The sequence below is a fragment of the Actinacidiphila glaucinigra genome (assembly GCF_900188405.1).
Taxonomy (GTDB): domain Bacteria; phylum Actinomycetota; class Actinomycetes; order Streptomycetales; family Streptomycetaceae; genus Actinacidiphila; species Actinacidiphila glaucinigra.
In genome coordinates this window covers 1-56873 of the sequence record NZ_FZOF01000036.1, presented here as the reverse complement: position 1 = coordinate 56873, position 56873 = coordinate 1, and the positions used below count along the sequence as shown (strand labels likewise).

Genomic DNA, 56873 nt, shown 5'->3' with positions numbered 1-56873 from the left:
GCTCTTCATGAACAGCGCCTGGAACACGGTCCAGCCGAACAGGAATCCCAGGGCGTACTCGCACAGGACTTCGGCCCACATCGGCAGGCCTGCTCCCGACGTGAGGGCCTTCGCGGCGAGGATGCCTATGCCGTCGCCGGCCACGCAGTGCATCGTGGAGCCGACCACCTGCCGCCACTTCGCGGAGACGTACTGCTCATGGGTGCCCGGCAGCGGTTCCCGGCAGCTCAGCACGTACAGCAACGCTCCGAACAGTCCGCTGAACGCGGTGACGATCACGAAGCCCCACTTCATCACCGTGGACTCCGGTGTCGTCCGGATGTCGATGGCCACGAACAGCACACCGATCACGACCTGGATGAACCACAGGAGCATGACGCCCTCGATGAGCATCGTCGCCTCCTCCTGAGCTGTTCTCGGCGCTTCATCTCGCGGAACGCCGGCTGGCACTGGTCTTGGCGGGGCAGGTCACGTCCGATGCCTGCCCGGGCCGGGCCCGGCGCCTTCGGCAGCAGTTCCGGGTCGCCGGACAGCTCAAGCCTTTCCGAGTCCTCACCTGCACACTTGCACGCGTACACAGCCGGCGCCACGCGACATCCGAGCCGAAACCCCGGCCTCTTCATCCGGAAGGCGAGAAGCCGCCACAGCTTCCGTCGGCGGGGCCTCAGTCTGCGGGAACGGCCTCGGGCAGCGCGGCCGGGACGTCGCGTACGCCCAGCCGCAGGTGCTCGACGTGGTAGAGGGCCTGGTCGAGGAGCTCCGCGACGTGGTCGTCGTAGAGGGAGTAGATGATCGACCGCCCCTGCCTCTCGCCGGTGACCAGGCCGAGGTTGCGCAGCAGGCGGAGCTGGTGGGAGCAGGCGGAGGCTTCCATGCCGGCCGCTTCGGCGAGCTCGTTGACCGAGCAGGCGCCTTCCCGGAGCCGGGCCAGGATGTGGAGTCGGGACGGGGTTGCGAGGGCTTGAAGAGTCGCGGCGACGTCGGCGGTGCCGACGGCGTCCAGGCGCTCGCGAGTGGTGGCACTGCCGGTGGCGTCGCGTCCGTGACCCATGGCGTCATCATACCGATGACACCTGAAGACCTCTTCAGGTATTCCTGTATCGTGGAGGCGTCGCCCCCTCCGCCCGTGAAGGGTTGCTTTGTCATGCCTTCTGTCCTGGACCAGCGGCCCGCACCGGCCCCCGCCGAACCTCGGCGTACGACCCCTGTCCGCCGCCGCACAAAGGTCCTGGCGCTACCGGAGGCCCAATGGGCGCTCGCCGCGCTGGTCCTGTTCCTGATCGCCCTCCCCCTGCGCCTCCTGGGCGCGCCGGCGTGGCTGTCGGGAGCGCTGTTCGCCGCCACCTACATCACCGGCGGGTGGGAACCGGGCTGGGAGGGCCTCAAGGCCCTCAAGGACAAGACGCTGGACGTGGATCTGCTGATGGTGGTGGCGGCGCTCGGTGCCGCCGCGATCGGCCAGATCGTCGACGGCGCGCTGCTGATCGTCATCTTCGCCACCTCCGGCGCCCTGGAAGCCGTCGCCACCGCCCGGACCGCGGACTCCGTACGCGGGCTGCTCGACCTCGCGCCGTCCACGGCGACCAGAGTCCTGGCCGATGGCCGCGAGGAGACCGTCAATGCGCGACGCCTCGTGGTGGGGGACATCATCCTGGTCCGTCCGGGCGAGCGCGTCGGCGCGGACGGGCAGGTACTCGACGGAACCAGTGACGTCGACCAGGCCACCATCACTGGCGAACCGTTGCCGGTGGTCAAGCAGGCCGGTGACGAGGTGTTCGCCGGCACCGTCAACGGCACCGGTGCCCTGCGGGTACGGGTCGAACGGGACCCCGCCGACTCGGTGATCGCCCGGATCGTGAGGATGGTCGAGGAAGCCTCCGCGACCAAGGCCCCGACGCAGCTGTTCATCGAGAAGATCGAGCAGCGCTACTCGATCGGCATGGTCCTGGCGACCCTCGCCGTCTTCGCCGTGCCGCTCGCCTTCGGTGACCACCTGCAGTCGGCGCTGCTACGGGCCATGACGTTCATGATCGTCGCCTCGCCCTGCGCGGTCGTGCTCTCCACCATGCCGCCCCTGCTGTCCGCGATCGCCAACGCCGGCCGCCACGGCGTCCTCACCAAATCCGCCGTCGTCATGGAACGCCTGGGCCGGATCGACACCGTCGCCCTGGACAAGACCGGCACCCTCACCGAAGGCACCCCCCGCCTCACCGACATCCGCCCCCTGCCCGGCAGCGACCTGGATCAGGCCGCCCTGCTGCGCCTGGCGGCATCGGCCGAGCACCCCAGCGAGCATCCCCTCGCGCGTGCCGTCGTCGACGCAGCCCGCGAGCGCGATCTCCTGCCGGTGGCCGCCGAAAACTTCACCTCCGTACCCGGCGAGGGCGTCACCGCCGGCGTCGAGGGCTGCACTGTCCAGGTCGGCTCCCCCGCACGACTTCTCGTGCCCGACGGCCTTCACGCAGCGGTTGTGACCGAACTCGAGGACGCCGGGAAAACCGCGGTGGTCGTACTGCGCGACGGCCGGCCCGTGGGTGTCCTCGGCATCGCCGACCGGCTGCGCCCGGACGCCGCCGCCACCGTTGCCGCCCTCGCCCACCTCACGGGACGCACTCCGGTCCTGCTGACCGGCGACAACGAACGCGCCGCAAAACACCTGGCCGCACAAGTGGGCATCACCGACGTGCGCGCCGGACTGCTGCCCCAGGACAAGGTGTCCGCCGTCCGGGCGTGGGAGGCCGAAGGACAGCGGGTGCTGGTCGTGGGAGACGGGGTCAACGACGCCCCCGCGCTGGCGGCCGCCCACTCGGGTATCGCCATGGGCAAGGCCGGCTCGGATCTCGCGCTCGAAACCGCCGACGCCGTCGTCGTCCGCGACGAACTGGCCACCATCCCTGCCGTCATCGCCCTCTCACGCACCGCCCGCCGTCTGGTCGTCCAGAACCTCGCCATCGCGGGGCTGTTCATCACCGCGCTGGTCGCCTGGGACCTGTTCGGCAGCCTGTCGCTGCCCCTCGGCGTCGCCGGCCACGAGGGCTCGACCGTCATCGTCGGACTCAACGGTCTGCGCCTGCTCCGCGAGGCCGCCTGGCTCCGCCACACCGAGCGTCCCGGCACGTCCGCGCACACCGCAGGCCTCGAAAGGCAGGACGCCGCATGACCTCCGGACCGAGCCCCCCAGCCCGAACCGGCCGGCGTCCACATCGAGGCGTTGGGCCGGGCCCCGCAGCGTGGGCGCGTATCGAAAGTCGATCTTCGATGTGAGCGGAGTCCGTTGCGGGGGTGGCGCCCGGCGGCTGCCTTTCCCACACTGGTGACGTACAGGCGACGGGGGGCACAGGCATGGAGACGCGCACGGAACCGGCGCAGGCACCGTTACCGGAGCGGCGGCCGGAGCTGGACGCGATCCGGATGCTGGTCGTGATCGGGCTGGTCTTCTTCCACTCTGCGCTCGTATTCGCCGCCGACGACGACTACTACGTCAAGAACGCCGAGACCACCGAAGCCATCATGATCATCGCCGGGTTCGGCGTCGTCTGGGCGATGCCGCTGCTCTTCCTCATCTCCGGCCTCGGTGCCTGGCACTCGCTTCAGCGCCGCGGCGCGGGCGGCTTCGCCAGGGAGCGGCTGCTGCGGCTCGGCGTTCCGCTGGTCTTCGCGACCCTCGCGCTGAACCCGCTGCCGCAGTGGCTGCGGCTGCGCTCGGCCGACGCCGACTACCACGAGTCGTACCTCGGGTTCCTGCCCCGCTTCTACGACGTGCACCTGGAGCCCGGGGAGTTCCCCTTCATCGTCCAAGGCGAGCACTTCGAGACCGGCCATCTCTGGTTCGTCGTGCTCCTCCTGACGTTCTCCCTCATGCTGGCGCCGTTCCACCGGTGGTTGCCGCGCGAGCGCGTCCGCCGCATCGGCGACCGGGTGGCGGAGGCGACCCTGCAGCGGCGGGGCGTTGTGTTCCTGCCGGCCCTCGCCTTCGCGGCGATCTGCGCCTTCGCACGGCTGGAGGAGGACTACGCGGGCTGGCACCGATGGTCGTACCTGCTGTTCTTCGTCGCCGGCTTCGCGCTCGCCGGCGACGACCGCTTCCGCACCGCGATGCGGCGCGACGCCGGGACCGCGGCCTGGCTCGGTGCCCTGCTGTTCGCGGCGGCCGGCCCCGGCTTCGCCCTGGCCGACGAGCCCTTCACGGAGATGACCGCCCTCGCAACCGCCTCACGTGCGCTGTTCGGCGCGGCCGGATGGTGCCTGGTGGTAGCCATCCCAGGCCTCCTCGACCGTCGGCGGCTGGAGCGACCGCGTGCGGCGCCGAACCCGACGCCGACGACGCGTCGGCGCCTCTACGGCTATCTCGCCGCGGCCGTGCTGCCGCTGTACGTGCTGCACCAGCCGATCGTGGTCGCCGTCGCATACTTCGTGACCGGCTGGTCCGCGCCGATCCCCGTTGAGTACGCCGTGCTCGTGGTGATCGCCCTCGTCCTCACCCTCACCGCGTACGAGCTGCTGGTCCGCCGCACGCGGGCGACCCGCTTCCTGTTCGGGATGCGACCCTGGTCAGCCGAGTAGCCCTCGAATGACCACCTCGGCCAAGGAGTCCGTCTTCTGCCGCCACTCGTCGGTCGGCGGTTCCCCCACTTCATCCATGCGCCGCACGAGTTGCCTCTGTGTCATGACGACTGCGGGTCCGGTGAGCGCGCTGAACAGTACGTCCGTGCTCATGGCCGGCATCAGGCCCGAAGCGATGAGCCGCCGCGCAAGTGTGGGCTCCCACAAGCAGCCGTATGCCAGGAGCCCATGGGTCGGTGACTCCCGAATCAACGATGAACCCTTGGCAGCGGCTGCGCGCGGCCCAGCCGATCCCCCGGACGATTGCCCGCCGGTTTCTCGGATGAATTCGCGCAGGCGTGGCAGAAGCGTCTCCGGCTGTCCCCCGACGATCCGATGAAGCTTGCGGTTCCTCCCCGTCCGAGCACGGGCATCGTGAGCTTGCTCCTCTCGGACGTCCGCCACGAGGAGGCCACCGCCCGCGTCACGTCGACGACCACGCGGATCGATCGCGTCCGAGCACAGCGGGGGGCGGCCTCCGTCATTCACGTGGTGGCCGTGCGGCCGTTCACGTGTTGACCGAGTAGGAGTGGGCCCCGGTCCCGGCCAGTGCGCCTCCGTCCACGATCAGGTACTCGTCGCGGATGGGCCGGCCCGTGAACCAGGACTCCAGGATCTCCCGCGTTCCCGCCGCGTAGCGTGCCTGCGCGGACAGCGAGGAGCCGGAGATGTGCGGGGTCATGCCGTGGTGGGGCATGGTGCGCCAGGGGTGGTCGGCGGGGGCGGGCTGCGGGTACCAGACGTCGCCCGCGTAGCCCGCCAACTGCCCGCTGCGCAGGGCCCTGTCGACGGCGTCCGGGTCGACGATCAACGCCCGCGCCGTGTTGATGAGGTAGGCGCCGCGCTTCATCTTGCCGAGGAGGTCGTCGCCGAAGAGCCCCTCGGTCTCCGGGTGCAGCGGCGCGTTGATGGTCACGACGTCGCAGTGCGGCGCCATCTCCACCGCGCTCTCGTGCCAGGTCAGCCCCAGCTCCTCCTCGACGGATTCCGGCAGCCGGTGCCGGTCGGTGTAGTGCAGCTTCACGTCGAAGGGTGCCAGCCGGCGCAGCACCGCCAGGCCGATCCGGCCGGCGGCGACGGTGCCGACGTGCATGCCTTCCAGGTCGTAGGAGCGGGCCACGCAGTCGGCGATGTTCCAGCCGCCGTCCAGGACGACCTGGTGGGAGGGCAGGTAGTTCCGCACCAGGGAGAGCGTCATCATCACCACGTGCTCGGCGACGCTGATGCTGTTGCAGTAGGTGACCTCGGCGACGGTCACGCCGTGCGCGATCGCGGCGTCGAGGTCCACGTGGTCGGAGCCGATGCCGGCGGTGACCGCGAGCTTGAGGTTCTTGGCGGCGGCGATGCGCTCCGCGGTCAGGTACGCGGGCCAGAAGGGCTGGGAGATGACGATGTCCGCGTCCCGCAGCTCGCGGTCGAACGTCGATCCGTCGCCGTCCTTGTCCGAGGTGACCACGAGGGTGTGCCCGGCCTTCTCCAGGAAGCTCCGCAGGCCGAGTTCACCGGAGACGCTGCCCAGGAGGTGGCCCGGGGTGAAGTCGACCGCCTCGGGGGTGGGGGTTGTCTGGCCGCCCGGGTAGTGGTCGATGCGGGGCAGGTCGTCGCGGGCATACGTGGTCGGGTATCCGCCGGTCGGGTCGTCGTACAGGACGCAGAGCACCTTGGCCATGGTTGTGGCTCCTCAACTCCGGAGGCGGGAGATCGGCTCATCTCCCGGACGGGAAGGTTGACTTTGACGATCCTCCGGGTCGAATGCGCTGGTCAAAGCGTTCTTCGCTATGCCGGGATAGCCGGCGGCTATCAATCCTCGGCGTCGAGGTGCTTGCGCAGCACCGCGTCCAGCGCCTCCTGGACGCCCACTTCGCGAGCCACTGCCAGCAGTGCCTCGGCCAGGACGGACGGGGGGGTGTCCGGGCCGGTCACCAGGCCGACGCGCGGTCCGTGTGCGGGCCCCTCCAGCGGAACGACCCTCATCCCCTCGGGTACGCCGAACATGTGCAGCCAGGCATGGGAGATCACGCTGGACCAGGGACCCCCGGGCAGATGGGCGTACAGTGCGGCCACGCTGTCCGTCTCGATGGCGGGGGCGACCGTCGCACCGTCGGCCTCGAAACACGCGTCGATGATGCGGCGGTTGCGCATCCGCGGGCTCAGCAGGCACAGCGGCAAGGCCGCGGCCTGCGCCCACCGGGCCGTGTCCGCACCGGCGAGCGCGCCGTCGGCGGGGGTGAGCAGGACGTATCGCTCTTCATAGAGCGGGAAGCGGCGCAGGTGCCGCAGCGTCTCGTCGTCCAGGTAGGTCATCGCCGCGTCCAGCTCGAACTGGGCGAGTCCGTGGGTGATCTCGGCCGAGGACAGCGACTCGATGTTGACGCGGGCGTTCACATGGCGGTGGCAGAAGGGTGTCGTCAGCAGGGAAGCGGCAGGCAGCGCGGTGGGGACGACACCGAGCCGGAGCGTGCCGGTCAGGCCGTCGCGCAGGGCGGACAGTTCATGCTGGAGGGCGTCGCATTCGGCGAGGATGCGGTGCGCCCAGGCGAGCACCACCTCGCCCTCCGCGGTGAGCCCCTCGTAGCGCCTGCCGCGTCGCACGATCGGCACCTCCAGCTCGTGCTCGAGGCGGCGTATCGCGGCCGACAGCGAGGGCTGCGATACGTAGCAGACAGCGGCCGCGCGGGCGAAGTGCCGCTCCCGGGCGAGCGCGACCAGGTACTCCAACTGACGCAACAACATGCACGATCTCCGGTCTGGGTGGCATCTGCGGGGCTTGCGGTGGGGTGGGGTGGGGCTGGGTCACTACCTGTGGTGCGGGTCCCGCCGCCGCTCGACCGCGTGCGATCCACGTCGACGGGCGGGGGCGGGGCGCCGCCGGGGGGCTGTCACTGGGGCTTGCTCCGTGTGGCATCGGCAGGGACCGACCGATGGCAGCAGGGTGTTCTAGAGGATCATCCGTTGCGTACGGCTCGCGCCATGAAGTGGTGCGCCGCGTCCTCGTACCCGGCCGGGTCCCAGCCCGCCGCGCGCAGAGCTGGGCGCAGGTTCTCCTCCGCCAGCGGGTCGGCCGGGTCAAGGGAGCGGCCGTGGCGGGCGGCGCGTTCGGCGCGACCGGAGGGATGGAAGAGCAGCAGCACACCGCCGGTGACGGTCACGCGGGCCCACTCGTGCAGGGCCGCTGCGGGCTCGCGGACATGGTCGACCAGACCCGCGCTGAAAACCCCGTCCAGGGATCCGGCCGGCAGCGGCAGTCGGCAGGCGTCGGCCAGCAGCAGCCGGGCGACGGCGCCGCGTCCTTCCCGGACCGCGGCCGCGAGCATCGCGGGAGTGAGGTCCACTCCGAGCACGACTCCCTCGCCGCCGACCGCCGTGCGCAGGGCCGCCAGGGCCCGGCCGCTGCCGCAGCCCACGTCCAGGACACGTTGCCCCGGGCGCAGTTCCATGGCGGCGACGGCCGCCGCGTATCGGGGCCCGTCGGCGGCGAAACGCCGCTCCCAGTCCGCCGCACGGGATGTGAAGAAGGCACGGGTCGTGGTCTCGAACGCCCGGGCGGCCGCCAGGTCGGCGAACCGCTCGAGGATGCCCCCGCGGCAGGGCGTCGACACGGCTCGTCCGCCAGGAACCGGTGCCGTGCGGTCCGGCACGGTGGTCAGCCCGGCCCGGAGGGCCGCGGCGGCATCCGCCTCTGCCGCGTCTACATCCGGCTGGAACTGCAGCCCCCAGGCCCGAGCGCCGATCCGGAACGCCTGGACCGGGTGGCGGTCGCAGCCGGCCAGCAAGGCGGCACCGGCCGGAAGGTCCAGGGTGACGCCGTGGCCGTGCGGCACGCGGAAGCGTTCGGGGGCCCCGGCGAACAGCGGATCTTCAGACGCGGCCGTGGTCGTGCGTACCTCCTCGCAGCCGCCCGGCCCACCAGGGCCGGGGCGAGTGGCGCCGCCTGCCGCCAGGGCCAGCAACTGCCCGCCCAGGCCCACCCCGAGCACGGGGACCTCGGCCTCCAACGCGGCCCTCAACAGGGCCAGCTCGGCGGCCGAGGTGGGAAGCTCGTGGGATCGGGTCAGGTCCTCATGCGCGGCCGGCGGCCCACCCCACACCACCAGCGCCGCGAGTGCGGCCGGCGACCGCGGCACCGGGTCGCCCGCCCACACCCTGCAGACCCGCACAGCCAGCCCGGCGGCCTGCAGCGTCGTACCGATGGCATCCGGGCTCGCGTGCGGCAGGTGCTGGACGACCAGGACACCCGGCGGTTCCACCCAGCTCAACAGTCGTCCTCCGCCGTTCCCGCACAGGTTCGATGCATGTCACGCCCGCAGGCGGTAGCCGCCGTCCACGCGGATCGCGTTGATGCCGCTGATGTGCCGTGCCCCGCAACGGTCCTGAGGCAGGACCAGCTGAGGGCCGACGAGATCCAGCGAGGTGCCGTCGATGGTGACGGCGAGCAGGACCGGTGCGCGACCGAAGTCGGGGTCGATCTCCGCCCAGGACAGCAGGGCGCGGTGGCCGTCCGCGCCGTCCACGGCGATCAGGAACCGCAGGCGGTCCTTGCGCCGGGTCGGGTGGAATCCGGGACCGGCGGCCGTCAGCACGTCGTGCAGCAGCGGTCCGGTGAAGCGATGGCGCTGGATGCCGCTGGTGGCGCACTCGAAGCTGACGTCGGCCCGGTGCTGCCGCCACGTGAGCAGACCGGGCACCGTCAGCCGGGCCGGACGGGCCAGATCCCCGGTGAGGGCGAGTTCCGCCACCGGGCCGGCGGTCGCGAGGGACTGGCTCACGGGCTATCACCTCCCGCAGGACGGTACCCCAACGCATAACCCACGTAAACGCACATGCAACCCCTGTGAATCGCATGCCCGGCGAATACGAAGGGACAGTCAGGTTTGGCCTCGCACGTGCGGCAGTATCATCATCGTATGCACACCTACCGGATCGGCGACGCTGCCGTCCTGCTCGGCGTCAGCACCGACACCGTCAGGCGCTTGGTCGACGGCGGGAAACTCACCGCCGAGCGCGACGGGACGGGCCGCCGGATCATCCCCGGTCCGGCCCTCGCGGCCTACGCCCGGCGGATGCACCGGACGGAGCGGCAGCCCTCCGGCTCCTCGGCCCGCAACCGCTTCTCCGGCATCGTCACGGACGTGATCCTCGGAGACGTCTCGGCGCAGGTGGAGATCCAGGCCGGGCCGTTCCGGGTGGTGGCGATGGTCAGCCGTGAATCGGCTGAGGAGTTGAGGCTTGAACCCGGTGTTCCAGCGGTTGCCATGATCAAGTCAACCAACGTGGTCGTCGAGAGACCGTAGATGTGTCCGTCAGGACCAGAGGGAGTGGACCCGTGATCACCCGTTCCGCGCGTCGGACCCGCCGTACCCTGCGGGCGTCCGCCGCAGGCGTCGTCGCCCTGCTCGCCCTGAGCGCCTGCTCGTCGTCCGACGACGCCTCGCCGGCGAAGTCGGACTCCTCGGCCTCGGCCTCCGCCTCGGACAAGGTCTCCGGCACGGTGACCGTGTTCGCCGCCGCCTCCCTCAAGGAGAGCTTCACCGAACTGGGCCAGGAGTTCGAGGCGGCCCACCCGGGCACGAAGGTGACGTTCAACTTCGGCGGCAGCGACTCCCTCGCCGCGAGCATCACCGGCGGCGCCCCGGCGGACGTGTTCGCGGCCGCCAGCCCCAAGACGATGCAGATCGTCACGGACGCCGGTGACGCCGAAGGCACGCCTGCCACCTTCGTCCGCAACCAGCTGGAGATCGCCACCCTGCCGGGGAACCCCGACGGCATCTCCTCCCTGAAGGACCTCACCAAGTCCGGCCTCAAGGTCGTCCTGTGCGACAAGGAAGTGCCCTGCGGCGCCGCCGCCCAGAAGGCCCTGGACGCCAGCAAGCTCAAGCTCACCCCCGTCTCCTACGAGCAGGACGTCAAGAGCGCCCTGACCAAGGTCGAACTGAAGGAAGCCGACGCCGCGGTCGTCTACAAGACGGACGTGAAGGCCGCGGGTGACAAGGTGGAGGGCGTGGACTTCCCCGAGTCGGCCGGCGCCGTCAACGACTACCCCATCACCCTGCTCAAGGACGCGCCGAACGCCGAGGCCGCCAAGGCGTTCATCGCGCTGGTGCAGTCCGCCGAGGGCCAGAAGGTCCTGACCGAGGCCGGGTTCCTCAACCCGTGACCTCACCCGCCGACAAGCCCGGCGCCGCGGCCGAAGCCCTCCGGGGCCGGCCACGGCGCCGGCGCCTCGGGTCGGGCATGCGCCGGGGCGTGCCGCTTCCCCTGCTGGTCCCCGCGCTCCTCGGCCTGGCGTTCCTGATCGTGCCGCTGATCGCCCTGATCGTCCGCACGCCGTGGCACAGCCTGCCCGAGCAACTGGCCAGCCCCGAGGTATGGCAGGCGCTCCAGCTGTCCCTGCTCTGCGCCACCGCGGCAACAGCGGTCAGCCTGGTGCTGGGCGTGCCGTTGGCCTGGCTGCTCGCCCGCACGGACTTCCCCGGCCGCGGCCTGGTCCGGGCCCTGGTGACGCTGCCGCTGGTGCTGCCGCCGGTGGTGGGCGGTGTGGCCCTGCTCATGGCGCTGGGCCGCAACGGCATCGTCGGAAAGTGGCTGGACGCCTGGTTCGGCGTCACGTTGCCCTTCACCACGGCGGGCGTCGTCGTCGCGGAGGCCTTCGTCGCGATGCCGTTCCTGGTCATCAGCGTCGAGGGCACCCTGCGGGCCGCCGACCCGCGCTACGAGGAGGCCGCCACCACCCTCGGCGCCTCCCGCTTCACCGCCTTCCGCCGGGTGACGCTGCCGCTGATCGCCCCCGGCATCGCCGCCGGAGCCGTCCTCGCGTGGGCCCGGGCACTCGGCGAGTTCGGCGCCACCATCACCTTCGCCGGCAACTTCCCCGGCCGTACGCAGACGATGCCCCTCGCCGTCTACCTCGCCCTCCAGAGCGACCCGGAGGCCGCCATCGCCCTCAGCCTGGTCCTGCTGACCGTGTCGATCGCGGTGCTGGCAGCCCTTCGCGACCGCTGGATGACCGCGTCATGAGCCACCTCCGCAAGACCACGAACGATCCCACCGACGACGGCGACCGCACTCAGGGCCTCGACGCCCACCTCGTCGTCGACCACGGCACCTTCCGCCTCGACGTGACGCTCACCGCCGCCCCCGGCGACGTCGTCGCCCTGCTCGGCCCCAACGGCGCCGGCAAGACCACGGCACTGCGCGCACTCGCCGGACTCGTCCCGCTCACCACCGGGCACCTGCGGCTGGACGGCACCGCGCTGGACCGCACACCGCCGGAGTCCCGCCCCGTCGGCGTCGTCTTCCAGGACTACCTGCTCTTCCCCCACCTCACGGCCCTGGACAACGTCGCCTTCGGCCCCCGCTGCCACGGCGCGAGCAAGGCCGAGGCCCGCACCCAGGCCGCGGCATGGCTCGACCGCATGGGCCTCGCCGACCACGCGGGCGCCAAACCACGCCGCCTTTCCGGCGGCCAGGCCCAGCGCGTCGCCCTCGCCCGCGCACTCGCCACACGCCCACGGCTGCTCCTGCTCGACGAGCCCCTGGCCGCCCTGGACGCCCGCACCCGCCTGGAAGTGCGCTCTCAACTCCGTCGCCATCTCGCCGAGTTCGAGGCGGTCGCCATCCTGGTCACCCACGATCCGCTGGACGCCATGGTCCTGGCCGACCGCCTGGTCGTCATCGAGGACGGCCACATCGTCCAGGAAGGCACGCCCGCCGACATCGCCCGGCGCCCCCGAACGGCCTACATCGCGCAACTGGTCGGCCTCAACCTCTACCGGGGCCAGGCAGACGGGCACACGGTCCGTCTCGACGCCGGACCCGCGATCACCACGACGGAGGACCTCTCAGGGCCGGTCTTCGTGGCCTTCCCCCCGAGCGCCGTCACCCTCCACCGGGACCGCCCCACCGGCTCCAGCGCCCGGAACCTCTGGCACTGCGAGGTGTCAGGCCTGGAAACCCACGGCGACCAGATCCGCGCCGATCTCACCGGCGAACTCCCCCTCGCTGCGGACCTCACTGCCGTCGCCGCCGCCGAGCTCAACCTGCGCCCGGGCGCACCGATCTGGGCCACCGTCAAGGCGGCGCAGACCCACGCCTACCCGGCCTGACAGCGCTCGGGGACGGGGCGGGGGCATGAGAGCCATCCGGGGAGGGCAGGCAGCCGCTGAGGCGGGTTGCCCGCCCCTGGGTGCTACTCGAAGACGATGACCAGGCGACCGACGACGTCGCCGCGCCCCAGGGCCTCCAGGTTGTCGTTGACGTCCTCCAGTCCGACCTTGGTGACGTTGTGCTTGACGAGACCGGCTTCGGCGAGGGAGAGCACCTCGACGAGGTCCAGGTGGTTGCCCCAGAAGGAACCGAGGTAGGTCAGCTCCGTCCCCACGAAGGGGAACTGCTTGTGCTCGACGTGGTGGCTCATGAGGCCGACGGCCGCCAGCACTCCTTCGGGGCCCAGCAGGTCGAACCCCATGGAGACGGACGCGGTGCTGCCGACGCAGTCCAGGACGGCGTCGATCGTCCTGCGGCCGGTGAGCCGCTCCAGCTCGTCCTGGATGGCCTCGGTGGACTTGTCGCGGACGTTGATCCCGTGGTCGGCGCCGTTCTCCTTCGCCACGTCCAGCTTGTCGTCCTTGCGGGCGAGGGCGACCACGGTCGCTCCGCTGCCGAGGAGTTTCGCGTACTGGACGGCGTAGCTGCCCAGGCCTCCGATACCGGTGACGGCGACGGTGCGGCCGGGACCGAGCTTGCCGGTGTCCCGGAGCTTGCGCATCCCGCGGTACGGGGTCATGCCCGCGTCGGTCATCGGGGCGAGGACCTCGGGCGTCTTCGCCGCGTTCTCCGATACGGGTATCGCGTGCCGGCATTGCACGGCCATGTACTCGGCGAAGCCTCCGGGGGGTCCGAAGCCCACCCACCTGCCGTTGCCGCTGCACAGTTGCTCGTTGCCTTCCCGGCACTGGCGGCATGTGCCGTCGCCCCAGCTGGGGTTGACCACGACCATGTCGCCCTCGGAGTAGCCCACCGACTTCGGTACGGCGCCGCCCAGGCCGGCCACCCGGCCGGTGACCTCGTGGCCGGGGATGTAGGGGAGGTCCACGGGGAAGGGCACTTCGAAGTAACCGTTGAGGAGCTGATAGTCACTGCGGCACATGCCTGTCGCCGCGACCTTCAGCAGGATCTCGTCGGGCGCCGGGTCGGGCATGGGGACGTCTTCGATTCGAAGGGGCTCTTTGTAGCCATGCATACGGGCTGCTTGCATCTGCATAGGAGTGCCTCGCTTTCGTCGGCGAGCGGCAGCGCGACGTGCCGGCTCAGCGGGACGGTCTCGGGATGCTGCGCCGGTCGACGTTGCCGCCGCTCCGCTTCGGATGTCTCCAGCGTCCTGCGCCTGCCATCGGCGCGCATCCGGAGCCGCAGGCATGGTGGCACCATCCGCCGGCGTCCGGTCACCTTCCGTGACTCGATTGAGTGCGTGCCATGCCGGATGCGTGGCCGCCGCGAACTGAATTGCCGGTCCGAATGGCCGGTCCTAGCGTGGAAATGACCGTCTGGATCGGCGCCAACGCGGACGGCAGGTCGTAGCCGAGAGCGAGGGACCGTCATGATCAAGCCCTATGCCCCCTACGACTTCATGCCGCCGATCCCGGGTTTCACGCTGACCTCGCGGTCCCTGGCCAACGGCGGGCAACTGGCGCGCGAGCACGTGAGCGGCATCCTGGGCGCGGGCGGATCGGACGTCTCACCGCAGCTGAGCTGGTCCGGGTTCCCCGAGGGGACCCGCAGTTTCACGGTCGCGATGTTCGACCCCGACGTGCCCACCGCCTCGGGCTTCTGGCACTGGGCCGTGGCCAACCTCCCCGCCTCCGTGACCGGCCTGCCGGCCGGGGCGGGTGACGGAAGGGAGCTGCCGGGCGGAGCGGTGACGCTGCCCAACGACGCCGGCTACCGGAGGTACCTCGGTCCGGCGACACCCCCGGGCAACGGCCCGGACCGCTACTTCCTCGTGGTGCACGCCGTCGACGTGGAGAAGCTGGACGTGTCAGAGGCGACAGCCCCCGCGCTCATGGAGTTCCAGCTGTTCACGCACGCGATCGCGCGGGCGACCATGTACGGCACCTTCGAGCGGTGAGCATCACGGCGTGGACTGCGGGACGACAGCCGCAGGCGACGGCTCTCAAATGGCTCCGCCGTTGATGAAGAGGGTCTGGCCATTGATCCAGCGGCCGGGGCCGGCGAGGAAGGCGACCGTCCCGGAGACGTCGTCCGGCTCGCCGAGGCGCCCGAGCGGCGGCTCGGCGGAGATGCGGTCGATCACCTCCTGGCTCTTCCCCTCGAAGAACAGCGGGGTGGCGATGGGGCCGGGGGCCACCACGTTGACGGTGATGTCCCGCCCCCGCAGTTCGCGCGCGAGGATCAGGGCCATGGCCTGGACCGCGCCCTTGGTCGCCGCGTACGCGGTGTAGCCGGGCCGGCTGAACCTGGTGATGGAGCTGGAGAAGTTGATGATGGCGCCGCCGGAGCGGAGCCGTTTCGCGGCCTGCTGGTTCACCACGTAGGTGCCGCGGATGTTGACATTCAGCAGCCGGTCGAGCTGGGCGAGGTCGAAGTCGACCATCGGGCCGACCGGCATGACCCCTGCCGCGTGGACCACGACGTCGACTCCCCCGAACTCGGCCTCCACCTCGTCGAACATGGCCGAGACCGCGACCTCGTCCGCGACGTCCGCACGTTTCGCCACGACCGTCCCGCCGCCGGCGGTGATCTCCTCGACGGTCTCGTTCGCCTGCGCTTCGTTCCCGGCGTAGTTCACCACGACCCGGTAGCCGTTCCGCGCGAGATAGCCGGCCGTCTCACGGCCCATGCCCCGCGTACCACCGGTGACGATGACCACGCGGCCGGCCCCTTGCTCTGCCTCGCTCATGACGTGCTTGCCTCTCGTCCCTGTGCGAGGCTGCGGGCGGTCCCGTACGGTCAACAGTCGGTCACGCTTGCTGGGGAGCACCACCGCGCACATTGCCGATACCCCATCTACCGTCTCCTCATCCTGATGGCAGACGTACCGCGGCGCATCTTCACCGGCTGTCCGCCCTGCCGCGGCCACCACGGCGCCACAACCCGACGGGGCCCCGATCGACTTCTCACGCGTCCTGGACAGGTCGATACTTTGCCCAACGCCTGCTGGGTGCAACGCAGTAGGGACATCAAAGGGACCAGTGGAGGCCGAGATGCCGTTCAACGGGCTGCCGCAAGGAACCGTCCCCAAGCTGGAGCGCCCCGGGCCGTTGCGCGAGCAGGTGTACCAGGCGCTGCTGGAGCTGGTCAGTTCACGGACGCTGCGTCCAGGCCGGCATCTTGTGGAGAGCGAGCTCGCGGCCCGTCTTGGGGTCTCCCGGCAGCCCGTCCACGAGGCGCTGCAACGGCTCAACGCCGAGGGGTGGGTGGACCTCCGCCCGGCGCAGGGTGCCTTCGTCCACGAGCCGACCGGTGTGGAGACCGACCAGCTCTTCGTCGTCCGTGCCCTGCTGGAGACCGAGGGAGCACGCCTGGCCGCGGTCGGCGCGTCCGCCGATGGACTTGCGCGGCTCGACAGCCTGTGTGCGACGGGCGAGGCGGCTGTCGCCGCCGACGACGTGGAGGGAGCGGTCGCCGCGAATGCCACGTTCCACGCCTGCGTCATGGAACTGGCGGGGAACGCGGTCCTCGCAGACTTGGCAGCCCATGTCGAGAACAGGGTTCGCCGGTACTACACACCCGTGGTCCATCAAGCCTGGGTGGAGCATCGCGAACTGATCGCGGCCATCGCCGACCGCGACGACACTCGTGCCCAGCAGGTCATGCGCGCCCACACCCAGGACACCAGGGTCCGCTTCCCCCCGCGACCGGTCCGCTGACGAAAAGGGTCCCGCGCAGGAGCAGCGGAGCCGGCCCCTTCCAGCTCGACCGTGTCGGCCGCCCGTGCCCCACTCGCGCGGACGATTTCTGTTGCGATCGTTGGCGCTTTCGTCACTGACCTGCGCGTATTCCGCGTTCCAGAGGGCATCGGCCTCCGCGGACACGAGCGCGTCGGCGATCGCAACACCATGCAGGGTTGCACATGGCCGCACAGCGGGAATCCCGCAGCCTCCGCGCCACATATCCACGGATGTCCCGCACTCCCGCCCGGCAGGCCGCCCGAAACCGCGACCGGACTTTACGGTGGCAGCGTAAGGGGTCCCCAATGTCGCACCCCGCGCAGCTTCCAGGGGGCCCAATGCCTCCTGGCAACTCGCGAGGACATCGTGATCCAAGCATTCTGCACCGACAAAAAACCACCCGCCGAGCGGGCCGAGTACTGGACGGACGCCGTAGGCAAGGCCTTCATACGGCTGGAGGTCCACACACAGGCGGAAACCAAGATCCACGGCACCATACGACAGGCATGCGTCGCGGGCGTCCAGGTCGGGTCCCTGGAGGCCAGCCCGCAACGGATGGCGCGCACCGCGCCACTCATCGCCGCGGACGGCGACGACTCCCTGGTCGTCAGCCTCCAAAGGACCGGGTACGGCATCGCCACCCAAGACGGCCGGGAAACCCCGATCGCGGCCGGCCAGCTCGTCATCCTCGACACCCGCAGGCCCTACGTCCTGGACTTCACCTGCCCCGTACGGCAACACGTGGCCACCGTCCCCCGCCAGCTGGTGGAACTCCCCGACTCGGCACTGCTCCTGACCACCGGCCGGGCCTACTCCCCCGGCCAGGGAATCAGCGGAATCCTCGCGTCGTACGTCAACGGGCTCGTCACGATCACGGACCGCTGCATCCGCGCACCGGACCACTGCAACTTCGCACCGGCCTCCACGGAATTCCTCAGGCAGGGGATCGTCGACGTGCTCACGGCCCTGATCGCCCTGGAGGGAACCACCGGCGAACAGGCCGCGGTGGAACAGGCCCTCCTGCAACGCCTCCGCGCATACATCCGCGCCCACCTGGACGAGCCCACCCTCGCCCCGGCCACAGTCGCGGCCGTGCACCACATCTCCGTCCGCTACCTGTACCAGCTCTTCCAGAACGAGCCGATGACCGTCGGCCGCTGGATCCAGCGCCTCAGGCTGGAGGCCTGCCGCAGGGACCTCGTACGCCCCGAACTCGCGGGGCAGACGGTGGCGTCCATCGCGCACCGCTGGGGCTTCGCCAGCCACGCCCACTTCAGCCGCACCTTCCGTACGGTCTACGGCCTCTCCCCCGCGCAGTGGCGGCAGGCCGGCATCCCGCAGGCTGCACCCCTGCCGGCCACCGGCTCCCTCCCCCAGCGACCCGGCAAGTGACCCGGGGTCACCGCAGCGCCCAGCCGATGGCGGCGCCGGAGGCCGAACGCCGCCCCGATCGCGGCGGTCGCCGCGATCGGGGCGGCTGTGCATCCGCAGGCCACCGCCGTCAAGGAACGCCGCGGCCCGCCGGACGGCCCGGCCTCACTTCAGATGCCGGTCCAGGAAGCGGCACCCGTCCTCCAGCTCGAACCACGGGGTACCGGTGTGCCCTCCCAGATTGGCGTGCAGCGTCTTCTCCTTGCTGCCGAAGGCCTCGAACAGGTCCAGGGCCCGTTGCCGGGGGTTCCCTTCGTCGTCCCACTGCAGCAGCAGCAACAGCGGAATGGTGACCTGCCGGGCCTCCTCGCGCTGCGCACGAGGCACAAACCCCCCGGCGAAGAAGCCCGCGGCCGCGATCCGCGGCTCGGCCACCGCCAGTCGAATGCCGAGGGCGGTCCACCCCCCGGAGTACCCGACGGGGCCGCCGATCCCGGGCAGCTCAAGGAGGGCGTCCAAAGTGGCCCGCCATTCCGGGACCGCGTTCTCGACCAGCGGGCCGATGAAGGACTCGAAGATCTCGTCGACCGGCTCACCGGCCTGCATCGCCCGCCGGAGCTCGGCACGGGCCCGCTCGTCGGCGGCGGAACGCGGACGGTCGCCGCACCCGGCGGCGTCGATGCTGGCCACCGCGTAGCCGCGTGCCGCGGTGTACCGGGCCCGGGCCACCATACGGGGATCCGCCTTCGGCAGGCCGTTGTTGTGGGACATCAGAACCAGCGGGAGCGGTGCGGCGGATTCAGGCGTCCACAGGGTGCCGGGGATCTCGCCGAGGGTGAACTCGCGCTCGAGGACGCCGTCGTCGAGACGCTGTTCAGAAATGAAGTGCATGGTCGAGCCTTTCGGGAGTGCTCTTGAACGGCGCTCCCGGACGACCTACCGCCCGACCGTGACCCCGGAGGGGAGCACCCATGTCGAAACTGCGTTCACGGGTACCACCTCCTCGTTCACTCGCACGGCCTCCGGGAGAGTAGCAACGGCCGCCGTGGTCCACCAACGCATTTTGCAGGCGTGCGCTGTCCCTTCTCCCGGCAGGTCCGGGAGAAGGGACAGCCGCGCGACGTCAGGGCCGGTCGGCCGTCACGTCGACGGGGGCGATGTGTGCCGGCGGGTGGCGCCTTCCGGTCAGCATCGCGTCGAACCGCTTGTCGCCGGTGAGATACCGCCGGAAGAAGGCGTCGATGTAGGCGGCGCCGACCTGGCGTTGGCCGGCCTCGGTGAGTTGGGGCTCGTAGGCGGACCCACCGGGCTCGGTGCACGGGCCGGGACGGCTGTCGTCGTGGCCGGCGTCGTCCCAGGCGGCGACCTGTCGGCTGTCCGGTGACCATTGCGCGTTGAAGCAGTTGTGGTTCGCACCGTACGCACTCTCATGCGCGACATCGTGCGGTATCCGCGGCTGTTGATCACCGCGGCCACTTGGCAAATGATGAGCCCGGCACATGCGCCGATCGTGTTGAGCATGACGTCGTCGATGTCAACGACTCTGCCTGCGTTCATGAGCCATTGGAAGGATTCGATGCAGACGCTCGCTGCGAAGCTGCCCACAGCGATAGTCTTGCTGGTGGCAGCGGGGAAGGAGAACCTCAGCAGTACTGCCAGGACCGTGAACATCAAGGCGTTTGCCACTTGAAGTCTCAGGTACATGGCGAACTCGTCTGAGCTGATGTTCGTGCGATCGAAGATGATCCCTTGGCCTGGAATCAGCCATACGGAATTGTCACCGGAGCCGAGGTCCTGAGTGGGGGCCAGTACGGCGAATGCGATCAGGGGTACGTAAATTCCGAGCCCGAGCCGGGACAGCGCCCTGACGACGGTCGGCTTCTCCTGCCGGAGGCGTACGCCCAGTAAGGACAGAACGAACAGGAGCAGTGCTGCCATGACCGCACTGATGGGGCTGATGTAGAGGACCACTTGCCACATGCGATGACGCTCTTTCAGTAGGTGCGCCCGTGCTCCCGGCACCGTACTGCAGGGCCGGAAACAGGGCGCCCGACGGCGTCCGCATAGGCGCCACTCCAGGGCGGGCGATCACCGGTGCGCGGAACCTCGCCCCGATGGCGTCGGCGTGGGCGTGGCCGCCGGCCGCTCCGTCTGTCGTCCTCTACTCGGATGGCAGACCCACCCACCTCCGCACCTTCGGCTTCTCGGGCGATGAGCACGGTCACGCGCCCGCCGGTGCTCCAGTCGCCAGTCGTGCCGCCGGCGGGAGCGGTGCGTGGTGAGGGCAGGCTTCGAGTGCCTGGATCGCCAGTCCCGCGAAGCGTCGCGAGGCCATGACCTGCGCGTCGGTCGATCGCGTGTGGATGCCCTTGTTGGCCATCAGGATGAGGATGAGGTCGTCCAGGACGAAGTCGGAGCGCAGACGCCCCGCGTCCTTGGCTCGCCGGGCCAGGCCTGCGACCGCCTTCAGCGTGTACTCGCGTCCCGCGACATCGGGCGCACCGGGGAAGGCCGACAGGAAGGCTTCCGTAAAGCCCCGATCGCGTGCGTGCAGTTCACAGATCTTCTCGATCACCAGGCACAGCCCACGCCACGGATCGGCGTCCGCGCACCCCTCGTCGACGATGGCGCGGCATGCGTGCAACTGGTCGGCGAAGGCCTCGGCGACCAGTGTCTGCTTGGTGGGGAAGCGACGGTACAAGGTGGCCGGTCCCACCCCGGCACGGCGTGCGATCTCCCGCATCGGCACGTCCAGGCCGTCGGCCGAGAACAACGCCCGGGCCGCGTCGAGGATGCGGTCGCGGTTGTCCTTCGCGTCGGAACGCAGCTTCTGAGGCAAACGATCGGGCACGCTCTCACTTTACCCAAGTGGACGGGGGCGTCCGGTTACCGTCCACGACGTAAGAGCTCACCGAGACCATCAGGCGATCGGTGGCGAGCACGCGGCAGGGATCGCGCTGAGCGGTCCGTGAATGTGGAGACGGCATTGAAGGCAATCGCGATCAAGACGTTCGGGGGTCCTGAAGGCCTGGCTGTTGTCGACCTGCCGGAGCCCGCGCCTGCTGCCGGGCAGGTGCTGATCGCCACCGAGGCGGTGGGCGTCGGCGGTGTCGACACCGTGATCCGGAGCGGGGCCCTGGCCGCCTACGGCTTCGAGGAGGGCTTCGTCCCGGGCAGCGAGGTGGCCGGCACCGTGACGGCGGTGGGTGACGGCGTCGACACGTCATGGATCGGCCGACGGGTGTGGGCCTTCACCGGCACCGGCGGGGGCTACGTCGAGCAGGCCCTCGTGCCGCTCGGGCAGATCCTCCCCCTGCCCGGCAGCCTGTCCGCGGTCGACGCGGTGACGCTGGGCAGCGCCGGGGCGGTCGCGCACTTCGGGCTTCGTCACGGCCGGTTCGCTCCCGGGGAGACGGTCCTGGTGCGCGGCGCGAGCGGCAGCATCGGGATCATGGCGGTGCAGCTCGCGGCTCGGCGTGGCGCCGCCGCGGTGGCGGTCACGGCATCGTCGGCCCGGCGAGGCGAGCGGCTGCGCCGTCTCGGCGCGACCCACGTGCTGGACCGCTCCGGCGGCGGAGGGGATGACGCCCCGGCCGGCTACGACGTCATCATCGACGTCGTGGCGGGCAAGGACATGCCGTCGTTCTTCGACAGGCTCAACCCGAACGGCCGCATGGTGGCCGTGGGCGCCGTCGGGGGCCAGCCGCCCGCGGACTTCGGCACGAAGATCATGGCGTCGTTCCGGAAGTCGATGTCCTTCGCCACCTTCAGCACGGCCACCGTCCCCCCGGCCGACCTGGGTGCCGTGCGCGGCGAGCAGTTCGCGGCGGCCGGTCGCGGCGAGATCGAGACGGTGGTGCACGAGGTGCTACCGCTGGACGCGGCCGTGCTGGCGCACCGGAAGATGGCCGCGGGTGAGGTCTTCGGCAGGATCGTGCTGACGCCGTAGTCGAAGGTGATCACGCCACGAATGTCACGATCGCCCGCCCCGTACCGTGCCGTGCGCGCGGCGGACCGCCATGAGGGAGCGTCCTGGCACAAAGCATTACTCAATGCAACAATTTCTCTCGAAGGGATGTTGTCGCCTGCCGCTCAGGGAACCGCAGACGGAGGTCGTCTCACGTCCCGCTCCCGGTGGGGAGGTGTACTGCGTGCATCCGGTTCGACCGAGCAGGAGCTTCGTCCTGCTGCTTCTCAGCGTGGTGCTGATCTCGGTCCTGCGACTGGCACTGGCGGCCGCCGACGTGCACATCATGGGCATAGCCGAGTACGCCGTCCTGATTCCGGTCGTGGCCAGTGCGCTGCTTCCGGTGCGGCAGACCGTGATCGTCGGACTGTTCAACCTGGCCGCGGCCATCGCGCTCTACGGGGTCCTCCTCCGGGACATGGGGCGCGCCAACCAGGTCACGATCATCACGGCACTGGCGGTGGCCCTGGTCATCAGCGCGGTCGTCTGCCGGATCCGTGTCGCCGGCGAGACACGCTTCCGGCGGCTCGTGATCGCCCGCGAGCGGCTCGCGCTGCTCAGTGAGGCCAGCAGCCGGGTCGGAAGCACTCTCGACGCGACTCGGACCACCGAGGAGCTGGTCGAGGTCGCCGTGCACCGCTTCGCCGACCACGCCTACGTGGACCTCTTCGACACCGTCCTTCAGGGCGACGAACCCGTCCTGCGGCCCGGCACGGGTGACCTCACCCTGCGCCGTACCGCGGTGGCGGGACCGTCCGGGTCCTCGGAGGCGGTGCGGCCGGGCGATCCCGTCGTCTACCCGCAGGGCGCGGAACCGACCCTCGGGCTGTTCACGGGCAAGGCCGGAATGCTGGAGATCACCGACCCCGCCGCCTCCCTGCCGTCAGACAGCGGCGACGCCGGCACGAGCGGGGTACGCTCCGCGCTGGCGATCCCCCTTCGCGCCCGAGGGGTGACCCTGGGCGCGGCACTCTTCACACGCTTCCCGGGCAGGGATCCCTTCGACGCCGACGACCTGCTCCTGGCACAGGAGATCGGGGACCGGGCCGCGGTGTGCGTGGACAACGCCCGCCACTACACCCGTGAGCACAACACCTCCCTGACGTTGCAGCGCAGCCTCCTGCCGCCGAGCGCACCGCGGCAGCCGGCGGTGGCCGCGGCCACGCGCTACCTCCCCGCGGGTCCGTACGCGGGAGTGGGCGGCGACTGGTACGACGTCATCCCCCTGTCGGGGGCCCGGGTCGCCCTGGTCGTGGGCGACGTGGTCGGCCACGGCGTTCGCGCCTCGGCGACCATGGGCCGGCTGCGCGCCGCCGTACGGACACTCGCCGACATCGACCTGCCGCCCGACGAACTGCTCACCCACCTCGACGACGTCGTCACCCGGCACCGGGACTTCGGTGACCCACAGGACGCGTGCCGTGAGGTCGGACCGGCTGTCGGCGAGATCGTGGCGACCTGCCTGTACATGATCTACGACCCGGTCACCCGCCTCTGCACGGCCGCCCGGGCCGGCCACCCGCCGCCCGCCGTCATGCGACCGGGATCGGACGTCGAATACCTCGACATACCCGCCGGCCCTCCCCTGGGCGTGGGAGGACTCCCCTTCGAGGCGGCGGAACTGGAACTGCCCGAAGGCACACGCCTCGCCCTGTACACCGACGGCCTCATTGAATCCCCCGGACGCAGCCTCGACGAGGGACTCAAGCACCTGCGAACGGCGCTGTCCGATCCCATTCCCGCGCTGGAGGACATGTGCGACCACGTCCTGCACACGGTGGTCGGCCAGGGAGCCCGGGACGACGTCGCCCTCGTCATCGCCCGCACCCAGGAACTCGACGGAACCCACGCCGTCGCGTGGGACCTCACGGAGGACCTCGCGGAGGTCGCCCGGGCCCGTGACCTCGCCGCCTCCCGACTGGAGGGCTGGGAACTGGGAGAGCTGGCGTTCACCACGGAGCTGGTCATCAGCGAGCTGGTCACCAATGCCATCCGCTACGGCTCGGGTCCGGTACAGCTGCGTCTCATCCGTGAGGACACTCTGATCTGCGAGGTGTCCGACGCCAGCAACACCGCTCCCCACCTGCGGCGAGCCCGGATGTTCGACGAGGGCGGCCGCGGGTTGTTCATCGTGGCGCAGCTCTCCGAGCGCTGGGGCACCAGGCAACGGCCCGACGGCAAGACGATCTGGGCCGAGCTCGCCCTCCCTGACGCGGGCCCCCAGCGGATGCGGTGACAGGGCCGTCGCAGGCCGACGCCCGCGAGAGCGCACCCGCAGGACAAGCCGCCAGGTCCTTGCCTGATACGACGCACCAGACAGACTGGGCACCCGATGACGTACGTGAAGGAGCCATCATGCAGGTAGCAGTCGTCACCTTCGACGGGTTCAACGAGCTCGACAGTTTCATCGCCTCCGCCCTGATCAACCGGTGCCGCAAGGACGGCCTGGAGGCCTTCATCACGACACCGACACCCGTCGTCACCTCCATGAACGGCGTCGAGGTGACCGGGCAGCGCCCGATGGAGTTCGTGACTGAAGCCGACGTCGTACTGATCGGCAGCGGTGTGAAGACCCGCGACGTGGTCGCTGACGACCGGCTGATCTCGATGCTGCCGCTCGACCCCGCACGGCAGTTGATCGGTTCGCAGTGCTCCGGCGCCCTGGTGCTGGCGCGCCTCGGGCTGCTGGGCGGCATGCCTGTGTGCACGGACATGAAGACCCGTCCCTATGCCGAAGCCGACGGCGTCACCGTGCTGGACGTGCCGTTCCACGCCGAGGGGAACATCGCCACCGCGGGAGGCTGCCTGGCGTCCCAGTACCTCGCCACCTGGGTGATCACCCGGACCCTCGGGGAGGACGCCGCGCGCGGCGTCCTCGACTACGTGGCTCCGGTCGGCGAGAACCGGGAGACCGTCGAGCGCGCGATGCGTGCCGTCCACACGGGCGAAGCCGCACTGCGCTGACACCCGGTGGTCAACCGAAAGATCCACCGTCTATCCCACCGCCTGAGGACACATGAACGAACTGCTCACCGCGGCGATCGAAGCCCACGGCGGAAGCGCACGCTGGCGTGAACTGACCCGGGCGCGGGCCACCCTTGTCAGCGGAGGGCGCCTGTTCGCCGCCAAGGGCCTGCCGCAGGACCCCGAACCGCGTGAGATGACCGTCCTGCTCCACGAGGAGCATGCCTCGGTCAGACCCTTCGGCACCCCCGACCAGAAGACCGACTTCACACCCGGACGGGTGAGCATCGACAAGGTCGACGGACGCGTGGTCGCCACTCGCGAAAACCCCCGGTCGTCCTTCACCGGCCACACCCTCAGCACCCCCTGGGACCCTCTGGACCGCGCCTACTTCAACGGCTACGCGCTGTGGACCTACCTCACGACGCCGTTCCTGCTGGCCATGCCCGGCTTCACCGTCAGCGAGATCGAGCCGTGGCAGGAGGGGGACGAACTGTGGCGCGGCCTGCGCGCCGCCTTCCCGCCCGGGATCGCCAGCCACAGCACGCACCAGGACTTCTACTTCGGCCCGGATCATCTGCTTCGCCGACACGACTACCACGTCGACGTCGCGGGCGGATTCGCCGCGGCGCAGTATGTGTACGACTACGTGGAAGCGGACGGCATCGTCCTTCCCACCAAGCGCCGTGCACACAGCCGCGACGCCACCGGCCACCCCGTCCGAGATGACGTCATGGTGTCCATCGACCTCAGCGACATCCACTTCAGCTGACGCTCGACGGGGCGCCGGCGCGTATCGCGCCCGTCGGGCGTCTCGGGGCCGCGGTCCGTCGATGCCCGTGGAGGCACCCACTCACAGCGCGGTGGTGCCCGGGTAGTGGTGGCGAAGTTCGCTGAGCACGCGCTCGTCAGCCGCTCTGACCTCCCAAAGCGAACCGTCCACTTCGGTCAGAACGACAACCAGCACGCCCTCGGCGAACCCACACGCTTCGGCGTCGATCAGCTGGACAGCGGGTGTCGTCAGGGAGAGCAACGTCAGGGCGTCCATCCCCTCGCCCGCGGAATGGCGCTCCAACTCCGCCGGGAGGTCCCAGTGCTCGTCGCACTCAACGCGCCACCGCAGCCCCAGGCCGTATCTGCCAAGGCCGACCAGCAGTTCAGCCAGGGTCACATAGTGGGGTCCTCGCCAGGCGGGGAAGGTGATTCCCCTCATCCCTGCTGTCACTTCTGCTGTGTACCGCGACACTCGATCCCCCCGGGCGACATCTGTACGCCCACGGCAACAGTATGTCGACGTAGGCGCGGGGCTGCCGAGACCCTTGCGCCGCCGCTTCGACCCATGCGTCACCGCGGAGGTACCGACCTCAGACAGGCCGGCCGGAGCGCAGCGGGTCCCCGTCACGACGGCCATGCGACGACGCTGCCTTGACCTCGTCCCAGCGCGCGGCCTGCGCGTCGGTGAGGGTGCCGCGGATCTCGGCGAGTTTGAGGAGATTGGCCTCGGCGGCGCTGGTGAGGGTCTGGGCCTCGGCGCGGTAGTGGTCGTCGACGAGGGCGTCGAGTTCGGCGTCGTTCATGGCGGGGGAGATGCGCTCGGCCAGTCGGTTCATGTTCCGGTAGGAGCCCTGGAGCCGGAAGGGCGGTTCGGTGCGGGAGTTGTCGGACTGCGCGGCGGAGGCGATGTAGGCGCGGTTCACTGCCAGCACGGTGCGCTGGGCACGAAGGAGCAGGCGCAGGACGGAGAGGATCCGGTCGAGTTCCGTCGGAGGGAACACGCGCGTCAGGTGTTCGGCTGGGGCGGATCCGTCGACGCGGGCCATGCTCAGGAGGATGGCCAGGTCGGCGCGGTCGGCCTCGGCCAGCGGCGCCAGAACGGGGTTGGAGGTGAGGGCGTTCTCGGTGAAGCTCAGGGCGAAGAGTTCGTCCCGGCCGGTGAGGACGTCGCCGAGGTTCCAGACGTCGGCGCGGTTGGCGAGCATGTCGGGGATGCGGAAGCGGGCCCCCGACTCGGTGTAGGGGTTGCCGGACATCACGACGGCGAAGCGTTTGCCGCGCAGGTCGTAGGGGCCGAGACGACGCTGCGCGTCGGTCAGCGGGATGAACCGCTGCAGCAGCTCGGGTGAGGTGTGCTGGATGTCGTCGATGTAGAGCAGCACGTTGTTCGCGGCCGCGAGGGCGAAGTGGATCTTTGCGATCTCCGGGTGGTCGTCGTCCAGTGAGGTGACCGCGGAGCCGAGCGCGGGGCCGCTGACGGTGACGAGGAGCATCCCGAGGCGTTCGGCGACGTATTCGACGAGGGTGGTCTTGCCGTAGCCGGGCGGTGAGACCAGCAGCAGCAGTCCGGAGCTGTCGGTGCGCCGGGGGTCATCGGCGGCGCCGATCTGTTTGGCGAGGTTGTCACCGATGAGGGGCAGGTACACCTCGTCGAGGAGCCGGTTGCGGACGAAGGTGGTCGGCGGCTGCGGGCGGTGGTCGTCCAGGCGCAGGCGTGTGCGTTCGCGTGTCAGCAGGTCGGCACGCAGGCGCTGGTAGGCGCGGAATCCGGGTATCCGGTCGGTGCGGTGGGCGGTGGTGCGGCCGATGAATTCGTCCAGTCGCAGGTGGAGGGTGCCACGCAGGACACGGGGGTGCCGGCCGAGCAGGCCGTCGACGGTCGTGGTGAGCGCGGCGGTGCATTCGTGACGGGGCAGCTGGTCGCACAGCAACAGGACCACGGCCTCGGCCAGGTCTCCCGGGGTGGACTGGGCACCGCCTGCGGCCAGGAAGGAGCCGAGCCAGGCTTCCGCGAGCTGGTGGCGTGCGGGGAGTGAGGCGAAGTCGTCGGGCAGGGCGGCCAGGCCGGCTTCCGGTCCCTGCCCGTCCGCCGCGGCGCGGAACTTCTCGAGGAGGGTGCGGGCGGTCGCGCCGGAGACGAAGGAGACCTTGCCGTCGGCTGCGGCGGCGAGTTCCTCGAAGAGGTACTCGCCCGCCAGCTCGGTGCCGTTCAGGTCGAGTCCCGCAGCGTCCAGGAAGGTGGCGACCGACCGCCCCAGCTCCTGTCGAAGGGTGTCCACGGCCGGGGCGAGACCGAACGTGGCACGGGCCTGTGCCAGGGAGGACGCCCGGGCCGACCAGACGTCACGGGACGCGTCGTCGGTGCCGTACGCCCAGAACAGCTGCGCGGCGGCGCGGGCCGCGGCCGGGTAGCGCAGCAGCCCCGCCTCCGCCCGCAGCCGCAGCAGGGCGGTGAGGATCACCGCGCCGTCGTGGTCGTGGATGCCGCGCTCGTAGCCCTCGTCGTACCGGGATTCGGCGGCCTCGCGAACGAGGTCCAGGAGGCGCCCCGCCGTATCGGCCTCGTACAGCGTCTCCAGCGGATCGGTTTCCGCCAGGAGGCAGGCGGCCAGGTGCTCGGCGCGGTAGATCCCGGGTGTCTCGGACACGAGGTGCTGGTCCCAGTACGGGCGCGTGGCCTCGAACTCGGGGTCGTGGACGGGGAGGCGGTAGTCCGTTCCCGTCAGGGCGAAGGCCGTCGCGCCCTTGTACGGGACGAGGGTGAGCTCGGCCTGCTGGGTGGTGACGGCGAAACGGTGGCGGCCCAGCCGTACGGCCGAGCCCGCTTCTCCGCCGTCGTACAGGTCCGCGCGGTCGCGCAGCGCCCGCGCGGCCTGCTGACGTGCGGCCTTGACGCGGCCGATGAGTTCCTCGGCCCGCACCGGGTCGCCGAGTTCACGCAGCTCGCCGGCGACACCGCGGATCCTGCCGACCATGGGGTCGGAGCCGAAGTAGGTGTTGACCTCGTCCAGGGAGGCCAGGGTCGCGAGGCGGCGCGAGACGCTGCCCAGAATCCGTCCGGCGGACTCGGCCAGCCGGTCGGCGCGGCGGGCCCGCTCGTCGAGCAGGGCCTGCCGTCGCGTCGAGAAGGCGTCGTGGATCTCGGTGCGCCGGTTCTCCAGCGCCTCGGTGAAGTCCTCGTACTCCCCGAAGCGGGCTTCCAGGTCCTCGATCCGCAGCAGAAGCCTGCCCAGCTGCTCCTCGCAGGTCTCGGGGGTGTTCGCGGCTCCAAGGGCGGCGGTCACGGCGTGTGCGAGCAAGGCGGCCTCGGCGGCGAACTCCGCGCGCCCCTCCCGGCCGAGCAGTTCCCTGCGGCGTGCGTCGAGGGTGGCACGGGCCCGGTTGACGTCGGCGAGGACGGCGCCGATCCGTTCCAGAACCGAGGTACGGAGCACCGGGTCGGCGATGTCCAGTCCGGTCACCACCTCGGTGACGGTCTCCAACGCCCCGGTTTGTTCGGCCAGTCGTCCGGCCAGTGGCGCCGTCTCGGCGGTGGTGGCGACGGCGGCGGCCCGCGCCGCGAGTGCCGCGACGTCCTCGTGGTGGCCGGCGAAGGCGTCCTCCCGGACCAGGAAGGCCACCGCCCGCCGGGCCGCGGCGGCCAGGTCGTCGCCGAGCCCCCTGGAGAGTTCGTCGACGCGGTCGCCGTCGACGTACCGCAGCTCGCGCAGGGACGCCAAGTGTCCCTGCGACTGGCGGAGTTCGGTGAGGTGCCGGATCCAGGCGCTCGCGCTGCCCAGGGTCTCGCCGCGCCCGCGGCGTACGAGGGCGGTGATGCGGGTGGCTGCCTCGTCCAGGGCGTCGGCGGCCCGGGCGGTCAGGGCCGTGACCGCGGCGAACTCCCCCAGTACCTGTTCGGCGGTGCTCCGGACCTCGGCCAGCGGCTCGTGCAGGGCCCCGAGGCCGTCCTCGGCGAGCCAGTGGTGGCGATCGGCCGTCCGCACGCACGCCGCGGCGACGGCCTCGTACACGGCGGCGTTCGGGGCCATCTCCTCCACCATGCCGGCCACCGACAGGCAGTCCGCGATGCCGCGCACCAGATCGCCGTTGCCGACGCGGTCCAGCGGTCCGGCACCGCCCGGCCGGCCGAGGGCGTACGAGTCCGTGGTGTACGGGGAGTCCCACACCTGCACCGGGTGGACGCGGGCCGGCTCGGCGGACTCCACGCGCAGCAGCACCAGGGCGCCGTCGTCGAGCAGCGCGTAACCGTGGCAGGAGAGCGGGCTGCCGACCTCCTTGCGGATGAGGTTGTACGGGAGGAGCACGGCGCGGCCGTCGGCGCGGGAGTGGAAGACGTAGAGCACGTCCTCGCCGTTCGGCGACCGGACGATCCGCTCGAACTCCAGGCCGTCGGTGGGGATGTCGAAGGTCCGCACCACCCCCGTGTCGAGGCAGTAGCCGCCCGGGAAGATCACCCCTTGGTCGTCGGGCAGGGTGAGGCAGGCCTGCCCGAGACCGTCCAGCCGGGTCACCTGGTGCGTTCGGGTGTTGGCGATCAGGTACCGGGCTGCGTTCTCGTTGTACGGGCGGACGCGCAGCAGGATCAGCGCTCCGGCGCGGGCATGGGCGATGTCGGCGTCGGCGAGGGACTGCAGCGGCTCGTCCACCGGCTCGGAGTGGATGCCGTCCGGGGTACTGGTGTCGTTCTCGGCCTTGATCGTGAGGCGGCCGCCGGCGGTCGAGACGAAGACCTCGCCCTGGACGGACACGTGCGGGTGTCGTCCGAGGACGTGGTCGTCGCGGGTGGCCTCCTGCCAGGCCATGTCGTACGCGGGCGGCGGGACATGGTCCCGCTCGCCGCGTGAGTCGAGGTACGAGGCCGTGCCGTCGGCGGCCACCTGCCAGCGCAGCACCCGGACGTCGGTGAGGTCCGGACCGGTCCGGAAGACCGCGAGCAGCCGATCGCCGGCGGTCCGCAGTTGGAGCAGGCGGGCGTCGCGGTAGTAGCGGTACAGCTCGGCCAGGTCCTGCCGGAAGCGCGGGTCGTCCAGCAGTCCGGGAGCGGTGTCGGCGCCGACGGCCTCGAAGGCAGCCGGGTCGTGGAGCGAGAACACGTCCTCGGCCGAGCCGCCGCTTGCCGGTGTGTCGTGCCCGAGCAGCACTTGTCCGCCCACGCTCGCGACGCCGCGCGGGACACACGCATCCGCGGTGCGCAGGTGCCCGCTGCGGGCCGGCCGGAGACCTCCGCTTCCGAAGGTCTCCACCCGGCGGTCGTTCAGCGCCCGTGCCCTGTCGGCCAGTTGGCGCGCGGCGCCGGTGAGCCGGGTGCGCAGCACCTTGTACGTCCCGGCTTCCAGTCCGCCGTGCGGCTGCTCGGTGGCCATCGTGTCCCGCTCCCTCGTCCTCTGCGTGGCCGTCGTCAGACGTGCGCGGTGCCGTTGAGGCCGACGACCGGGGTCTCGGCGAGACCGAGCTCCCGTGCCGTGTCGAGCAGGCGCCGGAACTCCCCGCTCTGCTTGCCTCCCGCGCCGATCAGACGCATGAGCAGGGCGGAGACCGTCAGGTCGCGGACCCCGGCGGCATCGACGGAGCCGAGCACGCGTGCCAGGTCGTCGGCGAGGTTCGACTCGCCGTCCAGCCACGGCCGGGCGAGGGCCCGGGCCGTGTCGGAGTGCTCGACGAAGGCGTCCACGCTCCTGCCGTACGAGACGGACTTCACCAGCCGGTCGAAGAACACGCTGTCCCCACCGACGATGTCGATCTTCGCCTTCTCCAGACCGGCGCCGACCAGGGCCGCCTGCGCCTCGGCGATCTGCCGCTGGACGTCCAGTCCCGCCAGGCGGATGTCCTTCTCCGCGGCCAGCCGCAGCCGGTACTCCTCGTGCCCGCGCGACGCCTCGTCCAGGGCGGCCATCGCCGCCGCCTTCTCGGTGAGGCCGGCCGCCTCCGCCTTCAGCTTCTCGCCGATCTCGGTGGCGGCGGCGTGTGCCTTCTCCACGGCCACGGCGGCCTCGGCCCGTCCGGTCTTCTCGATCGCCTCGGCGTCCTTCTCGCGCACCTGCACCGCTGCCAGCCCCGCCGCGGCGGCCTCCGCCTGCACGCCCTCGGCGAGCCGGACCTTGGCCTGGGCGTCGAGTTCGGCCGCCTGCCTGCGGGCCTCGGCCAACGTCAGCGTCTCGCGGGCCTTGTGATGGGCCGCCGCCTCGGCCGCCTCCGCCGCCTTGATGTCCTTGACCAGCTTCTCCTGGGCCTCCGCCTCGGCGTGGATGACGACGGACTGACGGGCGCGCTCGGCCTCCTCGACCGTACGCAGCCGCTTGATGCTCTCCTCCTGCTCGGCCACGGTGCGGTCGACGGCCACGCGCTCACGGATGACCTCGGCGATCTCCCGCTTCTCGCCCTCGACCTCCTTGTCCTTCGCGATCCGGGTCAGCTCGGTCTCGCGCTCGCGGGCGATCACCTCCAGCAACCGGTCCTTCTCGATCCGCTCGTTCTCCACGGCGATCACCCGCTCGCGGTTCTTCTGGGCGACAGCGACCTCACGGGCCTGGTTCTCGCGCTGGATGCCCAGTTGCTCCTCGGTGCGCAGGAAGGCGCCCTGGGCGTTGAGCCGCTGCTCCTCCTGGACCTGGGCGGTGGTCGCCTCCTCCTTGGCGCGCAGGGTCTCCACCTCGCGCCGCTGCCGGATCTCGGCCTCGGCCTGACGGCGCTCCAGTTCCAGGATGGTCTCGCGGGCGTCGACGTTCTGCCGCGTGATCTCCTTCTCCTCCGTGCGCTGGAACTCGTTGGTCCGCACGTGCTCGATCGCCGTCAGCTCGGTGATCTTCCGGATGCCCTGGGCATCGAGGATGTTGGCGGCGTCCAGTTGGGTCATCGGGGTCTGCTCGAGGAAGTCGATGGCCGCGTCGTCGAGGTGGTAGCCGTTGAGGTCGGTGCCGATGACCGAGATGATGCGGTCCCGGAACTCCTCGCGCTTGGTGTAGAGGTCGACGAAGTCCAGTTGCTTGCCTACCGTCTTCAGCGCCTCGGAGAACTTGGCGGCGAAGAACTGCTGGATCGTCTCCTGGCTGCTGGCCCGTTCCGTGCCGATGGACTGGGCCACCTTGATGACGTCCTCGACGGTCTTGTTGACCCGCACGAAGAAGTTGATGTGGATGTCGGCGCGGATGTTGTCCCGGCAGATCAGGCCCTCGCGGCCGGTGCGGCGGATCTCGACGGTCTTCACCGAGATGTCCATGACCTCGGCCTTGTGCAGCACCGGGAGCACCACGGCACCGGTGAAGGTGACGTCGACCCTCTTGGCCTTGGAGATGATCAGGGCCTTGCTCTGCTCGACCTTGCGGAAGAGCCGACTGATGATCAGGAGCATGCCCAGGGCGACGAGCAGGACGACGGCGACGAGCACGCCGATCCCGATGGTGATGGCGTCCATCAGCGATCCTCGGGGTGAGAGAGGTGGAGAGGGGGTGGAAGAGCGGGAGACCGGGGCGCGGTGGCGGGCTCAGACGGCCGGGCGGCGATCCGGGTCGAGCGAGGCGTCGTACGGCGCGACCAGGAAGCACTCCCGGACGGCGTCGTAGTCGAAGATCAGAGCGGTGCTGCCGCCGACCAGTCCCTCGTCGGTTCCGGTGGTGCGCACCTGGACCACGGCGGTCGACCCGTCGTCGGCGGTGACCTCGGCCTGTCCGAACCCGGCGCTGACACGGCCGGTGCGGACGACGCAGACCTTGCCGACGAAGTCGGAGCGCGAGGGCGCGCGTTCTCGGGGCACCAGGCGGCGCAGCGGCAGGAGCAGCGCGCGCGTGCCGGCCCATGAGCACACCAGCGCTCCGGCCAGGGCCACGGTGCCGGAGAGCGGCCCGCCGCCGGTCAGGACCCGGCCGGCCAGCGCGGCGAACCACGCGATGCCGATCAGCAGCGACATCGTGACGGTGACCGGCACCCCGCCCAGCCCCAGACCGGCGAGAAAGCCGGCGAAGCCCGCCGTGTGCCCGTGGTCCCCGTGGTCTACGTGGTCTCCGTGGTGGGCGTCGACGCCCTCTCCCCCGTGTCCCCCGCCGAGGGCGTCGACGTCAAGGCCACCGAGCAGGACACTCCCCCAGTACCCGATGACCACCACGAGCGCGAAACTGAACAGGGCGGTGGGGTAACCGAGCGCGGCGTCGAGGAATTCGCTCATCTCCCGCCCTCCCCCGCTCCGAGCACTGGCTCCGTTGTCGGTGCCATGACGATGGTGGCAGGGCCGACACCCGGCGCACATTGCCGAAACCCGGCAGTCTTTACGCGACGTTCACACCTTGTTGACGGCGCAGGCACGCGTGCGGCGGAGGCCTGGGCGGATCGCGGACAGGCGGGAGGCAGCACCCCGGAGAGGACCCAGCGCGAGGTCGAACGTCGTCCTACGGGGTGAGTGCGACGTAGATGGACCCCTCGGTGGCGGACCATGAGAAGCCCTGGTGCACCGTGCGAGCGCCGTCGGTCAGCATGCGGGCGGCCATGGCGGTGACCGACTCGGCCAGGCCCGAGGTGTTGTCCGGCGCCCACTCCCGGGCTCGGTCGGCGAACATGTAGAGGATCTGCAGCGCCGCCTCGACGTCGAGCACCTGCTGGCCCGCGTAGGCGACGGGCTTGATCTCCCAGCACATCCGCATGGCATCGCTCCTCTGGAGGGAAGCGGCTACAGCGCCAGGATGCGGGTCCAAGGCCCGGCGCGCATGCCGGTGAGGTGGCTGAGGTGGCCCTGGCCGCGAGAGCGAGTGCCCTGGAGTACGCGTCCCTGGTCCGACCTGCGGAACCGCGTACGGCACTCGGGAACGGGCAGGTCCGCGACCCGGAAGAGGACTCCGCACATGCGCCGTCCCGGCGGCGCCCCGACATTGGTGGAGTGGGACTTCGGGCTTTCGTCGCGTTCTTCGATGTCGGGGCCTCTGCCGATCAGAGCGAGCCGGACGTCGACGAGGGCGCGCAGGACCTGCTGTGCGGTGCCGGACGCCTCCGGCGGTTCTACGACTCCGAGGCTTCCTGGCGGGTTCGGTGGGGCCGCCCCCCACCGCGTGCCCCTACGGCATCCCGGAGCGGCCGGAGCCCGGCTGAGCACACGGTGTTCGGGCCCGGGGCGCTCCTCCGCCCCGTGCCGGAACGCCGGCCGACAGCCGGTCGGCGCGTGCGTTCGGATGCCACCCCTGGGTGGCTTCCGTTGTCTCAGCGCACGCGTCGACCTCACACCGAGGAGCCCTCGCCGGTGGTTCCGGCGAGGGCTCCTCTGGACCGAGGGCTTGCGGAGCAGGTCGAAACTCTCGGACGCGACGGCACGATCGCGCCCTGTCGCGTGATCCGCAAGCTGGAAGGCGCATTCGAGTGACGCGGCCCGCCGCAGAGGGCGTGCGCGGACAGACGCGCCACGGTCGCCGGGTCGTTCACATGACGCGCGCTACAAGGAGGGCGATGTCGTCGGTACCGGTGGTGGTCGGCATGGCGTGCTCCAGCAGGGAGTCGGCGAGGTCGTCGACGTCTTGAGTGCCGCCGGCTCGGGTGAGGTGCTGTGCGAGGCGATCGGTGGCATGGTCGATGTCCGTGCCGGGAGCTTCGACGAGACCGTCGGTGTACAGGACGAGGACCGTGCCCGGCGGCACGGGGATGTCGAGGGTGGGGTAACCGGCGTCCGCGGTGACACCCAGCAGGATGCCGACAGGCACCGCGAGAGCCTCGGTGCGGCCGTCGGGGTGCCGGATCAGGGGAGCTGGGTGGCCGGCTGTGGCCAGCCGGGCGTTGTGTCGTGCCAGGTCGAGGTGGGCGTACAGGCAGCTGGTGAACAGGCCGGGGTTGAGGTCGGCGATCAGGCGGTTGGTCCGGGCGAGAACGGCGCCCGGTGCGGTGTGGGCGGCGGCGTGGGCGTGGACGGCGGTGCGGACCTGGCCCATGAGTGCGGCTGCCTGGACGTTGTGGCCCTGCACGTCGCCGATGGTGATGGCGGCGCATTGCGACCCGCAGCGGATGAGGTCGTAGAAGTCCCCGCCGATGTCCGTGCCGTGGCCGGCGGGCAGATAGCGGGCGGTGACCTGCAGTCCGGGGACGGAGGGCAGGGCTTGCGGGAGCAGACCGGCCTGCAGTGTGCGGGCCAGGTTGAGGTTGGCGTCGTACAGCCGAGCGCGGTCGAGGACTTGAGCGATCAGACCGGCAACCGAGGTCAGGATGGCGCGTTCGGCCGTGGGGAAGTCGCGTGGGTGGTCGTAGGACAGGACCACCAGGCCGATGGGGCGGCCGGAGGCTATCAGGGGCAGGAAGGCCCAGGCGTCCCGGTCTTTGAAGCGGGGAGCATGCGGGTAGGTGCGTTGAAATTCGGCGTAGCTGCCGAAGAAGCTTGGCGAACCGCTGGTCAGTGCCTGTGCGGGCGGTGTGGGATCGGTCAGGGGCTGGCCGTCGAAGCGGGCCAGGAACTCAGCGCTGTAGCCGCGAGAGCCCAGGATGCGCAGACGACCGCCTTCGGCCAGCCACAGGGCCAGGCCCTGGACCTCGAAGCCGGGCACCAGTTGATCGCCGACCAGGTCGACGACGTCTTTGACGCGTACCACCTCGCTGAGGGTCGCGGCCATGTGCATCAGTTGATACAGGGTGGCGGCGCCGACTGCCTCCGCCGCGCCTCGTGGTGCCTGGACGGCGGGTGCGATGGCGGCGCCGCACGATTCCTCCGGCAGTGCCGTGATGTGGACGCTGACGCCGGAGTCGTCGGGGTAGAGGTCGAAAGACAGCCGGAGACCCGGCGGTCGCACAGCCGTGAAGGTGGTGGGCCGACGGCTGATGACGGCAGCCCGGTAGCGCTCCTCGAAGTCCGGACGGTCCAGCCACAGCAGGACCTTCCAGGGCCTGGAGCCCATCAGCCGGGCAGTATCGACGTCCAGCAGATCGGCGGCCGCGGCATTGAGATAGGTCACCCGGCCGTCGAGGTCCAGCGAGCAACAGCCCACAGGGAGCCGCTCGGTGAAAGTGTGTGCGGCCACGGCCTCGGCCCGGTCCGGGGTCGGTTGCGGGAGCGGGGCCAGGGTCCGTGGTGTCGGCTCCGCGCGCACCGGCTTACCTTCGTCGGCTGCCCGCTGCATGACCAGACCCGCACGGCGGCAGAAGGCATCGATCGCGCCGCGCTCTCGCACGGTCGGCTTTGCCGGGTGCCGGACCGGCCACAGCAGGACCAGGCCGCCCCACACCGCGGACCCGCAGATGACGGGAAAAGCCGCCAGCACGAAGTCATAGGGCAGCACGAACCCGAGCCGCGGATAGCGGCGGGCCATCTCCTCCTGGCTGCCCACCCACACCGCGCACCGACGACGCACCGCATCCGCCAGCGGCAGCGGGTCGTCGGGCATCACCCGCGCCCATGGCGCCGCCATCTGCCAGGGGCCGCCGGACAGGACCGCGAGCTCCAGCGCCTTCCTTCCGGGTGGCAGCACGTACAGCATGCCGATGGACGCCCTGCAGTCCTGCAGCACTGGCCCGAACATCCGCTCAAGCTCTGCCAGGCTCCGCCCGGCGCTTGACGGCGATGCGTCCTGCACTCTCCGTCACCAACCTGCCGCTGTGTCACCGGCTCCCCTGAATGGCAGACGGGGATCCGAGCCACGGCGGCTACCGACGGTAGCGTCCAACGATCATCCCGTACCGCAGCCCGGACATTCGCCATTACGGTCGCCGCCTCATCACTGGTGCGCCTGCCCCAGCGTGCCTCGCACACACCCGCCGGGACATGCGACCTCCGCCGCGCGGCCTGACCGCTCGTACCGATCACGGGCGTCCGGCCGCACCGGGCACCTTGGGCAGCAGCGCCGCGGCGACGAGACCCAGCAGACCGATGACGGCGAGCACGATCATCGCGGCGCCGTAAGCGTGCGTTGCGGCCGGCGCTTCGCGAGGCGTTCGGCGGCCGGCGACGAGGCCGGCAGGACCGCTCCCCGGGTGTCGAACGGACGCTCCGGGTCCCCTCGATGCCGCGGCTGAGCAGCATGATGACCCCGATCCGCACCCAGGCAACAGGTCTGGCAGACAGCGCCGCCGGGCCTGGTCGACACGCGAACGCCGGTGCCGCTCCATCAACCCGTGCGGCCCTCTCCTGCTTGCGCCTCGGTGTCGCCCGCCACCTTCAGGGGCACGCCGTGCCGCAGCGCGGTCTGCGCCGTAGCCGGCGTTGGTGATCAGCGGGCTGCGGATCGGCAGTCGGGCTCAGGACAAAGGGGGAAGGATCTTCGACTTCGGAGGCTTGGCGATCCTGGGGCTGACGCCGTAGTCCGACCATGTCGTGGTGAAGCGTTTCTTCCCGTCATGGCCTACGGTCCGCAGCGGCACGGGCTCACCGGTGGTGGCGAGATATACGGTGCCCTCCGCGCTGCCTTGCTTGGTCTTCACCGCCAGGGCCGGCCGCCCGTTCACGCGGGTCTCGGCCCCCTTCGTGAAGACGACGTGCTGCCGCTTCACCATGGAGAAGCGCAGATGGCAGGCTGCGCTGCTGTACCGTGCCAGCTCTCCGGCGAATCCGGGGGAGTCGAGCTCCACCGGCAGGTACCGGCCCGGCTCCACGGGGGCGCCCGTGCGGTCGGCCAGCTTCGCGCCACGCCGCTCGGGGGTGATCCAGGTATGTTCGCCGAGGGTGGTGAAGTGCCAGGCGAAGCCCTGGTCGTCGGTGAACAGGCCCGTGCAGTCGTCGCCGCCGTGCAGCGCGCGGACGTCGCCGACCTGGCGGCCGTCCGCCACCTGCACGGTGTGCACCGACGCCGCGTCCAGTGCCTTGTCCACGCGGGCGAAGATGCGGTCCACCGACTGCCCCTCGATACCGTTGGGCTTACCGCCCGAGGTGTCGCCGGACGATGAGCAGCCAGCCGCCATCGCGAGGGCGGCCATGCCGACTCCGAGCTCGTACAACGCCCGTCTGCCGCGCCTCAACCCCGTCAAAGCCCCCACCATCCCCATGTGCCCCGTGCGACGTGCGCAGAGACTACTGGAGCCGCGGATTGGGAGGCGGACCGGTACGCCCACGGCAACCGGCACCTGAACCAGCGGCGACGGCCCGGTTTCCTCGTCAAAGCCGGATTCGGCTTCGGCCTCGACGCACGGCACGTCGTTCACTGCTCGTCGGCCACGCGCCGTACGCCGCAGCCGCGTTCGGCGTGGTTCAGCGCGTGCGTACCACCGCGCTGTGGGCGAGCCGGTCGTGCATCCCCTGCTGGTTCGCGTCCATGCTGATCGCGATGACGTTCTTGATGATGATCACCGGGACAAGGCCTATGCCCACGTTGACCACGTGACGTATCAGGGCCCGCCCGTAACCGATCCGGCTGTCGCTGCCGAGTCGGACCACCTTCAGTCCCATCACGCGCTTGCCGAGCGCGCGGCCCCAGCGGCAGGTACTGATCGGCGAGTACGTCAGCACGAAGGCCACAAGCCACAGGACGGCGACCAGTCGCCAGACGTCGGCGCCCCCATCTCCGACCGTGGCGTTGAGGATCCGGTCGAAGGCGATCAGCGGCACAAGGACGACGAGCACGGCGATCACGAGATCGATGCCGACGGCCACTTGGCGCTGCCAGATACCTGCGGGGGTCCCGGGGCCCGAAGGAGGAGGAGAAGGCGGGAGGAGATCATTGCCGCCGATCAGCTGTCCGAACATGCTCCTGCCGGCTCCCCTGCATATACGAAGAGTTCGTCGGTTCTCGACCCTCTGTTTGAATGCGCAATCTTAAGACGAGAGCGTCCGCCCCGCCTGTCCGGTGTACGACGGCGCGCACTTCGTCGATGGTGTCCTTGGCCGCCTCGCTGTCCGGGACGTCCTTGAGCACCACCGACAGCGTGGCGGACCCGCCGTCGGGGGGGGCGCTCGCCGTCCTCGACACGGTCGACGCCGGCGACCGCGGATGCCGCGGCTTCGACCTCGCTCACGGCCGCGGTACGCAGGACGATCCGTGCGGGGTCGAAGGCACCCGACGGATAGTGCGCGGAGATCCTCTCCTGGGCGACGACCGAGTCGGGCTCGTCCTGGAACAGCTCCGACAGCTGAAGTCCCATGCCGATGCCGGTGGCGCAGAGCGCGAGAACGCCGGTGGCGGCGAGGGAGATCGTCCACGCCCGGCGGGGGCGCCGTACGCCGGTACGAAGGGCCGACCTGCCGTGGCGCGCGGTGGTGCCGCCTGGGACGTGTTCTCCATGGGTACGGCCGGGAGTTCGCCCTCCCGGCCGTACCGTCAACCGTTCGTTTTGTGGGCCGCGCTAGTCGATGGAGCGCATCATCTTCTCCATCTGCGTGACCGAGGACCGCGTCTGCGCCAGTTCCTCCAGCGTGCGCCGGTGCAGTTCGACGTTGTCCTCCAGCAGTTCCGCGTACTTCGCGGCGAGCCGCTTGTACTGGTCCTCACGGGCCGCGAGCATCCGGGCCCGCCAGGTCGCGGCGATCTGCCACACGACCACGATGAGGAAGAGGAAGACACCGCCGGCGCCAACCACTCCCGCCATGTCTCCGTTCATTCCGCCGACTCCTTCACGGTTTCCTTCTCCTGATCGGTGATCGTCCGGGCCGCCTTGGCGACGAGGTCGGGGGTCAGTGCGAAGGAGAACGGCGTGACCTCGTAGTACTTCATGGCCTTGCCGCCCTCCGACAGTTCCAGCGTCCCGGTGACCAGCCCGGCCGCCTCCAGCCGCTGCAGATGCATGTGCAGCAGGGGACGGCCGATTCGCAGCTCGCGGGCGAGCCTGCTGACGTAGTTGCGGCCGCCCTCGGAGAGCGCCGCGACGATCCGCAGCCGATGCGGATTGCCGAGCGCCGCGAGGACCGCCAGCAGTTCGTCCCCGGTGGGATCCGGGACCGGATCTCGGGTCATCACGCCCCCTTCCGGGCCACCTGTCAGTCAAAGCTGACACCGGACAGAACACCTGTCAAAGAAAACTGACACATCTCAGGGTCGGCAGACACATATATCAGGGAGATCTCAGGGACGGCCGGGGTCGGACCTGGGCAGTGAACTCATGAGGGGCGGCGTCCGGGCCGACGGCCCACGGCCGTCCGGGCCGGCCGCCTCCGCTGCCCTCAACAGCCGCCTCGCCGCCCGCTGTCGATAGCCTGACCGAGTGACGACCGACCTGACCCTCCTGTCGCGCGTGGCCTACCGCGGCCATGAGATCACCGCGCCCCGGCTGCGCGGTCTGCTCGCGCTGCTCGCCGGCGAACTGCGCGCCGGCTGCAGCACCGCGCGGCTGGTGGAAGGGCTGTGGCAGGACGAGCCGCCGGCCAACCCGGCCAACGCGCTGCGGATCCTGGTCTCCAGGGCCCGCTCCCAGCTCGGGCCCGACGTCGTCGTCAGCACCCCGGCCGGCTACCGGCTGGCGCTGGGCGAGGAGCAGGTCGACAGTGCCGCGGTGGTGCGGTGTGCCGAGGCGAGCGCCCGGCACACCCGGGCCGGGGACCATGCCGCCGCCCTGGCCAGTGCGCAGGAAGGCCTCGCCTTCTGGGACACCACCCCGGACGCCGACGCCGCGCCGGGCGACCCGGTCGCGGAGCTGCGCGCCGAACGGGCGCCGCTCCACCACTCCCTCGTACGTTCCCGCGCCCTCGCGCTCGCCCGGCTGGGACGACGGGCCGAGGCGATGGCGCCCCTGACCGGGGTCTTCGCCCGCACCCCGCGCGACGAGGAGGTGCTGGCCGAACTGCTGCGCGCCGAGGCGGCCACGGCCGGACCGTCGGCGGCACTCGCCCGCTACGACGCGTACCGGCGCGAGCTCCGTGACGACCTCGGCACCGACCCCGGCGCCGGGCTCAAAGCCGTGCATCAGGAGCTGCTGCAGGCTGAGGCCCCCGTGGTCCGCTACGGGGTGCCGCACGACCCGAATCCGCTGCTCGGACGGGACGAGGATCTCGCGGCGGTGACCGCGCTGCTGCACTCCTCGCGGCTGGCCTCGATCGTCGGCCCCGGCGGGCTGGGCAAGACCCGGCTCGCGCACGCCGTCAGCCGGCAGGCGGAGCAGCGGGTGGTGCACTTCGTCTCGCTGGCCGGAGTCGGTACGGACGACGACGTGGCCGGCGAGGTGGCGTCGGCACTCGGCGGCGCGGAGGCGTCGCGCGGTGGCGGCGGGGGGTACGGCGGCGGTACGGATGTGGCCGCCGGCATCGTCGCCGCCCTCGGTGCCGGCCCGGCGCTGCTGGTGCTCGACAACTGCGAGCAGGTCGTCGGCGGCGCCGCCGGTCTGGTGCGGGAGCTGGTGGCGCTGTCGAGGGACCTGCGGGTGCTGGTCACCAGCAGGGCACCGCTGGGGCTGAGCTCCGAAGCGGTCTACCAGCTGCCGCAGTTGAGCCTCGCGACCTCGATCGAGCTCTTCGAGCAGCGGGCCCGGGCCGCACGCCACCATGTCGAGCTGCCGCCCGAGGCGGTGGCGGAGCTGTGCCGGCATCTGGACGGGCTGCCGCTCGCCGTCGAGCTGGCGGCGGCGCGGGTGAGGGTGCTGTCCGTTCCCGAGATCGCCCGCCGCCTCGGCGACCGCTTCGCGCTGCTGCGCGGCGGGACCCGGGACGCGCCCGAACGGCACCGCACCCTGCTCGCGGTCGTGGAGTGGAGCTGGAATCTGCTGGAGGACGACGCGCGGGCGGCGCTGCGGGCGCTGTCGGTCTTCCCCGGCGGCTTCACCGAAGACGCGGCCGAGCGGCTGCTCGACGACGGCGACGCGCCCTACCTGCTGGAGCAGTTGGTCGACCAGTCGCTGCTGAAGGCCGCCGACACCGCGGCCGGGATCCGCTTCCACATGCTGGAGACGGTGCGGGAGTTCAGTGCCGCCCGGCGGGCGGCCGCCGGGGAGGAGGAGGCGGTCACCGGCCGGTTCCTGGGCTGGGCACGGGACTTCGGACTCGCCAACCACGACGTGCTGTTCAGCGCCGAGCCGCTGCGGCACTGGGCGCGGCTGCGCGCGGAGCAGGACAACCTCGTCCTCGCCCTGCGGCTCGCCCTCACCCGCGCGGACCACGCCACCACCGCCGCGGCCGGCGCGGTGCTGGCCTGCGTCTGGCTCACCGACTCGGCGGGCTTCCACCGGCTTCTGACCCTGGCCGCCGACACCGCGGCGCCGCTGTCGCACTACCGCCCCGACGCTCGGCACACCGAGGTCACCCGCACCCTCAGCGCCGTCTGCACCGCCGCCCCGTTCATCGGGCACGGGCCCCTCCGGCCGCGCCACCTCGTCACCCTGCGCCGCCTGCCGCCCGCGGAACCGGACACGCTGCTGCGGGCGCTCTCCGTCGTGCTCTGCACCATGCCGGACATGCGCCCGCCCGGCTACGAGTCGCTGCGGGAACTGTGCGCCGACGACGCTCCCTTGCTCGCGGGCATCGCCGAGTGCGTGGCCAGCTACATCTGGGAGTACGCGCACGAACCGGAGCGTGCGCTCTCCTCCGCGCGCCGCATGCTCGCCCTGGTCGGCGTCGCGCCCAACCCGGCGCTCACCCTCCTCGGCCACTCCCGCTGCAGCGAGCTGTGCGCGGACGCCGGTCTCGGCGAGGACGCCTACCGGCACCTGCTGGCCGCGCTGGACGCCCTGACGTACCTGAGCGACCAGTCGCCGACGACGGGCCTGCGCCGGGGACTTGTGCTGGCCTGCCTGCAGCGCGGCGAGCCGGACGAGGCCGAGGAGTGGCTGCGGCGGGTGGAGCGGAGCCTGTCCGGGGAGCAGAGTTCCGTCTTCACCCCCGACCTGGCGGCCTCGGCCGAGATCGCGCTGACCCGCGGGCTGACCGAACTGGGCCTGAAGCGGTGGCGGACGGCCGCCGAGCAGATGCGCGCGAGCGACGCTCCGCCCGCCGACCCGTCCATGGACGCGTGGGCGCGTACGATCGACGACCACGTTGTGGCCGCGCACGCGTACGCCGGACGGCTGGAGCCGGTCGCCGGACTGGTGGCCGAGCTGGAGGGCCGGCTGCGTGCGCTGCTCGCCGACGGCTCGCTGCCGGCCGGGGAGATCCTGGGGTACGGCACCGGGGTGCTGGCCCTCGGTCTGGCCCGGCTCGCGGCGGGTGACGCTTCGGCGGTGCGCCTGGTGGCGCTCGCGGAACGGCTGCACGTGTCGCAGGTGTTCCATCCCACGATGTCCCTCGACCGTGCCCGGCGGACCGCCGGGGAGACGGACGGGGCGGCGTACACCGACGCGGTGTCGGAGTACGCCGCCCTGGGGCGGGACGGGCTGCGGGAGGCAGCCCGTGCGCTCATTTCGGGTCGCGGTTGAACTGCGCCGTCGACCACAGGTAGCCGAGCACGGTCAGTCCGGCGCACCAGGCGATCGTGATCCACCCGTAGTTGCCGATCTCGGTGCCGAGGAGCAGGCCGCGCAGGGTCTCGATGGCCGGTGTGAACGGCTGGTACTCGGCGATCGGCTGGAACCAGCCCGGCATCGTGTCGGCCGGGATGAAGGCGCTCGAGATGAGCGGGAGGAGGATCAGCGGCTGCGCGCTGTTCGCGGCCGCCTCGGCGTTCGGACTGGCCATGCCGATGCCGACCGCGATCCAGGTGAACGCCAAGGAGAACAGCACGAGCAGCCCGAACGCCGCCAGCCACTCCAGCGCCGTGGCGTCCGTGGACCGGAAGCCGATGGCCACGGCGACGGCACCGACGAGGACCACGCTGGCCACGCACTGCAGCACGCTGCCGACGACGTGCCCGATGATCACGGAGCCGCGGTGGATCGCCATCGTGCGGAAGCGGGCGATGAGGCCCTCGCTCATGTCCATGGAGATGTACACCGCGGCCCCGATCACGGTGCTGCCGATGGTCATCATCAGGATGCCCGGGACGATGTAGGCGATGTACTCGGAGCGGTCGGCGCCTCCGCCGCCGATGCCCGCGCTCATCACGTCGCCGAAGATGTAGACGAACAGGAGCAGCAGCATGATCGGCGCGAGCAGCAGGTTCAGGGTCGTGGACGGGTAGCGCCGCGCGTGCAGCAGATTGCGGCGCAGCATCGTGCCCGAGTCGCGGACCGCGAGGGAGAGGGTGCTCATCGGACGTTCTCCTTGGGCTGGTTGGGGACGCCCGCCGGACCGGTGAGGGCGAAGAACACGTCGTCGAGGTCGGGGGTGTGCACGGTCAGCTCGTCCGCCTCGATGCCGGCCGTGTCCAGCCAGTCGAGGATGGAGCGCAGCTCGCGCTGGCTGCCGCCGCTGGGGATCTGCAGGGTCAGTGCCTCGTCGTCCCGGGTCACCTCGCGCAGTTCGGCTGCGGCGGACCGGTACGCGGCCGGGTCGGTGAAGCGGAGCCGCACGTGGCCGCCGGGGATGAGCCGCTTCAGCTCCTCCGCGGTGCCCTCGGCGGCGATCCTGCCGTCGTTCAGCACGGCGATGCGGTCGGCGAGCTGGTCGGCCTCCTCCAGGTACTGGGTGGTGAGGAAGACGGTGACGCCTCCGGAGACCAGTTCGCGGATGATCTGCCACATGGTGTGGCGGCTGCGGGGGTCCAGGCCGGTGGTCGGCTCGTCGAGGAAGATGGTCCGCGGGCTGCCGACCAGGGTCATGGCGATGTCGAGGCGGCGCTTCATGCCGCCGGAGTAGGTGGAGGCCGGCTTCTTCGCGGCCTCCACCAGGTCGAAGCGCTCCAGCAGCTCGGCGGCGACCCGACGCCCCTCGCTCCTGGACAGGTGGTGCAGGTCCGCCATGAGGAGCATGTTCTCCTCGCCGGTGATCAGTCCGTCGACGGCGGAGAACTGCCCCGTGACGCCGATCCCGGCGCGTACCGCCTGCGGGTCGACGGCGATGTCGTGGCCGCCGACACGGATGTCGCCCGCGTCGGCGGTGACGAGGGTGGAGAGGATGTTGACGACGGTGGTCTTGCCGGCGCCGTTGGGGCCCAGGAGGGAGAAGACGGTGCCCGTCGGCACGTGCAGGTCGATGCCCTGGAGGACCGTCTTGTCCCCGAAGGACTTCCGCAGCCCCGTGGCCGCGATCGCTGATCCGTGGGTCGTTGTCATCATGCCCCGGAGTCTGCGGGGCGCCGCGTTCAACGGCCTTTCAGTGCGGTTTCATCAGCCGGCGATGGCGGACGACTCGGTGAAATGGCCTGGTCTGCGCGTCGATTGCGCCTGGTGAGGGTCTCGGTGAGGGTCTCGCGGGGCCTGCGCCGGCGTCGTCGCGAGGGTCGTCGGCCCGACGCGAACCTCGCTCGCGACGGTCGACATGGGAGACATGGCCTTGGGGGCGGCAGCCGTCGGCGTTTCACGCCGGAGCATCGTCCAGGCCCAGTCCCGCGTGGTCGCCCGGTACCGCGGCGGAACCGGCACCCGGGGCGAGTACCACGACGCCGCCCGGTCGTACGGATCCCTGCACTGCGCCGGCAAGGTGAGCTACCAGGTGCGTGCCGGGACGGTCGTCGGCTTCACGCTCCACGGCCGACACCTGTCCCACTTCGCCCACCCGGCCTCCTACGAGGACTTCCTCGCCGCGTTCGGCAGACCCGACCGGACGCGTGACGACGAGGCGTACGGCGACCTCATGGGCTACGACACCTACTACTGGGGCGCGCGGAAGCACGTGCGGTGGGACGCCTGGGACAGCCGGGTGAGCCTGATCAACCTCGGTGACTTCGAGGGGAACACAGGCCCGTGGCAAATGTGCGGGGAGAGGTCGTCCTGAAGGCGGGCGTCGCGGCACCTCCCCCGCCGGACCTCACGCCACCGCGTCGTACGACGCCCGTGACCGGACACCGCCGCCGGAGCGCGGCCGCGGGCCGCCCTCCGCGAACACGGTCAGACGCAGCACGAGATAGCGGCCGATCCCGACGAGTGCCGTGGCCGACAGGTACACGGTCTGCTGCAGGACGACTCCGGCGCCGGGGCGGAGCACCGCCAGTGCGCCGACAGCGGCCGAAGTGACCAGCCAGCCGGCGGCGACGGTGGCCGCGCTCTTCAGATGGCCCGCCAGACCGGGCCGGCCATGGCCGAACGAGACGCGGGCGTGCAGTTCGGTGGCGGCCACGGAGGAGGCGACGGTGGTCAGCACGTTCGCCGCCATCCACGGGATCCACTGCGAGAGCAGGACCAGGGCCGCCGAGGCCGCCAGGGTGACCCCGCTGCCCAGTCCGGCGAAGCGCACGAAGGCCGCAGCGTGCCGGCACATCAGTCGCAGCCTGTTCATGGTGGTCCCCTCCCGGGTCGCCGCCCCTCGCGGGGCCCTCGTCATCCCGGAGAGCGTGGCCGACCCCGCGTTCACCGCCGTTTCACGGCGTTTTCAGGAGCGCCCGCGGCGGTGAAACCGCTGCGGCTCCACGCGGCACACCGCGACGCGATCAGTCGCCCGGCGGGAGTGGGGTGGGTTCGCCTACCAGAGCGGGCCGGTGCACATGTACTGGATGGTGGACGCCAGCGCCCGCTTCAGTTCGTCGGCGTCCGCCCCGACGATCGCGTCGAACGCGAGCAGGTACTGCCCCACGTGCAGGCCCAGGAGGTGGCTGGCCACCAGGGAGGCCCGGAGCTCGGCCCGCTCGGGGGCGATGGCCGTGACGATCGGGGCCACCACGCAGGTGGTGAACAGCTCCCGCATCAGCGTGGCCGCCTCCGGACGCTCGCACGCCGCGTGCAGCAGGGTGAGCGCCGTGTTGGGCCGGCCGTCCTGCTCCCAGGTCGCCAGGAACACGTCGGCGAGGCGCTCGCCGATGTGGTCGGGGCCGGAGGCGAGGACCTGGCGCACGACGGTGTCGGGGTCGAAGGGCCATTCGACGGTGGCGGCCAGCAGGCCCGCCTTCGAACCGTAGAAGTGCACGACCAGTGAGGGCCTGACCCCCGCGTTCCTGGCGATCTCGCGCAGCGACGTCTGCGCGTAGCCCTTGCCGTCGAAGGCCGCACGGGCAGCCGTCAGGATCGTGGCGCGCGTCGCCTCGCCGTCCCGCGAACGCGTCGCACCGGGCGACCCGCCGCCCGGAGGCACGGCGTCGGGGGGCGGGGTCTTCGTCGCTGCCATGTCGGCAGTCTGGCACCCCCTACTGGACATGTACAGTAACTGTAGCCTACAACTGTACATGTACAGCACGATGCGGTTCCGGTGGACGTCTCCCGGATGACCCGCTCCCGCTTTCCGCTCGCCGATCGGCCCGGAGGTGCGCTTCACCGCGCCCCCGCCCGGCCCCCGCGCCGGAAGCATCCACGACCCCTGGGAGGTCAACATGACACACGGTCGGCACAGCGGCAGGGTCGCGCTCGTCACGGGCGCGAGCAGGGGAATCGGCGCGGCCTCGGCCCGGTTGCTGGCGTCCCGCGGCATGCGGGTGGTCGTCAACTACCTCAACAACGAGTCGGCCGCGAACGAGGTGGTCGCGTCCATCAGGTCCGCCGGGGGCGAGGCCATGGCCGTCCAGGCCGACGTCCGCGACGCGGGCGCGGTGGCCGGCATGGTCGAGCAGGTCCGCGCCGCCATGGGCGAGGTGGAGGTGCTGGTCCACAACGCCCTGGTCCCGTTCGCCGTGACGTCGTTCGAGCAGATGTCGTGGCAGGAACTGGGCACCAAACTGGAGGAGGAGATGCGGGCCGCGTTCGTCGTGACCAAGGCCGTTGCCCCCGGCATGACGGCAGGCGGCTACGGCCGGATCGTCTTCATGAGCACCGGGACGAGCCGGCAGCCCCGGGAGGGGATGATCGCGCTCGGCACCTCGAAGGCGGCCCTGAACCAGTTCGCCCGCTACGTCGCGCAGGAGATGGGGCCTCGCGGGATCACCGTCAACGTGGTGGCCGCGAGCCCGGTGGACGAGACCAGCATCGCGGATGTCCTCGGCGACCCGCACAGGAAGCGCCAGGCGGCACAGACCGTACTCGGCCGGATGGCCAAGCCCGACGACGTGGCCCGGGCCGTCGCCTTCTACGCCGGTGAGGACAGCGGTTTCATCACGGGCGCCATCGCGGGGGTCAACGGCGGCGGGGCCTGGGACTGACCCGCATCACGACGACAGGCAGGCACACCCGCCCCCGCGAGCACGAGGGCCGGAATCGAAAAGGAGTCACCATGGAAGCCAGGACCACCGCGCTGGTGGTGCGACCCGGTGAGGCGGCCGGGGCATCACTCACGGACGGCGCGTTCGAGCTGCTCGCCGACGGAGGCGCGGTCAGCGCCAGCCGGCTCACCCTCGCGACAGGCGCCGACGGAGCACCCCCGCACCACCACAAGCTCTCCCACGAGCTGTTCTACGTACTGGGCGGGACGATGCTCTTCCGTCTCGGCGACACGCTGACCACGGTGGGAAAGGGCGGGCTCGTCGTCGTCCCGCCCGGCCTGCCGCACGTCTTCGGCGCCGCGGACGGCGAGACGGCCGACGTGGTGGTGGTCCTCAGCCCGGGCATCGAGCGCTTCGGCTACTTCGAGCAGCTGGCCGCCATCAGCCGCGGCGAGGCCGAGTTCGCGTCGCTGCTCCCCGAACAGGACCGCTACGACGTGCACTTCGAGGACCTCCCCGACTGGCGGTCGGCCCCGTCACGGTGATCCCGGCGGCCCGGCGCGCCCCCACGGGAGCGCCGGGCCGCACTGGCGGACCACCACCGGATGACCGCGCATCCGTTGCCGCCGTCGAGCGCCGGCCTGCGCCCTCGTGCGTCCACGGCCCGCTCCTGCTCATCGGCCTCCTCGCGCGGTGAGGGCGACTGAGCGAACGGCGACAGCGTGCCCTACGGGATGCGTCCCGTATCGGGAGCGGATCCCGAGGGCGTCGGGCGGTACGGCCGGAATCTGGAGCCCGCCATCGCCGCGAACACGACGGCCCAGAACGCCGCGGCGACCCAGATCTCCCAGCGGCCCATGCTCGTCATCCACGAGGTTCCGGTCGCGCGTCCCAGCTCGTGCGTGGTGACGGCGTACATCCCGATCGGGAAGACGAGGTTCCACCAGCCGAGGTCGTAGCGCAGCGGAATGCGGCGCAGCGCGTGCCGCCATACGCCCAGGGCCAGCAGGAGCGGGATGAGCCAGCTGGAGAACGACCACAGGACGACGGACGACCCGACGAGGAGCTCCCTCGACAGCATCGCGCTGCCCGGTGGGAGGGCGATCAGCCGCACCGGGACGAGCACGCCGATCGCCGCCGCCCCCATGAAGATCCAGACCGACGTCATGAGGCCCTCCGGACTGACGGGCCGGGCCAGAAGCCTGGCCAGGACGATCGCGGAGGTCAGCAGGTACTGCATCAGGCCGACCGCCCAGCACACCACCGCCAGCACCGGCAGCACGTGTCCTGAGGTCACCCGGGCCAGCGAGGCCGCCGCGAGCGCCACCGACTGCGATCCCACCGCCCACAGGAACCAGGTGCCGTTCACCTGGTCGAACGAGGGGCCCCGCTTCAGGGTCGTGATGAGCGCGAGCGGAATGCCGTAGCCCAGCACCACCCACCCCAGCGCCCCGAACGCCAGGAACGCGGCGGCGGCTGCCCTGTGGCCGTCCGGCGCGAGGCGCGAGGCCAGCACGTTGGAGGAGATGGCCAGGGTGAGGAAGGCGAAGGCGCGCGGCCCGAGGAAGTCCGCGACGAACCGCTCACGCCTCCGCAGCAGCCGCCAGCCGTACGCGGGCACCAGTACCGCGAACCCGGCCAGGGCCACCCACAGCAGTACGGCGGACGCGGTGCGGGCGCCGTTGGCGTACAGGGCCGTGGAGACGATGCCGGTGCCCATGACGAACGCGAGCGCGCCGGGGTTGAGGTCCGCCACCGCGGCGGAGACGGCCGCGCGCTGTCCGGGCGCCCGGGGACCGGGCGGGCGGGAACCGGGGCCGGGCGTCCGCTCACCGATTCCGCGGCGGATGATCTTCGTCATGACGCGTCCTCCGGCCGCTCTCGCGGTAGCAGCATTTTACTGATGTGCGCACTTCATCACCTTTCGAACCCGGAGGCGGTCCGGGGACCGCCGGGCGACGCCGCGGCGGCTACCTGCGCCGCGGCCTGGATGACGGTGTCCGCGACGGCCCGAGCGGTCAGGCCCGCCTCCGTGAGGATCTCGGCGCGGGTCGCCTGCCGGGGGAAACCGTCGGCCACGCCCAGGACCCGTACCGGGGTGCGGACACCGGCCTCCTGCAGGGCCTGGACCACCGCCGTTCCCACTCCCCCGGTACGCAGGCCGTCCTCGACCGTGACGACCAGGGCGTGACCGGCGGCGAGAGCGGGCAGTTCACCGGGCAGCGGCTTGACCCACCGCGGGTCCACCACGGTGACCTCCACCCCGCGCCCGGCGCAGAGCCCCGCCGCTTCGAGGGCGACGGCGGCCGTCGTTCCGACGGCGATCAGCAGGACGGGGTCGGTGCCGGGGGCCGCCTCCCGCAGGACGTCGACCGCACCGGCGCGACCGGCCGCCGGGATCTCCGGGCCCACCGCCCCTCGCGGGTAGCGCAGGACCGTCGGCGCGTCGGTGACCGAGACGGCCTGCCGCAGCTGCTCCCGCAGCGTGCGCGCATCGCGGGGGGCCGCGATGCGCAGGCCGGGCACGGCCTGGAGCATCGCCAGGTCCCAGAGCCCGTTGTGGCTGGGTCCGTCGTCGCCGGTGACCCCGGACCGGTCGAGCACGAGGGTCGCACCGAGACGGTGCAGCGCGAGGTCCATCAGCACCTGGTCGAGTGCGCGGTTCAGGAAGGTGCCGTAGAGGGCGATCACCGGGTGCAGTCCCGCCATGGCCATCCCGGCGGCCGAGGCGACCGCGTGCTGCTCGGCGATCCCGACGTCGAAGAAGCGTGCCGGGTACCGTGCGGCGAAGTCGTTCAGACCGACCGAGCCGGGCATGGCCGCGGTGATCGCCACGACTTCGGGGTGGGTGTCCGCCAGTTCCACCAGTTCCCGGCCGAACGCCGCCGACCAGGTCAGACCGGCGGGCCGCAGCGGTCGCCCCGTCCGGGGGTCGATGGTGCCGATGCCGTGCAGGTGATCCTCCTCGTCCTGCTCGGCGGGCGCGTACCCGAGCCCTTTGCGCGTGATGCAGTGCACGACGGCGGGCGCGCCATGCGCCTTGGCACGCTCCAGGGCCGCTTCCAGGGCGGTGATGTCGTGGCCGTCGACGGGCCCGATGTACTGCAGTCCCAGCGCGCCGAAGAGCGAGTGCGGCGTCACGGCCTCGGCGTGGTCCTCTCCGAGGCCCGCCCTCAGCCCCTCCTTGATGCCCTCCTTGGCCGCGTGCAGGGTGCGGTGCAACGCGCGCCCCGGCGTCCCGGCACCGCCGAGGGCCTGCTTGCCCCAGCCGGCCAGACGCTCGTATCCGGCGTGGGCGCGCAGGGCCGCCAGGTGCCGCGCGAGTCCGCCCACGGTCGGCGCGTACGAACGGCCGTTGTCGTTGACGACGATCACCACGGGCCGGCCGGGTGCCTCCGCGATGTTGTTGAGTGCCTCCCAGGCCAGCCCGCCGGTGAGCGCTCCGTCGCCGACGACGGCGACGATGTGCCGGTCCGCCTCACCCGCGAACTGCGCGGCCTTGGCCATGCCGTCGGCGTACGACAGTGCCGCGGAGGCGTGCGAGTGCTCGATGTGGTCGTGCGCGGACTCCTCGCGGCTGGGGTATCCGGACAGCCCGCCGCGCTGCCGCAGGCCGGTGAACTCGCCGGCCCGCCCCGTCACGATCTTGTGGACGTACGCCTGGTGGCCGACGTCCCAGAGCAGACGGTCACGCGGGGAGTCGAAGACGCGGTGCAGTGCCAGGGTCAGTTCCACGACGCCGAGGTTGGGCCCCAGATGGCCGCCCGTCGCCGCGACGTGCCGGATCAGGAAATCGCGGATCTCCCCGGCGAGCCGGACCAGCTCCGGGTGGCTCAGTCCCCGCAGGTCCGCGGGCTGGTCGATCCGTGCCAGCAGGCTCATGCCGCCGCTCCTCCTCGATGCTGCCGTGCCCTCGGCGAATGCGCGGTACGCAGCCGAACGCGCGGCGCACGAGCCACCGCTCGCCCTGTGCGAGCCCTACGGTTCCGGCCCCGTGTCGCCGCGCTGACGACGCTAGATCCGGGAGAGCGCGGGGACGGACGGACCTCCGTGCCGCATCGGCCTCACATCAGGACATCGGACGGGCCGACGCCCGCACGCCGCCGATGCATCCGGGCGCGCGCGGGCGATGCGGTGTCCCGATCCGAGGGCTTCTTGGCCCGCCGCCCCGCCATCGGCCCCTCGGGGAAACCCGCTTGTGCCTTCGAGGCCGCGAGTTCGCGGCCGGTGGACCCGCCCCGGGGAGGAGACATGACCGACCGCGATCCCGTGGACGCCGCGCCGCAGCCACCATCCGCCCTGTACAACCTGGCGCTCCTGCAGGGCGAGTTGCTGGCACGGCATCGTCTGTCGCTGTACGACTGCCTCATCCTCGGTGCCCTCGACGCGGCCGACGGCCGGGCCGTGCCCCTCGTACGGCTGACGGCGTTCCTCCGGGAATCGGCGACGCGGATGGCCTCGCACCTGAAGAGCCTGGAGGCGGCCGGACTGATCGAACGCCACCGCCGGGACAGGGATCACCGGAGGGTCGAGGTGACCCTGACCGCGGCAGGGCGTGCCGCGTTCACCGACGCCGAGAAGGCCGCGCAGGACCGGCTGCGCCGAGGTCCCGTCCCCTGACCGGTCCACGCTCGGCGGCCGAACGGCCGCACCCGCACCGTGAAGGGGCGAACGCGGCCGTACGTGGGCCTGCTCCGGCTCGGACGTCGGCTCGCCGCCCGGGCCCTCGCCGGTTTCAGGCGGCCTGCCGCGGCGGGAGGAAGGCGCCGGCGGTCTCCGGGTCGGGCCACGGCGTGACCGTCTCGCCGGCGACGAGCCAGCCGTAGGCGCCGCCTCGCTTCAGGCGCAGCTCGTAGAGGAACGGGGCAGCGGTGTCGCTCATGCGGCGGTAGAGGAGCGCGGTCGCGTGCTCGCCCTGGTCCTCGGCGTGCAGGATCTTGTACTCGGTGGACAGCGGTGCCTCGCCTGCCTTGCCGCGGGCGGCGAACTCCGCGAAGACCTCCCTGCGGGGGGCTGCCGCGATGGCACCCTGGGCGGTCGGGAAGAGGATCGCCATGTCGTCCGTGTAGAGCTTCTCCATCGCGTCCATGCGGTAGTTGCTCCCGTCGTGCACGACCCGGGAGATGAACTCCTGCATTTCCGTGGTGATTGCGCTCATGGTTGTTCTCCTTCTGCTTGGATGCGCCGGCGGGGGCGGGGTGCGGCCTGATTCCGGACCGCGATCACACCGTTGGGCCCCGGATACGGCGGGAAATGAATGTTCGACGTACGCCGAACAAGCTAACACGACCCTCTTTTCCTGCGGTGATCGATGCGAGCGTGACGGTGCTCTCATCACCGGACGCACACGGTGTCACGCGAATTCCGGACAGTGGCGCGTGACCCATGCCACGCACACGAAGCTCTCGACCGGCGTGTGTGCGATGTATGGTCGCAAGCGAAGTTCGACAACTGCCGAACATACTTGTCCCCACGGCTGCCTACCGTGCGGCGAATCCCGGACCGCGCGCCGACCATCGGCCGAAGAACGCGGATCCGCAGCGGCCACCGAGTGAATCCGCCATGTTTCGCGGCTCACGAAGTGGCTCGATCAGGCGCGTATCGCGCATATCCCGGGTTCGCCGGAGATTCCCGCGGCACCGAAAGACGACGATCGGAGTGAATGACGCATGACGAGCCAAGCGAACAATCTCAGCCGTCGACGACTGCTGTACGCCATGGGTGCACTGGGCGCGGGAACGGCCGCGGCGGCGATGACATCCGGGGTCGCCGAGGCCGCCACGGGAACGGGCGCCCCGGCCGCGGGGCTGTCCATGCCGTCGGCGGGCCCCGGTGCGGTCGTGCCCATGAGGCTGCACGTGCCGGAACGCATGCTGCACGACCTCCGGCGACGGCTGGAGACGACACGGTGGCCCGCCCAGGAGCTCGTCGACGACTGGTCGCAGGGAGCACCGCTGTGGCGGGTCAAGCGACTCGTGGACCACTGGCAGCGGCACTACGACTGGCGCAGGGTGGAGGCGCTGCTCAACGGATTCGGCCAGTACCGCACCGTGATCGACGGCGTCGGCATCCATCTCCTGCACGCCCGATCGCCTCATCGCGACGCTATGCCCATCATGCTCACCCATGGCTGGCCCGGCTCGATCCTGGAATTCCGCAAGGTGATCCGCCGCTTGACGCACCCCACCGAATTCGGCGGGTCGCCGCGGGACGCGTTCCACGTGGTGACCCCGTCCCTGCCGGGGTTCGGTTTCTCGGATCAGCCGGACGAACTGGGCTGGGGCCGCGTACGGACGGCCAAGGCGTGGGCCAAGATCATGCCCCGCCTCGGATACGACCACTACCTCTCCCAGGGAGGGGACTGGGGTGCGGCGGTCAATGTCCAGCTGGGGGTGCTGCGACCCAAGGGGCTGCTGGGGATCCATCTGAATTTCCCGCAGATCGTTCCTCCCCATCTCGACATGAACCACCTGACTCCCGAGGAGCAGGTCGCGATGAGCCAGCTGAACGCCCAGCAGCAGAACGAGATCGGTTACCAGCTCGAGATGATGACCCGGCCCCAGACCGTGTCCTATTCGCTGGCCGACTCCCCTGTCGGCCAGGCCGCCTGGATCTACGAGAAATTCGGGGTCTGGACCGACAGTGACAGGAACCCGGAGTCGGTCCTCACCATGGACGAAATGCTGGACGACATCACCCTGTACTGGCTGACGAATACAGCGGAGTCCGCCGCACGCTTCTACTGGGAGAACTCGGACATCACCATGAACGCCGTCAAGATCGACGTGCCCATGGGCGTCACACTGTTTCCCAAGGAGTTCTACACGCCGCCTCGCGCCTGGGCGGAGAAGGCGTTCTCCAACCTCGTCTACTGGAACAAGGCCGCCAGGGGCGGCCACTTCGCGGCGTTCGAGCAGCCGAAGATCTTCGCAGAGGAAGTACGCAGGTTCGGCAGGCTGTTCCGCTGACGACTCGCGACTCCCCGGGGCGACCCACCACGGAATGCGGTGGGCCGCCCCGGGCGGCGAACGGGCCGAGCGCCACGCCCGGAGGACGCTGTGCCTCAGGCGCGCGGAAGGCTGTGCCACGTCTCACCATTCGGGGCACAACGTCCCCCTCATGTTATGTTCGAAGTTCGTAGAACATCAAACTTTGGAGAACAACCATGTCCAGCCCCTCGAACCTGCCCTTCTCCGGCCACGTCGCGATCGTCACGGGAGCCGGTTCCGGCATCGGCCGCGCGACGGCTCTCGCCCTGGCACAGGCGGGCGCGAACGTGCTCGGCGTAGGCCGCCGGAAGGACGCCCTCGACGAGACGGCCCGGGCGCACGCGAACATCGAGGTCCTGTCCGTCAACCTCGTCGACGACGGCGCCCCCGCCCAGGTCGTCGCCACCGCCGTCGAGCGCTGGGGACGACTGGACCTGCTGGTGAACAACGCCGGCGGCACGGCCGTCATGCCGCTGGCCGAGGCGGACAAGCAGGTGATCGCGGACCTCTTCCACCTCAATGTCGTGGTCCCGAGCATGCTCGCCCACGAAGCCCTGCCGCACCTGCGCACCTCGTCCGGCAGCATCGTCAACGTGTCCAGCACCTACGGGCACCGCCCCATGGCCGGCGGATCCCACTACTCGGCCACCAAGGCCGCGATCGAGCAGATGACCCGCAGCTGGGCCCTGGAACTCGCCGCCGAGGGCATCCGTGTCAACTGCGTCGCCCCCGGCCCCACCAGGACCGACGTCATGCTCGCCGCCGGCCTCACCCCCGAGGCGGTCAACGACATGTACGCCTACGAGCAGGCCCGCATCCCCACCCACCGCATCGCGGACGTCGACGACATCGCCCACTGGATCCTGCGCATGGCCGAGCCCGCCGGACGCCAGGCAACCGGCCAGGTCATCACCGTCGACGGCGGCCTCGAACTCATCTGACGCCGTCACCGTCACAGCTCGGGTGGAGCCCCGGGAGCGGCCCGAGGCTCTCCGACGGAACATCCCGGGGGAAAAGCTCGGGCGGTGATGTCGAGAAGCCGCGGCCGGCTCCGTCCCCGTGGTGAAGGCGGCCACAATGGGTCGCACCGGCACCAAGGAGAGCCACCATGGCCAAGTACCTGCTGCTCAAGCACTACCGCGGCGCACCGGCGGCGGTGAACGACGTACCCATGGACCAGTGGACACCCCAGGAGATCACCGACCACATCCAGTACATGCACGACTTCGCCGCCCGACTGGAGAAGACCGGCGAGTTCGTCGACGGCCAGGCCCTCGCCCCCGAAGGCACCTGGGTCCGCTACGACGGCGAAGACCGCCCACCCGTCACCGACGGCCCCTTCGCCGAGACCAAGGACCTCATCGCCGGCTGGATGGTCATCGACGTCGACACCCGCCAACGC

General features: G+C 71.0%; 49 protein-coding genes (1 of these 49 running past the window's edge). 21 read left to right on the top strand and 28 right to left on the bottom strand.

Annotated features, from left to right (window positions below; genetic code table 11):
• Positions 1–393, bottom strand: the 5' portion of a protein-coding gene (locus CHF15_RS39450; RefSeq protein ID WP_220093391.1) for a DUF4396 domain-containing protein. The gene continues 549 nt to the left of window position 1, outside the view; 393 of the gene's 942 nt are visible here — the first part of the coding sequence; its start codon is at positions 391–393; its stop codon lies beyond the left edge, outside the window.
• A gap of 271 nt (positions 394–664) precedes the next feature.
• A complete protein-coding gene (locus CHF15_RS39445; protein ID WP_089228757.1) occupies positions 665–1051 on the bottom strand; it encodes an ArsR/SmtB family transcription factor in 387 nt (128 codons plus the stop codon).
• A gap of 93 nt (positions 1052–1144) precedes the next feature.
• Between CHF15_RS39445 and CHF15_RS39440 the strand changes: the two genes are divergently transcribed.
• Together CHF15_RS39440 and CHF15_RS39435 are read left to right on the top strand one after the other, a co-directional pair.
• Positions 1145–3160 (top strand): heavy metal translocating P-type ATPase, encoded by a 2016-nt coding sequence (locus CHF15_RS39440; protein WP_089228756.1) that lies wholly within the window; start codon positions 1145–1147, stop codon positions 3158–3160.
• Between the two features lie 182 nt (positions 3161–3342).
• Positions 3343–4563 (top strand): acyltransferase family protein, encoded by a 1221-nt coding sequence (locus CHF15_RS39435; protein ID WP_089228755.1) that lies wholly within the window; start codon positions 3343–3345, stop codon positions 4561–4563.
• 547 nt (positions 4564–5110) lie between these two features.
• Here the strand turns inward: CHF15_RS39435 and CHF15_RS39420 are convergent.
• From CHF15_RS39420 to CHF15_RS39405, 4 genes are all read right to left on the bottom strand, one after another.
• Positions 5111–6271, bottom strand: coding sequence for an NAD-dependent formate dehydrogenase (locus CHF15_RS39420; RefSeq protein WP_089228752.1), 1161 nt, complete (start codon positions 6269–6271; stop codon positions 5111–5113).
• A gap of 131 nt (positions 6272–6402) precedes the next feature.
• Positions 6403–7335, bottom strand: a complete 933-nt coding sequence (locus CHF15_RS39415; RefSeq protein ID WP_089228751.1) for a LysR family transcriptional regulator — start codon at positions 7333–7335, stop codon at positions 6403–6405.
• 212 nt (positions 7336–7547) lie between these two features.
• Positions 7548–8849, bottom strand: coding sequence for a methyltransferase domain-containing protein (locus CHF15_RS39410; protein ID WP_089228782.1), 1302 nt, complete (start codon positions 8847–8849; stop codon positions 7548–7550).
• 48 nt (positions 8850–8897) lie between these two features.
• Entirely contained in the window at positions 8898–9368 is a 471-nt protein-coding gene (locus CHF15_RS39405; protein ID WP_089228750.1) for a molybdopterin-binding protein, read from the bottom strand.
• 138 nt (positions 9369–9506) lie between these two features.
• Between CHF15_RS39405 and CHF15_RS39400 the strand changes: the two genes are divergently transcribed.
• From CHF15_RS39400 to CHF15_RS39385, 4 genes are read left to right on the top strand one after another with little or no spacing between them, the layout of a single operon-like run.
• Positions 9507–9893, top strand: coding sequence for a TOBE domain-containing protein (locus CHF15_RS39400; RefSeq protein ID WP_179280181.1), 387 nt, complete (start codon positions 9507–9509; stop codon positions 9891–9893).
• 35 nt (positions 9894–9928) lie between these two features.
• Positions 9929–10756, top strand: a complete 828-nt coding sequence (gene modA / locus CHF15_RS39395; RefSeq protein WP_089228780.1) for a molybdate ABC transporter substrate-binding protein — start codon at positions 9929–9931, stop codon at positions 10754–10756.
• On the top strand, positions 10753–11616 hold the full coding sequence (modB, locus tag CHF15_RS39390) for a molybdate ABC transporter permease subunit (protein ID WP_089228749.1): 864 nt from the start codon (positions 10753–10755) through the stop codon (positions 11614–11616). The genes modA and modB overlap by 4 nt, the downstream gene beginning before the upstream one ends.
• On the top strand, positions 11613–12704 hold the full coding sequence (locus CHF15_RS39385) for an ABC transporter ATP-binding protein (protein ID WP_089228748.1): 1092 nt from the start codon (positions 11613–11615) through the stop codon (positions 12702–12704). The genes modB and CHF15_RS39385 overlap by 4 nt, the downstream gene beginning before the upstream one ends.
• Before the next feature lie 83 nt (positions 12705–12787).
• Here CHF15_RS39385 and CHF15_RS39380 read toward each other — a convergent pair whose 3' ends face one another.
• Positions 12788–13798: a zinc-binding dehydrogenase gene (locus CHF15_RS39380; protein WP_089228747.1), complete on the bottom strand. Its 1011-nt coding sequence runs from the start codon at positions 13796–13798 to the stop codon at positions 12788–12790.
• A 399-nt stretch (positions 13799–14197) separates the two neighbouring features.
• Here CHF15_RS39380 and CHF15_RS39375 point away from each other — a divergent pair, with 399 nt between their 5' ends.
• Entirely contained in the window at positions 14198–14725 is a 528-nt protein-coding gene (locus CHF15_RS39375; protein WP_089228746.1) for a YbhB/YbcL family Raf kinase inhibitor-like protein, read from the top strand.
• A 45-nt stretch (positions 14726–14770) separates the two neighbouring features.
• On the opposite strand, the gene CHF15_RS39370 is transcribed toward CHF15_RS39375, so the two are convergent.
• Positions 14771–15517: an SDR family oxidoreductase gene (locus tag CHF15_RS39370; RefSeq protein WP_089228745.1), complete on the bottom strand. Its 747-nt coding sequence runs from the start codon at positions 15515–15517 to the stop codon at positions 14771–14773.
• Between the two features lie 304 nt (positions 15518–15821).
• Between CHF15_RS39370 and CHF15_RS39365 the strand changes: the two genes are divergently transcribed.
• Positions 15822–16487 carry a GntR family transcriptional regulator gene (locus CHF15_RS39365; protein WP_089228779.1) on the top strand — a complete coding sequence of 222 codons (666 nt, stop codon included), beginning with the start codon at positions 15822–15824 and terminating at the stop codon, positions 16485–16487.
• A 387-nt stretch (positions 16488–16874) separates the two neighbouring features.
• The gene (locus CHF15_RS39360) at positions 16875–17900 is read left to right on the top strand and encodes a helix-turn-helix domain-containing protein (RefSeq protein WP_089228744.1); all 1026 of its coding nucleotides are present in this window, start codon (positions 16875–16877) and stop codon (positions 17898–17900) included.
• 144 nt (positions 17901–18044) lie between these two features.
• Here the strand turns inward: CHF15_RS39360 and CHF15_RS39355 are convergent, their stop codons facing one another.
• From CHF15_RS39355 to CHF15_RS39340, 3 genes are all read right to left on the bottom strand, one after another.
• Positions 18045–18770 (bottom strand): dienelactone hydrolase family protein, encoded by a 726-nt coding sequence (locus tag CHF15_RS39355; protein WP_089228743.1) that lies wholly within the window; start codon positions 18768–18770, stop codon positions 18045–18047.
• A gap of 294 nt (positions 18771–19064) precedes the next feature.
• On the bottom strand, positions 19065–19583 hold the full coding sequence (locus CHF15_RS46850) for a VanZ family protein (RefSeq protein WP_410169688.1): 519 nt from the start codon (positions 19581–19583) through the stop codon (positions 19065–19067).
• A 517-nt stretch (positions 19584–20100) separates the two neighbouring features.
• Entirely contained in the window at positions 20101–20730 is a 630-nt protein-coding gene (locus CHF15_RS39340; protein WP_089228742.1) for a TetR/AcrR family transcriptional regulator, read from the bottom strand.
• A 135-nt stretch (positions 20731–20865) separates the two neighbouring features.
• On the opposite strand from CHF15_RS39340, the gene CHF15_RS39335 reads away from it, so the two are divergent.
• The 4 genes from CHF15_RS39335 to CHF15_RS39320 all read left to right on the top strand — a co-directional run bounded on the left by CHF15_RS39335 (position 20866) and on the right by CHF15_RS39320 (position 25582).
• Positions 20866–21828 (top strand): zinc-binding dehydrogenase, encoded by a 963-nt coding sequence (locus CHF15_RS39335; RefSeq protein ID WP_179280178.1) that lies wholly within the window; start codon positions 20866–20868, stop codon positions 21826–21828.
• A gap of 202 nt (positions 21829–22030) precedes the next feature.
• Positions 22031–24082, top strand: a complete 2052-nt coding sequence (locus CHF15_RS39330; protein WP_179280177.1) for an ATP-binding SpoIIE family protein phosphatase — start codon at positions 22031–22033, stop codon at positions 24080–24082.
• A 119-nt stretch (positions 24083–24201) separates the two neighbouring features.
• A complete protein-coding gene (locus tag CHF15_RS39325; RefSeq protein WP_089228740.1) occupies positions 24202–24810 on the top strand; it encodes a DJ-1/PfpI family protein in 609 nt (202 codons plus the stop codon).
• A 52-nt stretch (positions 24811–24862) separates the two neighbouring features.
• On the top strand, positions 24863–25582 hold the full coding sequence (locus CHF15_RS39320) for a hypothetical protein (RefSeq protein WP_089228739.1): 720 nt from the start codon (positions 24863–24865) through the stop codon (positions 25580–25582).
• A gap of 81 nt (positions 25583–25663) precedes the next feature.
• On the opposite strand, the gene CHF15_RS39315 is transcribed toward CHF15_RS39320, so the two are convergent.
• The 10 genes from CHF15_RS39315 to CHF15_RS39270 form a co-directional block, all read right to left on the bottom strand.
• Entirely contained in the window at positions 25664–25981 is a 318-nt protein-coding gene (locus CHF15_RS39315; RefSeq protein ID WP_245939306.1) for a hypothetical protein, read from the bottom strand.
• Between the two features lie 193 nt (positions 25982–26174).
• Complete coding sequence (locus CHF15_RS39310; protein ID WP_089228737.1) at positions 26175–30947, bottom strand: DNA repair ATPase; 4773 nt, start codon at positions 30945–30947, stop codon at positions 26175–26177.
• Between the two features lie 35 nt (positions 30948–30982).
• Positions 30983–32995, bottom strand: a complete 2013-nt coding sequence (locus CHF15_RS39305) for a flotillin family protein (RefSeq protein ID WP_089228736.1) — start codon at positions 32993–32995, stop codon at positions 30983–30985.
• A 69-nt stretch (positions 32996–33064) separates the two neighbouring features.
• The gene (locus CHF15_RS39300; protein ID WP_089228735.1) at positions 33065–33742 is read right to left on the bottom strand and encodes an OB-fold-containig protein; all 678 of its coding nucleotides are present in this window, start codon (positions 33740–33742) and stop codon (positions 33065–33067) included.
• Positions 33743–33962: 220 nt separating this feature from the next.
• Positions 33963–34214 carry a hypothetical protein gene (locus CHF15_RS39295; RefSeq protein ID WP_089228734.1) on the bottom strand — a complete coding sequence of 84 codons (252 nt, stop codon included), beginning with the start codon at positions 34212–34214 and terminating at the stop codon, positions 33963–33965.
• A 765-nt stretch (positions 34215–34979) separates the two neighbouring features.
• Complete coding sequence (locus CHF15_RS39290) at positions 34980–37058, bottom strand: SpoIIE family protein phosphatase (protein WP_089228733.1); 2079 nt, start codon at positions 37056–37058, stop codon at positions 34980–34982.
• A 715-nt stretch (positions 37059–37773) separates the two neighbouring features.
• Positions 37774–38673, bottom strand: coding sequence for a hypothetical protein (locus CHF15_RS39285; protein WP_143681740.1), 900 nt, complete (start codon positions 38671–38673; stop codon positions 37774–37776).
• 46 nt (positions 38674–38719) lie between these two features.
• Complete coding sequence (locus tag CHF15_RS39280) at positions 38720–39214, bottom strand: RDD family protein (protein ID WP_089228731.1); 495 nt, start codon at positions 39212–39214, stop codon at positions 38720–38722.
• Positions 39215–39810: 596 nt separating this feature from the next.
• Positions 39811–40065 (bottom strand): hypothetical protein, encoded by a 255-nt coding sequence (locus CHF15_RS39275; protein ID WP_089228730.1) that lies wholly within the window; start codon positions 40063–40065, stop codon positions 39811–39813.
• On the bottom strand, positions 40062–40418 hold the full coding sequence (locus tag CHF15_RS39270) for an ArsR/SmtB family transcription factor (RefSeq protein WP_089228729.1): 357 nt from the start codon (positions 40416–40418) through the stop codon (positions 40062–40064). Before CHF15_RS39270 ends, CHF15_RS39275 begins: the two co-directional genes overlap by 4 nt.
• A 247-nt stretch (positions 40419–40665) precedes the next feature.
• Between CHF15_RS39270 and CHF15_RS39265 the strand changes: the two genes are divergently transcribed.
• On the top strand, positions 40666–43800 hold the full coding sequence (locus CHF15_RS39265) for an ATP-binding protein (protein WP_089228728.1): 3135 nt from the start codon (positions 40666–40668) through the stop codon (positions 43798–43800).
• Here the strand turns inward: CHF15_RS39265 and CHF15_RS39260 are convergent.
• Positions 43781–44572, bottom strand: coding sequence for an ABC transporter permease (locus CHF15_RS39260; RefSeq protein WP_089228727.1), 792 nt, complete (start codon positions 44570–44572; stop codon positions 43781–43783). The genes CHF15_RS39265 and CHF15_RS39260 overlap by 20 nt on opposite strands.
• A complete protein-coding gene (locus CHF15_RS39255; protein ID WP_089228726.1) occupies positions 44569–45537 on the bottom strand; it encodes an ATP-binding cassette domain-containing protein in 969 nt (322 codons plus the stop codon). Before CHF15_RS39255 ends, CHF15_RS39260 begins: the two co-directional genes overlap by 4 nt.
• 217 nt (positions 45538–45754) lie before the next feature.
• Here CHF15_RS39255 and CHF15_RS39250 point away from each other — a divergent pair, with 217 nt between their 5' ends.
• Positions 45755–46195, top strand: a complete 441-nt coding sequence (locus tag CHF15_RS39250; protein ID WP_143681739.1) for a hypothetical protein — start codon at positions 45755–45757, stop codon at positions 46193–46195.
• Between the two features lie 33 nt (positions 46196–46228).
• Here CHF15_RS39250 and CHF15_RS39245 read toward each other — a convergent pair whose 3' ends face one another.
• Positions 46229–46696, bottom strand: coding sequence for a hypothetical protein (locus tag CHF15_RS39245; RefSeq protein ID WP_089228724.1), 468 nt, complete (start codon positions 46694–46696; stop codon positions 46229–46231).
• A 183-nt stretch (positions 46697–46879) separates the two neighbouring features.
• A complete protein-coding gene (locus tag CHF15_RS39240; RefSeq protein ID WP_179280175.1) occupies positions 46880–47518 on the bottom strand; it encodes a TetR/AcrR family transcriptional regulator in 639 nt (212 codons plus the stop codon).
• Positions 47519–47720: 202 nt separating this feature from the next.
• Here CHF15_RS39240 and CHF15_RS39235 point away from each other — a divergent pair, with 202 nt between their 5' ends.
• Positions 47721–48482: an SDR family NAD(P)-dependent oxidoreductase gene (locus CHF15_RS39235; protein ID WP_089228722.1), complete on the top strand. Its 762-nt coding sequence runs from the start codon at positions 47721–47723 to the stop codon at positions 48480–48482.
• A 71-nt stretch (positions 48483–48553) separates the two neighbouring features.
• Complete coding sequence (locus tag CHF15_RS39230; protein WP_089228721.1) at positions 48554–49027, top strand: cupin domain-containing protein; 474 nt, start codon at positions 48554–48556, stop codon at positions 49025–49027.
• A gap of 182 nt (positions 49028–49209) precedes the next feature.
• Here the strand turns inward: CHF15_RS39230 and CHF15_RS39225 are convergent, their stop codons facing one another.
• Complete coding sequence (locus CHF15_RS39225; protein WP_089228720.1) at positions 49210–50343, bottom strand: tellurite resistance/C4-dicarboxylate transporter family protein; 1134 nt, start codon at positions 50341–50343, stop codon at positions 49210–49212.
• Between the two features lie 56 nt (positions 50344–50399).
• The gene (gene dxs / locus CHF15_RS39220) at positions 50400–52364 is read right to left on the bottom strand and encodes a 1-deoxy-D-xylulose-5-phosphate synthase (RefSeq protein WP_089228719.1); all 1965 of its coding nucleotides are present in this window, start codon (positions 52362–52364) and stop codon (positions 50400–50402) included.
• A 369-nt stretch (positions 52365–52733) separates the two neighbouring features.
• On the opposite strand from dxs, the gene CHF15_RS39215 reads away from it, so the two are divergent.
• Positions 52734–53102 (top strand): MarR family winged helix-turn-helix transcriptional regulator, encoded by a 369-nt coding sequence (locus CHF15_RS39215; RefSeq protein WP_089228718.1) that lies wholly within the window; start codon positions 52734–52736, stop codon positions 53100–53102.
• A 115-nt stretch (positions 53103–53217) separates the two neighbouring features.
• Here the strand turns inward: CHF15_RS39215 and CHF15_RS39210 are convergent, their stop codons facing one another.
• Positions 53218–53640 (bottom strand): hypothetical protein, encoded by a 423-nt coding sequence (locus CHF15_RS39210; protein WP_245939305.1) that lies wholly within the window; start codon positions 53638–53640, stop codon positions 53218–53220.
• A 511-nt stretch (positions 53641–54151) separates the two neighbouring features.
• Here CHF15_RS39210 and CHF15_RS39205 point away from each other — a divergent pair.
• The 3 genes from CHF15_RS39205 to CHF15_RS39195 all read left to right on the top strand — a co-directional run.
• On the top strand, positions 54152–55450 hold the full coding sequence (locus CHF15_RS39205) for an epoxide hydrolase family protein (protein WP_245939304.1): 1299 nt from the start codon (positions 54152–54154) through the stop codon (positions 55448–55450).
• A 197-nt stretch (positions 55451–55647) separates the two neighbouring features.
• Positions 55648–56412, top strand: coding sequence for an SDR family NAD(P)-dependent oxidoreductase (locus CHF15_RS39200; protein WP_089228716.1), 765 nt, complete (start codon positions 55648–55650; stop codon positions 56410–56412).
• A gap of 167 nt (positions 56413–56579) precedes the next feature.
• Positions 56580–56873: YciI family protein (locus CHF15_RS39195; protein ID WP_089228394.1), on the top strand; the 294-nt coding region annotated here is incomplete at its 3' end.

Excerpts from the sequence above, each read along its gene's own strand:
- CHF15_RS39305 (WP_089228736.1), bottom strand. The coding sequence starts at position 32,995 with ATGGACGCCATCACCATCGGGATCGGCGTGCTCGTCGCCGTCGTCCTG.
- CHF15_RS39225 (WP_089228720.1), bottom strand. The coding sequence starts at position 50,343 with ATGACGAAGATCATCCGCCGCGGAATCGGTGAGCGGACGCCCGGCCCC.
- CHF15_RS39205 (WP_245939304.1), top strand. The coding sequence starts at position 54,152 with ATGACGAGCCAAGCGAACAATCTCAGCCGTCGACGACTGCTGTACGCC.
- CHF15_RS39380 (WP_089228747.1), bottom strand. The coding sequence starts at position 13,798 with ATGCCCGACCCGGCGCCCGACGAGATCCTGCTGAAGGTCGCGGCGACA.
- CHF15_RS39435 (WP_089228755.1), top strand. The coding sequence starts at position 3,343 with ATGGAGACGCGCACGGAACCGGCGCAGGCACCGTTACCGGAGCGGCGG.
- CHF15_RS39370 (WP_089228745.1), bottom strand. The coding sequence starts at position 15,517 with ATGAGCGAGGCAGAGCAAGGGGCCGGCCGCGTGGTCATCGTCACCGGT.
- CHF15_RS39295 (WP_089228734.1), bottom strand. The coding sequence starts at position 34,214 with ATGCGGATGTGCTGGGAGATCAAGCCCGTCGCCTACGCGGGCCAGCAG.
- CHF15_RS39440 (WP_089228756.1), top strand. The coding sequence starts at position 1,145 with ATGCCTTCTGTCCTGGACCAGCGGCCCGCACCGGCCCCCGCCGAACCT.
- CHF15_RS46850 (WP_410169688.1), bottom strand. The coding sequence starts at position 19,583 with ATGTACCTGAGACTTCAAGTGGCAAACGCCTTGATGTTCACGGTCCTG.
- CHF15_RS39210 (WP_245939305.1), bottom strand. The coding sequence starts at position 53,640 with ATGAGCGCAATCACCACGGAAATGCAGGAGTTCATCTCCCGGGTCGTG.
- CHF15_RS39245 (WP_089228724.1), bottom strand. The coding sequence starts at position 46,696 with ATGAACAGGCTGCGACTGATGTGCCGGCACGCTGCGGCCTTCGTGCGC.
- CHF15_RS39290 (WP_089228733.1), bottom strand. The coding sequence starts at position 37,058 with ATGTTCGGGCCAGTGCTGCAGGACTGCAGGGCGTCCATCGGCATGCTG.
- CHF15_RS39415 (WP_089228751.1), bottom strand. The coding sequence starts at position 7,335 with ATGTTGTTGCGTCAGTTGGAGTACCTGGTCGCGCTCGCCCGGGAGCGG.
- CHF15_RS39260 (WP_089228727.1), bottom strand. The coding sequence starts at position 44,572 with ATGAGCACCCTCTCCCTCGCGGTCCGCGACTCGGGCACGATGCTGCGC.
- CHF15_RS39280 (WP_089228731.1), bottom strand. The coding sequence starts at position 39,214 with ATGTTCGGACAGCTGATCGGCGGCAATGATCTCCTCCCGCCTTCTCCT.
- CHF15_RS39375 (WP_089228746.1), top strand. The coding sequence starts at position 14,198 with ATGATCAAGCCCTATGCCCCCTACGACTTCATGCCGCCGATCCCGGGT.
- CHF15_RS39310 (WP_089228737.1), bottom strand. The coding sequence starts at position 30,947 with ATGGCCACCGAGCAGCCGCACGGCGGACTGGAAGCCGGGACGTACAAG.
- CHF15_RS39445 (WP_089228757.1), bottom strand. The coding sequence starts at position 1,051 with ATGGGTCACGGACGCGACGCCACCGGCAGTGCCACCACTCGCGAGCGC.
- CHF15_RS39200 (WP_089228716.1), top strand. The coding sequence starts at position 55,648 with ATGTCCAGCCCCTCGAACCTGCCCTTCTCCGGCCACGTCGCGATCGTC.
- dxs (WP_089228719.1), bottom strand. The coding sequence starts at position 52,364 with ATGAGCCTGCTGGCACGGATCGACCAGCCCGCGGACCTGCGGGGACTG.
- CHF15_RS39365 (WP_089228779.1), top strand. The coding sequence starts at position 15,822 with ATGCCGTTCAACGGGCTGCCGCAAGGAACCGTCCCCAAGCTGGAGCGC.
- CHF15_RS39255 (WP_089228726.1), bottom strand. The coding sequence starts at position 45,537 with ATGATGACAACGACCCACGGATCAGCGATCGCGGCCACGGGGCTGCGG.
- CHF15_RS39215 (WP_089228718.1), top strand. The coding sequence starts at position 52,734 with ATGACCGACCGCGATCCCGTGGACGCCGCGCCGCAGCCACCATCCGCC.
- CHF15_RS39420 (WP_089228752.1), bottom strand. The coding sequence starts at position 6,271 with ATGGCCAAGGTGCTCTGCGTCCTGTACGACGACCCGACCGGCGGATAC.
- CHF15_RS39385 (WP_089228748.1), top strand. The coding sequence starts at position 11,613 with ATGAGCCACCTCCGCAAGACCACGAACGATCCCACCGACGACGGCGAC.
- CHF15_RS39325 (WP_089228740.1), top strand. The coding sequence starts at position 24,202 with ATGCAGGTAGCAGTCGTCACCTTCGACGGGTTCAACGAGCTCGACAGT.
- CHF15_RS39240 (WP_179280175.1), bottom strand. The coding sequence starts at position 47,518 with ATGGCAGCGACGAAGACCCCGCCCCCCGACGCCGTGCCTCCGGGCGGC.
- CHF15_RS39230 (WP_089228721.1), top strand. The coding sequence starts at position 48,554 with ATGGAAGCCAGGACCACCGCGCTGGTGGTGCGACCCGGTGAGGCGGCC.
- CHF15_RS39275 (WP_089228730.1), bottom strand. The coding sequence starts at position 40,065 with ATGAACGGAGACATGGCGGGAGTGGTTGGCGCCGGCGGTGTCTTCCTC.
- CHF15_RS39400 (WP_179280181.1), top strand. The coding sequence starts at position 9,507 with ATGCACACCTACCGGATCGGCGACGCTGCCGTCCTGCTCGGCGTCAGC.
- CHF15_RS39270 (WP_089228729.1), bottom strand. The coding sequence starts at position 40,418 with ATGACCCGAGATCCGGTCCCGGATCCCACCGGGGACGAACTGCTGGCG.
- CHF15_RS39320 (WP_089228739.1), top strand. The coding sequence starts at position 24,863 with ATGAACGAACTGCTCACCGCGGCGATCGAAGCCCACGGCGGAAGCGCA.
- CHF15_RS39235 (WP_089228722.1), top strand. The coding sequence starts at position 47,721 with ATGACACACGGTCGGCACAGCGGCAGGGTCGCGCTCGTCACGGGCGCG.
- CHF15_RS39300 (WP_089228735.1), bottom strand. The coding sequence starts at position 33,742 with ATGAGCGAATTCCTCGACGCCGCGCTCGGTTACCCCACCGCCCTGTTC.
- CHF15_RS39355 (WP_089228743.1), bottom strand. The coding sequence starts at position 18,770 with ATGCACTTCATTTCTGAACAGCGTCTCGACGACGGCGTCCTCGAGCGC.